63 protein-coding genes (1 of these 63 running past the window's edge) are annotated in these 57,671 nt (G+C 33.7%); 57 read left to right on the top strand and 6 right to left on the bottom strand.

What is annotated here, in order from left to right; genetic code table 11:
- From hflX to ACLTBU_RS14945, 6 genes are all read left to right on the top strand, one after another.
- Window positions 1–1,160 carry the 3' portion of a GTPase HflX gene (hflX, locus tag ACLTBU_RS14970; protein ID WP_249334122.1) on the top strand. 97 nt of this gene lie to the left of the window's left edge, so 1,160 of the gene's 1,257 nt are visible here — the last part of the coding sequence; its start codon lies off the left edge, out of view; its stop codon occupies window positions 1,158–1,160.
- 201 nt (window positions 1,161–1,361) lie between these two features.
- On the top strand, window positions 1,362–1,607 hold the full coding sequence (locus tag ACLTBU_RS14965) for a DUF6514 family protein (protein WP_177670062.1): 246 nt from the start codon (window positions 1,362–1,364) through the stop codon (window positions 1,605–1,607).
- A gap of 87 nt (window positions 1,608–1,694) precedes the next feature.
- Window positions 1,695–2,333, top strand: coding sequence for a YigZ family protein (locus ACLTBU_RS14960; protein WP_177670064.1), 639 nt, complete (start codon window positions 1,695–1,697; stop codon window positions 2,331–2,333).
- A gap of 82 nt (window positions 2,334–2,415) precedes the next feature.
- The gene (locus ACLTBU_RS14955; protein ID WP_320651267.1) at window positions 2,416–3,156 is read left to right on the top strand and encodes a YebC/PmpR family DNA-binding transcriptional regulator; all 741 of its coding nucleotides are present in this window, start codon (window positions 2,416–2,418) and stop codon (window positions 3,154–3,156) included.
- 713 nt (window positions 3,157–3,869) lie between these two features.
- The gene (gene fmt / locus ACLTBU_RS14950) at window positions 3,870–4,811 is read left to right on the top strand and encodes a methionyl-tRNA formyltransferase (protein ID WP_320651268.1); all 942 of its coding nucleotides are present in this window, start codon (window positions 3,870–3,872) and stop codon (window positions 4,809–4,811) included.
- A 65-nt stretch (window positions 4,812–4,876) separates the two neighbouring features.
- A complete protein-coding gene (locus ACLTBU_RS14945) occupies window positions 4,877–5,068 on the top strand; it encodes a hypothetical protein (protein WP_412219736.1) in 192 nt (63 codons plus the stop codon).
- Between the two features lie 142 nt (window positions 5,069–5,210).
- Here the strand turns inward: ACLTBU_RS14945 and ACLTBU_RS14940 are convergent, their stop codons facing one another.
- Both ACLTBU_RS14940 and ACLTBU_RS14935 read right to left on the bottom strand, forming a co-directional pair.
- On the bottom strand, window positions 5,211–5,381 hold the full coding sequence (locus ACLTBU_RS14940; RefSeq protein ID WP_320651270.1) for a hypothetical protein: 171 nt from the start codon (window positions 5,379–5,381) through the stop codon (window positions 5,211–5,213).
- Between the two features lie 2 nt (window positions 5,382–5,383).
- A complete protein-coding gene (locus ACLTBU_RS14935; RefSeq protein ID WP_320651271.1) occupies window positions 5,384–5,527 on the bottom strand; it encodes a hypothetical protein in 144 nt (47 codons plus the stop codon).
- Window positions 5,528–6,181: 654 nt separating this feature from the next.
- On the opposite strand from ACLTBU_RS14935, the gene ACLTBU_RS14930 reads away from it, so the two are divergent.
- From ACLTBU_RS14930 to rlmD, 10 genes are all read left to right on the top strand, one after another.
- A complete protein-coding gene (locus ACLTBU_RS14930) occupies window positions 6,182–6,733 on the top strand; it encodes a class I SAM-dependent methyltransferase (RefSeq protein WP_412219735.1) in 552 nt (183 codons plus the stop codon).
- Window positions 6,734–7,352: 619 nt separating this feature from the next.
- Window positions 7,353–7,547 carry a hypothetical protein gene (locus tag ACLTBU_RS14925; RefSeq protein WP_412219734.1) on the top strand — a complete coding sequence of 65 codons (195 nt, stop codon included), beginning with the start codon at window positions 7,353–7,355 and terminating at the stop codon, window positions 7,545–7,547.
- 766 nt (window positions 7,548–8,313) lie between these two features.
- Window positions 8,314–8,442 (top strand): hypothetical protein, encoded by a 129-nt coding sequence (locus tag ACLTBU_RS14920; RefSeq protein WP_412219732.1) that lies wholly within the window; start codon window positions 8,314–8,316, stop codon window positions 8,440–8,442.
- Between the two features lie 134 nt (window positions 8,443–8,576).
- A complete protein-coding gene (locus tag ACLTBU_RS14915) occupies window positions 8,577–9,023 on the top strand; it encodes a GNAT family N-acetyltransferase (protein WP_249333068.1) in 447 nt (148 codons plus the stop codon).
- A 4-nt stretch (window positions 9,024–9,027) separates the two neighbouring features.
- Window positions 9,028–9,540 (top strand): adenylate kinase, encoded by a 513-nt coding sequence (locus ACLTBU_RS14910; protein ID WP_412219730.1) that lies wholly within the window; start codon window positions 9,028–9,030, stop codon window positions 9,538–9,540.
- 566 nt (window positions 9,541–10,106) lie between these two features.
- Window positions 10,107–10,607 (top strand): DUF434 domain-containing protein, encoded by a 501-nt coding sequence (locus tag ACLTBU_RS14905; RefSeq protein WP_412219729.1) that lies wholly within the window; start codon window positions 10,107–10,109, stop codon window positions 10,605–10,607.
- 11 nt (window positions 10,608–10,618) lie between these two features.
- Window positions 10,619–10,810, top strand: a complete 192-nt coding sequence (locus tag ACLTBU_RS14900; RefSeq protein WP_412219753.1) for a DUF5616 domain-containing protein — start codon at window positions 10,619–10,621, stop codon at window positions 10,808–10,810.
- Between the two features lie 79 nt (window positions 10,811–10,889).
- Window positions 10,890–11,753, top strand: coding sequence for a hypothetical protein (locus ACLTBU_RS14895; protein ID WP_249333065.1), 864 nt, complete (start codon window positions 10,890–10,892; stop codon window positions 11,751–11,753).
- An 18-nt stretch (window positions 11,754–11,771) separates the two neighbouring features.
- Complete coding sequence (locus ACLTBU_RS14890) at window positions 11,772–12,095, top strand: hypothetical protein (protein ID WP_249333064.1); 324 nt, start codon at window positions 11,772–11,774, stop codon at window positions 12,093–12,095.
- 135 nt (window positions 12,096–12,230) lie between these two features.
- Window positions 12,231–13,598 carry a 23S rRNA (uracil(1939)-C(5))-methyltransferase RlmD gene (gene rlmD, locus ACLTBU_RS14885; RefSeq protein WP_412219727.1) on the top strand — a complete coding sequence of 456 codons (1,368 nt, stop codon included), beginning with the start codon at window positions 12,231–12,233 and terminating at the stop codon, window positions 13,596–13,598.
- A 22-nt stretch (window positions 13,599–13,620) separates the two neighbouring features.
- Here rlmD and ACLTBU_RS14880 read toward each other — a convergent pair whose 3' ends face one another.
- The gene (locus tag ACLTBU_RS14880; RefSeq protein ID WP_412219725.1) at window positions 13,621–13,944 is read right to left on the bottom strand and encodes a tyrosine-type recombinase/integrase; all 324 of its coding nucleotides are present in this window, start codon (window positions 13,942–13,944) and stop codon (window positions 13,621–13,623) included.
- Between the two features lie 276 nt (window positions 13,945–14,220).
- Here ACLTBU_RS14880 and ACLTBU_RS14875 point away from each other — a divergent pair, with 276 nt between their 5' ends.
- From ACLTBU_RS14875 to ACLTBU_RS14865, 3 genes are all read left to right on the top strand, one after another.
- Entirely contained in the window at window positions 14,221–15,132 is a 912-nt protein-coding gene (locus tag ACLTBU_RS14875; RefSeq protein WP_412219724.1) for an alpha/beta fold hydrolase, read from the top strand.
- A gap of 1,019 nt (window positions 15,133–16,151) precedes the next feature.
- The gene (locus tag ACLTBU_RS14870) at window positions 16,152–16,871 is read left to right on the top strand and encodes a hydrolase (RefSeq protein ID WP_249332998.1); all 720 of its coding nucleotides are present in this window, start codon (window positions 16,152–16,154) and stop codon (window positions 16,869–16,871) included.
- A 431-nt stretch (window positions 16,872–17,302) separates the two neighbouring features.
- The gene (locus ACLTBU_RS14865) at window positions 17,303–18,547 is read left to right on the top strand and encodes a hypothetical protein (protein WP_412219722.1); all 1,245 of its coding nucleotides are present in this window, start codon (window positions 17,303–17,305) and stop codon (window positions 18,545–18,547) included.
- Window positions 18,548–18,700: 153 nt separating this feature from the next.
- Here the strand turns inward: ACLTBU_RS14865 and ACLTBU_RS14860 are convergent, their stop codons facing one another.
- A complete protein-coding gene (locus ACLTBU_RS14860) occupies window positions 18,701–19,756 on the bottom strand; it encodes a M20/M25/M40 family metallo-hydrolase (RefSeq protein WP_412219720.1) in 1,056 nt (351 codons plus the stop codon).
- Window positions 19,757–19,924: 168 nt separating this feature from the next.
- Between ACLTBU_RS14860 and ACLTBU_RS14855 the strand changes: the two genes are divergently transcribed.
- The 7 genes from ACLTBU_RS14855 (at window position 19,925) to ACLTBU_RS14825 (ending at window position 25,988) form a co-directional block, all read left to right on the top strand.
- A complete protein-coding gene (locus ACLTBU_RS14855) occupies window positions 19,925–20,068 on the top strand; it encodes a hypothetical protein (RefSeq protein ID WP_412219719.1) in 144 nt (47 codons plus the stop codon).
- 22 nt (window positions 20,069–20,090) lie between these two features.
- A complete protein-coding gene (locus tag ACLTBU_RS14850; protein ID WP_249332995.1) occupies window positions 20,091–20,237 on the top strand; it encodes a hypothetical protein in 147 nt (48 codons plus the stop codon).
- A gap of 191 nt (window positions 20,238–20,428) precedes the next feature.
- Window positions 20,429–21,268: a S1 RNA-binding domain-containing protein gene (locus tag ACLTBU_RS14845; RefSeq protein ID WP_412219717.1), complete on the top strand. Its 840-nt coding sequence runs from the start codon at window positions 20,429–20,431 to the stop codon at window positions 21,266–21,268.
- A gap of 126 nt (window positions 21,269–21,394) precedes the next feature.
- Window positions 21,395–22,684: a branched-chain amino acid transport system II carrier protein gene (brnQ, locus tag ACLTBU_RS14840; RefSeq protein ID WP_249332993.1), complete on the top strand. Its 1,290-nt coding sequence runs from the start codon at window positions 21,395–21,397 to the stop codon at window positions 22,682–22,684.
- Window positions 22,685–22,905: 221 nt separating this feature from the next.
- Window positions 22,906–24,297, top strand: a complete 1,392-nt coding sequence (locus ACLTBU_RS14835) for a hypothetical protein (protein WP_412219715.1) — start codon at window positions 22,906–22,908, stop codon at window positions 24,295–24,297.
- A gap of 66 nt (window positions 24,298–24,363) precedes the next feature.
- The gene (locus ACLTBU_RS14830) at window positions 24,364–25,167 is read left to right on the top strand and encodes an SDR family NAD(P)-dependent oxidoreductase (protein ID WP_249332991.1); all 804 of its coding nucleotides are present in this window, start codon (window positions 24,364–24,366) and stop codon (window positions 25,165–25,167) included.
- A gap of 65 nt (window positions 25,168–25,232) precedes the next feature.
- Entirely contained in the window at window positions 25,233–25,988 is a 756-nt protein-coding gene (locus ACLTBU_RS14825; RefSeq protein ID WP_249332990.1) for an N-acetylmuramoyl-L-alanine amidase, read from the top strand.
- A gap of 41 nt (window positions 25,989–26,029) precedes the next feature.
- Here ACLTBU_RS14825 and ACLTBU_RS14820 read toward each other — a convergent pair whose 3' ends face one another.
- Window positions 26,030–27,232 (bottom strand): amidase domain-containing protein, encoded by a 1,203-nt coding sequence (locus ACLTBU_RS14820; RefSeq protein WP_249332989.1) that lies wholly within the window; start codon window positions 27,230–27,232, stop codon window positions 26,030–26,032.
- Window positions 27,233–27,448: 216 nt separating this feature from the next.
- Here ACLTBU_RS14820 and miaB point away from each other — a divergent pair, with 216 nt between their 5' ends.
- The 23 genes from miaB to ACLTBU_RS14705 all read left to right on the top strand — a co-directional run bounded on the left by miaB (window position 27,449) and on the right by ACLTBU_RS14705 (window position 49,806).
- Complete coding sequence (gene miaB / locus ACLTBU_RS14815; protein ID WP_412219710.1) at window positions 27,449–28,858, top strand: tRNA (N6-isopentenyl adenosine(37)-C2)-methylthiotransferase MiaB; 1,410 nt, start codon at window positions 27,449–27,451, stop codon at window positions 28,856–28,858.
- A gap of 12 nt (window positions 28,859–28,870) precedes the next feature.
- The gene (gene mutS / locus ACLTBU_RS14810) at window positions 28,871–31,537 is read left to right on the top strand and encodes a DNA mismatch repair protein MutS (protein WP_412219708.1); all 2,667 of its coding nucleotides are present in this window, start codon (window positions 28,871–28,873) and stop codon (window positions 31,535–31,537) included.
- Window positions 31,538–31,549: 12 nt separating this feature from the next.
- Entirely contained in the window at window positions 31,550–33,553 is a 2,004-nt protein-coding gene (gene mutL, locus ACLTBU_RS14805) for a DNA mismatch repair endonuclease MutL (RefSeq protein WP_412219705.1), read from the top strand.
- A 9-nt stretch (window positions 33,554–33,562) separates the two neighbouring features.
- Entirely contained in the window at window positions 33,563–34,507 is a 945-nt protein-coding gene (gene miaA, locus ACLTBU_RS14800) for a tRNA (adenosine(37)-N6)-dimethylallyltransferase MiaA (protein ID WP_412219703.1), read from the top strand.
- Window positions 34,508–34,664: 157 nt separating this feature from the next.
- A complete protein-coding gene (gene hfq, locus ACLTBU_RS14795; RefSeq protein WP_249332985.1) occupies window positions 34,665–34,901 on the top strand; it encodes an RNA chaperone Hfq in 237 nt (78 codons plus the stop codon).
- Window positions 34,902–35,186: 285 nt separating this feature from the next.
- Window positions 35,187–36,980: a flavocytochrome c gene (locus tag ACLTBU_RS14790; RefSeq protein ID WP_320651623.1), complete on the top strand. Its 1,794-nt coding sequence runs from the start codon at window positions 35,187–35,189 to the stop codon at window positions 36,978–36,980.
- A 289-nt stretch (window positions 36,981–37,269) separates the two neighbouring features.
- Window positions 37,270–38,547, top strand: a complete 1,278-nt coding sequence (locus tag ACLTBU_RS14785) for an aminotransferase class I/II-fold pyridoxal phosphate-dependent enzyme (protein ID WP_412219700.1) — start codon at window positions 37,270–37,272, stop codon at window positions 38,545–38,547.
- A gap of 121 nt (window positions 38,548–38,668) precedes the next feature.
- Window positions 38,669–39,568: a phosphotransferase gene (locus tag ACLTBU_RS14780; RefSeq protein ID WP_249334724.1), complete on the top strand. Its 900-nt coding sequence runs from the start codon at window positions 38,669–38,671 to the stop codon at window positions 39,566–39,568.
- 81 nt (window positions 39,569–39,649) lie between these two features.
- Window positions 39,650–40,159, top strand: coding sequence for a GNAT family N-acetyltransferase (locus ACLTBU_RS14775; protein ID WP_412219699.1), 510 nt, complete (start codon window positions 39,650–39,652; stop codon window positions 40,157–40,159).
- Between the two features lie 972 nt (window positions 40,160–41,131).
- Window positions 41,132–41,335 (top strand): hypothetical protein, encoded by a 204-nt coding sequence (locus ACLTBU_RS14770; protein WP_412219697.1) that lies wholly within the window; start codon window positions 41,132–41,134, stop codon window positions 41,333–41,335.
- Window positions 41,335–41,532, top strand: coding sequence for a hypothetical protein (locus ACLTBU_RS14765; RefSeq protein ID WP_412219695.1), 198 nt, complete (start codon window positions 41,335–41,337; stop codon window positions 41,530–41,532). Before ACLTBU_RS14770 ends, ACLTBU_RS14765 begins: the two co-directional genes overlap by 1 nt.
- 1 nt (window position 41,533) lies before the next feature.
- Entirely contained in the window at window positions 41,534–42,061 is a 528-nt protein-coding gene (locus ACLTBU_RS14760; protein ID WP_412219693.1) for a host-nuclease inhibitor Gam family protein, read from the top strand.
- A gap of 15 nt (window positions 42,062–42,076) precedes the next feature.
- Entirely contained in the window at window positions 42,077–42,715 is a 639-nt protein-coding gene (locus ACLTBU_RS14755; RefSeq protein ID WP_412219690.1) for an AAA family ATPase, read from the top strand.
- Window positions 42,716–43,240: an ERCC4 domain-containing protein gene (locus ACLTBU_RS14750; RefSeq protein WP_412219688.1), complete on the top strand. Its 525-nt coding sequence runs from the start codon at window positions 42,716–42,718 to the stop codon at window positions 43,238–43,240. It abuts the gene before it with no gap.
- A gap of 2 nt (window positions 43,241–43,242) precedes the next feature.
- Window positions 43,243–43,800, top strand: a complete 558-nt coding sequence (locus ACLTBU_RS14745) for a hypothetical protein (protein ID WP_412219687.1) — start codon at window positions 43,243–43,245, stop codon at window positions 43,798–43,800.
- Window positions 43,801–43,812: 12 nt separating this feature from the next.
- Window positions 43,813–44,673: a hypothetical protein gene (locus tag ACLTBU_RS14740; RefSeq protein WP_412219685.1), complete on the top strand. Its 861-nt coding sequence runs from the start codon at window positions 43,813–43,815 to the stop codon at window positions 44,671–44,673.
- On the top strand, window positions 44,673–46,082 hold the full coding sequence (locus ACLTBU_RS14735) for a VapE domain-containing protein (protein WP_412219683.1): 1,410 nt from the start codon (window positions 44,673–44,675) through the stop codon (window positions 46,080–46,082). Before ACLTBU_RS14740 ends, ACLTBU_RS14735 begins: the two co-directional genes overlap by 1 nt.
- Window positions 46,083–46,425: 343 nt before the next feature.
- Window positions 46,426–46,713, top strand: a complete 288-nt coding sequence (locus ACLTBU_RS14730; protein WP_412219681.1) for a hypothetical protein — start codon at window positions 46,426–46,428, stop codon at window positions 46,711–46,713.
- A 120-nt stretch (window positions 46,714–46,833) separates the two neighbouring features.
- Entirely contained in the window at window positions 46,834–47,298 is a 465-nt protein-coding gene (locus ACLTBU_RS14725; RefSeq protein ID WP_412219679.1) for a hypothetical protein, read from the top strand.
- Between the two features lie 380 nt (window positions 47,299–47,678).
- A complete protein-coding gene (locus tag ACLTBU_RS14720) occupies window positions 47,679–48,014 on the top strand; it encodes an HNH endonuclease (protein ID WP_412219676.1) in 336 nt (111 codons plus the stop codon).
- A 54-nt stretch (window positions 48,015–48,068) separates the two neighbouring features.
- Complete coding sequence (locus ACLTBU_RS14715; protein ID WP_249334468.1) at window positions 48,069–48,335, top strand: hypothetical protein; 267 nt, start codon at window positions 48,069–48,071, stop codon at window positions 48,333–48,335.
- A gap of 409 nt (window positions 48,336–48,744) precedes the next feature.
- On the top strand, window positions 48,745–48,900 hold the full coding sequence (locus ACLTBU_RS14710; protein WP_412219675.1) for a hypothetical protein: 156 nt from the start codon (window positions 48,745–48,747) through the stop codon (window positions 48,898–48,900).
- Window positions 48,901–49,302: 402 nt separating this feature from the next.
- Window positions 49,303–49,806, top strand: a complete 504-nt coding sequence (locus ACLTBU_RS14705; protein ID WP_412219673.1) for a hypothetical protein — start codon at window positions 49,303–49,305, stop codon at window positions 49,804–49,806.
- A 356-nt stretch (window positions 49,807–50,162) separates the two neighbouring features.
- Here the strand turns inward: ACLTBU_RS14705 and ACLTBU_RS14700 are convergent, their stop codons facing one another.
- Window positions 50,163–50,927 carry a helix-turn-helix domain-containing protein gene (locus ACLTBU_RS14700; protein ID WP_412219671.1) on the bottom strand — a complete coding sequence of 255 codons (765 nt, stop codon included), beginning with the start codon at window positions 50,925–50,927 and terminating at the stop codon, window positions 50,163–50,165.
- 232 nt (window positions 50,928–51,159) lie between these two features.
- Between ACLTBU_RS14700 and ACLTBU_RS14695 the strand changes: the two genes are divergently transcribed.
- The 8 genes from ACLTBU_RS14695 to ACLTBU_RS14660 all read left to right on the top strand — a co-directional run.
- On the top strand, window positions 51,160–51,630 hold the full coding sequence (locus ACLTBU_RS14695; protein WP_412219668.1) for a phage terminase small subunit P27 family: 471 nt from the start codon (window positions 51,160–51,162) through the stop codon (window positions 51,628–51,630).
- A gap of 131 nt (window positions 51,631–51,761) precedes the next feature.
- Window positions 51,762–53,306, top strand: a complete 1,545-nt coding sequence (locus ACLTBU_RS14690; protein WP_412219666.1) for a terminase large subunit — start codon at window positions 51,762–51,764, stop codon at window positions 53,304–53,306.
- Window positions 53,307–53,323: 17 nt separating this feature from the next.
- A complete protein-coding gene (locus tag ACLTBU_RS14685) occupies window positions 53,324–54,610 on the top strand; it encodes a phage portal protein (protein WP_412216982.1) in 1,287 nt (428 codons plus the stop codon).
- The gene (locus ACLTBU_RS14680) at window positions 54,588–55,184 is read left to right on the top strand and encodes an HK97 family phage prohead protease (protein ID WP_412219663.1); all 597 of its coding nucleotides are present in this window, start codon (window positions 54,588–54,590) and stop codon (window positions 55,182–55,184) included. The genes ACLTBU_RS14685 and ACLTBU_RS14680 overlap by 23 nt, the downstream gene beginning before the upstream one ends.
- 32 nt (window positions 55,185–55,216) lie before the next feature.
- Window positions 55,217–55,522 (top strand): hypothetical protein, encoded by a 306-nt coding sequence (locus tag ACLTBU_RS14675; protein WP_412219662.1) that lies wholly within the window; start codon window positions 55,217–55,219, stop codon window positions 55,520–55,522.
- A gap of 261 nt (window positions 55,523–55,783) precedes the next feature.
- Window positions 55,784–56,722: a helix-turn-helix domain-containing protein gene (locus ACLTBU_RS14670; protein WP_412219659.1), complete on the top strand. Its 939-nt coding sequence runs from the start codon at window positions 55,784–55,786 to the stop codon at window positions 56,720–56,722.
- 265 nt (window positions 56,723–56,987) lie between these two features.
- Window positions 56,988–57,179, top strand: coding sequence for a hypothetical protein (locus ACLTBU_RS14665; protein ID WP_412219657.1), 192 nt, complete (start codon window positions 56,988–56,990; stop codon window positions 57,177–57,179).
- Window positions 57,180–57,286: 107 nt separating this feature from the next.
- A partial coding sequence (locus ACLTBU_RS14660; RefSeq protein WP_412219654.1) for a hypothetical protein occupies window positions 57,287–57,671 on the top strand: 385 nt, incomplete at its 3' end.

Genomic DNA, 57,671 nt, shown 5'->3' with positions numbered 1-57,671 from the left:
TAGAAGAATTGGTAAATACTGCTGGGGCTAGAGCGGCGGTTAAAGTACTTCAGCGTGTGGACAGTATTAATCCAGGTTATTATATCGGAACAGGTAAAGTGGAAGAACTTAAAGAGCTTGTGGCCTTACATGGTGCAACAGGCGTTGTATCAGATGATGAACTTTCTCCTGTTCAAATGCGCAATCTATCCCTTGAATTAGGTGTAAAAGTAATGGATCGTACCCTTGTCATCCTAGACATCTTTGCGCAACGTGCGCGTTCAAGAGAAGGTAAACTGCAAGTTGAAATTGCACAGCTTAAATATCAATACTCACGACTTACTGGATTTGGCGAAATGCTTTCTAAACAAGGTGGCGGTATTGGAACAAGAGGTCCTGGTGAAAAGAAGCTTGAACTTGATAAGCGCCATATTCGTACTAGAATGGAATTACTACAAGCTGAAATTGAAGAGTTTGAGAAACATAGACAGCTTCTTCGTACACGTAGACAAAAGAATAATATACCAGTAGTAGCTATTGTAGGTTATACAAATGCAGGGAAGTCTACTTTATTAAATGCACTTTGTGAAAGTGATGTTTACGCAGAAAATCAACTTTTTGCTACGCTTGATCCCACAACACGTTCGGCAACACTTCCAAGTGGCAGTGAAATTATGCTAACAGACACAGTAGGTTTTATACGTAAACTGCCTCATCATCTTGTTAAAGCCTTCTATTCAACACTTGAAGAAGCTAAATATGCAGATATTATCTTGCATGTAATGGATGCAAGTTCTGAACATTTAGCTACACATAATGAAGTTGTTCATGAAACCCTAAAAAGACTAGATATTACTAATATCCCTATTATTACAGTCTACAATAAAATTGATCAAGTAGAAGGGCATTACCCTAAAGATGAAACCAGTACACATAGTGTGGAAATTTCAGCTAAAAACAAAATCAATCTAGACGGTTTATTAGGTATTATAGAAGAGATGCTTTATGCCTCAATGCAGCCTTTCAAAATTTTATTACCATACTCAGTTCCAGAACTTGTAGCTTTCTGTCATGCACAAGGTGAACGTTTAGAAGAGGAATATGTTAATGAAGGGATTGTATTAAAAGGCTATATACACAAAGATAAATTTTATAAAATTAAAGATTATTGCATTGATTGATTGAAAAAGTTTTCAATCTTTTTCGACAAAAATATGTATATTTTAGTGCTTAAAGCTTTAACGGGCTAAATTTATTAAGTAAATTGGTTTTTGTATGACGATTTATAGCATAAACCCTAATAAATTGCGATATCTTTTTCTTTGAAAATATTTTATTATCCCCTATAATAGGAATATATAAAAATCAAGGGGGATCTTTAGATGGTGTATACGAAATATTATGTCGGTAAGACAAATTTATCGGACCTTGAAGTGAAGTATTTTGTTATTGAAAAAGAGAGAAAATATGGTATTGCCTTAGAACAATACTCAGGGGATTTAATAGAGTGTGATTACGAATATTTCACAGAAGAACATAATGAAGCCACCAAAGTTGCTCGCTTTATGCAAGAAGGTAGGGTAACGCTTACTTCCATGACCGAAATCCTAGATGATTACATCCAATAAAACAGCCGATTTAGGCTGTTTTTTTATACTTTTTCTTAGGCCTAAACTATGCTAAAATAAAGTTAAAGATTAAATTAGGTGGTGCATATGTTAGACAGATACATTACAATTGCAGGATCTGGTGAAGCAGAGATTGTTGAAAAAAAATCACGATTTATTGCCTCTGTTTTTCCTGTACACACACAAGAAGAAGCCGATGAAATTTTAACTAAACTGCGTAAAAAATATTGGGATGCTACACATAACTGCTTTGCTTATCAAATTGGAGAGCGTAATGAGATCCAACGTTTTAGCGATGATGGAGAGCCACAAGGTACAGCTGGAAAACCTATTTTAGATGTATTAAAGGGACAAGATATTAAAGATACTTTAATCGTTGTAACCCGTTACTTTGGTGGGACACTGCTTGGAACAGGTGGGCTTGTAAGGGCCTATGGCAAAGGAGCTAAAGAAGGTATACTAGCAGCAGGGCTTATTGAAAAGATGCGCGTATGCCTTTTCACTTTAGAGATGACTTATCCACTTTCAGGAAAAGTACAGTATCTCTTAAATGATAAGTCTTACATCATACGTGATACAGCCTATACAGAAGTTGTACGTTTTGTGGTAGAAGTAGAGATGGGCAGTGAAGAATCCTTTGTAGAATGGCTTATTAATGAGACGAATGCCGAGATTTCTATTGAAAAAGGTGACTATGTTCTTATTGAAAGACCTGTAAAGAGTTGATACATGCCCCTACAATATGGTACAATATTGAAGAAAAAGTAGAATGTACGTTAGTGTATAATTAAAGGAGGCTTATAAATATATGTCAGGACATTCAAAGTTTGCCAACATTAAACATAAAAAAGGCAAAAATGACGCAGCAAAAGGAAAAATATTTACAAAAATCGGTCGTGAAATCGCAGTAGCCGTAAAAGACGGTGGTGGTTCTGATCCAAATACAAATAGAAAATTACGTGATGTTATTGCAAAAGCAAAATCAAATAACATGCCAAATGATACAATTCAAAGAAGTATTAAAAAAGCAGCTGGTGAAGATAGTTCGGTACATTACGAATACATGACTTATGAAGGTTATGGTCCAAACGGTGTGGCTGTTATTGTAGAGACACTTACAGATAATAAAAACCGTACAGCAGCAAACGTACGTGCAGCATTCTCTAAAGGAAATGGTAACATGGGTACATCAGGCTGTGTATCTTTCTTATTTGACAAAAAAGGTCAAATCGTAATCGAAAGAGAAGCTACAGATATGGATGAAGATGAGCTTATGATGATGGCTATCGAAGCTGGTGCAGATGACTTCGAAGCAGAAGAAGAAGGTTTCACAATCACAACAGATCCAGAAGTATTCTCAGACGTATACGCTGCAATCGAAGCTGCTGGCATCGAAATGGCACAAGCTGAAATCACAATGGTTCCACAAACATCAGCTACTATTACAGCAGAAGCTGATCTTAAAGCATGGAATAAGATGATGGATCTTCTTGAAGATGATGATGATGTTCAAGAGGTTTACCACAACTTTGAAGATTCTGAAAGATAATTTCTAACTATTCATATATATAGGTTTTATTAAATTAATATTTTGTGCGAGAGTATTAAAACTCCTTGCATGATGGTAAACTGCAACTTTCAGTGATGATGTACAAACATACTACGTATATCATCATTGGAGGTTTTTTTATGTCTACAGGATTAAATTTAAGAGATTAATTAATTTCTTTAAATCATAAATCTTGGATTTAGATGACATAAATAAATTCATTGAAAATTATTGAGATATAATCACTAATAAGAATAAACACAGAGTCTCTAAAAGTAGTATGTATAAGCTCTTTTTTCATGTCCTAAAATACTGAAACAAGGTAACACCATGGTAAGATCAACTAAAAGTGCATTAACTATAACTAGATACATAATATATAGGTTTTAGTAACTTAAAGAATAGAGCCTCCTAATTGACAGTGTGGAAATACTGGTCAAAAAGGCTCTTTTTGAGGTGAAAAGGTATGAAAATAGGTAGAAAGGGCTTAGATTTGGGGCGTTTTAATATGAAAACTTATGTGATATAATGTTCTGAATAATACAAGGTGTAAGAGGTCTTGATAGAAATACAAATCAGACATATTAGATAACGCTTAAGGTTAGGAGTAAAACTACCTAAAGTATTTTGGGGATTAGTAGAAAATCATAACCAGAGAAGGCACTTGTGTTTTATTACTCTTTATGTCTTCCATAGAAAGGATGATTATCATAATGAAGAATTTGAAAGTAATATTTATGGGTACACCTGATTTTAGTGTAAATGTACTTAATAGCTTAATTTATCATACTAATGTAATAGGGGTAGTAACTAAACCAGATAAATTAGTTGGTAGAAGACAAGTATTGACAGAACCAGCTGTAAAAAAGGTGGCACTTGAAAACAATATAACAGTCATACAACCAACTAAAATAAGAGAAGAATATCAAAGTATAATCGATTTAAATCCTGATGTCATTATAACTTGTGCATATGGTCAATTTCTCCCAAAAGAGGTATTAGACTACCCTAAATATGGTTGTATCAATGTTCATGCATCACTTCTTCCAAAATTAAGGGGAGGTGCACCGATTCATAGAGCAATTATTGATGGATATACGAGTACGGGTATTACTATCATGCATATGGGTGAAAAAATGGATAATGGTGATATAATAAGTCAAAAAAGTATTGAAATAGAAAAAACTGATAATGTGGGGACGTTACATGATAAATTAAGCCTATTAGGTGCAGAACTATTAATAGAAACATTACCGAGTATTGTTAATGGACAAGCAAATAGAATCGTCCAAAATGAAGAAGAAGTAACATTTGGTTATAATATATCTAGAGAAGATGAACATATTGATTTCAATAAAACAAAAATAGAAATTTTTAACCAAATAAGAGGACTTAATCCATGGCCAGTAGCGCATGCCATTTTAGAGGATAAGGAAATAAAAATATACGAAGCAATTATAGGTGAAGAGAACTATAATGAAAAATCAAATGGTGAAATAGTCAAATTATACAAGGATGGAATAGGCATCAAGGTATCTGATGGAGAAATTATTTTAAAAACAATAAAACCTTCAGGTAGTAAAAAAATGAGTGTAAAAGATTATTTTAACGGATTTAAAGAGAAAGACACTCTAATTGGTAAGGTATTCAGGTGATTTATGAGTAGTTCATTTTCCTATGGATAACCTAACATTTGGTACGAGTTGTGGGGGCTATATGGGTGCAAGTTATAAATGAAAAGGGAGAAGTTATCGTTGAACCACAAATTGTGGATGTTGGGCATGGAAAAGTTTTAATGAGAGAGTGGGATTTATCAAGTAATTCTCACATTGTACAAGTTAGGGCCGTAGAAAAAGGGGCGAAGTATAAATTGGGTATTTTACATACTCTAAGTAAATCTATATTTAGTTAAGCATATAAAAAAGTTAGAAAATACCCTTACTAGAAATTTCTATTAGGGGTATTTTTGTTGGACTTATATAGATCTAAATGAAGAGAGTGTAGCTGAGGGATATAAACTTATCGCAATTAAAAAGGTGCTATCACTAGCCCCCTTACTCTTTCTTATTCTTCAACTTCTTCCTTACCATTCTACCTAACAAGTAGCATACTACCGCTACCAGAACTACCAAACCAATAAGCAACACCATAATACTACTATGACCGCTTTCACGATATACATAAGTTTCTATCACTTCGCCTGTTTCATAATTTATACTATCCATTTCTACACATCCCTATTTTCATTATTCTTTATATAGATTTTAAGTACTTTAATGATAAGGATTAAGGTATAGGCTATAAGTCCTAAAAATCCTAGAATAACAGTTAGGTTAATGAGTGAAAAAAGGATTACTATTACACTGGACATATTAGCTCCTCCTATATTGTGAATTTTTCAGAATAGTATATCATGTTCGAGTAGTAAAATACAATTACAAAGGAGTAATAATTATAAATAATCTACACACAGGACTATTAAATATCATGCAAGAACAAGGAAAGAAATATAATACACCATCTGTATGTATTGGAAAGGTAGTAAAGGTTTAGCCATTACAAATTAAAACAGAAGAGCTATTACTTGAACAAGATGACCTATTCATATTAGACCTTTAACAAGCACCTACAAAAGAAGTGCTCATATCGTATCAAGTGATGAATTAACATCAAGTACACAAACAACTTCATCAGGAAAAAGGAAATTGAAGGAACATCCTTATTGCGAAAGGTGCTGGAGTAAGCGAAAGCTGATTGTTACTGACAACAAGTTTTATATGCTGGAGATGTCCATACTGTGGAAAATCTTTTGGAGTTAGGCATGGAAGAATGGAGGCTATTACACATTGCCCATTTTATGGTGAGAAGCTTAGATAACTTTGTAAAATGGAAAGATAGTAGTATGGATGTCGAAATAAATCGATTTTTTTGTGTTGAGAGATATAATTGAACAAGTATATAATTAAAATAGCAATAACATTTAGTTACCTGATAAGTCTAAATTGATTAAAAAGGAGTAGATACATTGAAAATCATATTAGGTGCAGGGAAAACAGCATTTGAGGGTTGGGTAAGTACACAAGAAGAAGACTTAGATATACTAGACAGACAAGACTTTGAAAAACAATTTCAAGAAAATAGTATAGAGGCAATGCTTGCTGAGCATGTATGGGAGCATATGACAAAAGAAGAAGGAATTGTAGCAGCAAAACATTGCTATGATTTTTTGAAGGCGGGTGGATACATAAGGGTGGCTGTTCCTGATTGTAATTTTAGAAATGAGTGGTATCAAAATATGGTTAAAGTGGGTGGTCCTGGTCCTATAGATCATCCAGCATATACTCATAAAATTGTGTATGATTATAAAAATTTAGTAGATGTGTTCGAAAAAGCGGGATTTGAAGTAGAACTATTAGAGTACTGTGATGAATCAGGAAAATTTCATTATAAATATTGGAATGAACAAGATGGAAAAATTGGTAGGTCATTTCGTTTTGATACACGAAATAGTTTAGATAATTTAGGAATGGTATCTCTTATAATTGATGCTAAGAAACCTCTAATAATTCAAGGCTAAAATTAGTTCTCACGGAAACCATTATGGTAGAGAATCCATAGGTAGATTAATTGCATATGCAAAGGAACAAGGATATACAAAGCTAATTTATCCTGTTGATAAGAAAAACATTGCAAATTGATATTTAGCAATAAATTGGTAATTACTTCTGATAGCAGAACACTTGATGAGGAAGTGTACAAGATTACTCTTTAATAAAGTGAATGAGCAAAACACAAAGTTAATAGCGTAGTACTACTCAATAAAAGAGTTGTTTTATTAACTGACAACAAATAACAAGTCTATATAAATATTACATATAGGCTCTTTTTTCATATCCTAAAATAGAGAAAGAAGTTGACAGTATGTCAAGATCAACTAAAAGTATTACAACAAGAACTGGACATATGAGTAAGACTGATATTGATAAGAGGCTAGAGTATGAAGCAAAGATGTAACAGGGATAAGCCCAATGGAAGGAAAGGAGAGTAATGAAGAAATAGCGAAACAAAGAAGTTTAGTAATTACTAAGGTGTGGTTATTAAAGAATGCATTAGTTTATTAATGGTTATATAATAAAGATTAGATATATACATTAATTAATAAATATTTTACGAATAGGAATATAAGGAGGTAAAAGGTGAAAAGGACAATAGTGTCGGTTGTTGTATTTCTTATCAATTGGAATATGATTTATAGATTATCTCTATGGATATGTGATAAGTTTCCTTATGGTTGGGTTGACTTAGTAGGTTTTGTTTTAATGCTAATAGGATTTGCTATAAGTTTAGTCTTGACAAAGAAAGTAACCGATTATTTATTAGGGGCTGAATGATACGTCTATATGAAACCATACTCATTACAGAAAGAATTAACCAACGATTGCCGTACATCCACAAGGTGTACTTTTTTTATACTCAAAATTAAGCTAGAAAGAATACTTAAATGAAATTATCACTAGAAGAAAAACGAGCCTTCTAAAAAGATGAGCTAGATAAAATTAATGGTTATACAGATGAAGTGAATCAGATTGATACTCAATTCAAACACAAGAAGAAGCTAGAGTATTGATGCCCGTAATGAAAGAGATCCATCAACAAACGATAAGTAAAATCAAACATCCATATTAAATGAACTATGAGTTTTACAAACTGATTCGAATAAAGAAATTGCTACAAGAGAGGTAACAGAAAGTACTTAAAGATACTAGCTACAATGTGTAAAGTAAGTTAATACGCTAGTTAGCTGAATCATATGAATTAACTTTGGATGAGCTAATTGTAAAAGGAAATGAAGCGTATAAGGTGAATGGGCTTAATGATTTTGGCGTGGATGATGGGGTTAAAGAGGCTTTAGATCACCTTTAACACCTTGTGTCATCACTCTAACACAGGGGGAGCATGATAAATATCTTATTGCACCAGTTCGGATGAGCTTAACGCATGACTAGGTTATTTTAAGATTAGTACATTAATTAGTAATAAGCTTAGAAAGTAGGTGATATAATCCGCTTTGATGCAGGGAAACTAAATAAAGGAATAACATTTATAGCCTACACAGAAACGACTAACTCTATAGGACAAACAATTCTACAAGAGCATATGGTAAAGCAAGTATGGGCTAATATTATGCCAATACAAGGATTTGAACAAACCTTAGAAGAACGATTAGGGCATGAAATTGGAACCCAGGATGTTGCTAGTGCTAGAAGGAATATTGGATGCAATTGAGGATATTGTATTGAGTGTAAGTATTTAAATTGAGGTGTAAATAAAAGATTAATTTGTTATAATATACTAAATTGTAGATTGCAAAGTGGATATTTTATAGATCTATAAAGTAGAGTTTGAAAGGAGGTAAGAAAATGATTATCAGAGAGTATGAAGAAACAGATTGCAAATATTTAACAGAATTATTTTATGATACTGTTCATTCAGTTAATGCAAAAGATTATACAGAGGAACAATTGAATGCATGGGCAACAGGCAGTGTGAATTTAAAAGAATGGAACAAGTCCTTATTAGAACATTTTACAGTTGTTGCAGTTGAAGATAATATTATAGTCGGCTTTGGAGATATAGATAAGATGGGATATTTAGATCGACTATATGTTCATAAAGATTACCAGAACAGAGGGATTGCAACTGCAATTTGTAATGAATTGGAGCATGCAGCTAATAAAGTCACAATTACCACATACGCTTCTATCACGGCAAAATCTTTCTTTGAAAAAAGAGGATATAAAGTTATTAAGGAACAGCATGTAGAGAGAAAAGGCGTTTTATTGACAAATTATCTTATGGAGAAATAAAACAATGATTATTTTAATTATGGGTGCTTCTCATACAGGGAAAACTGTATTAGCACAAAAAATATTAGAAAAATACAACATCACATACCTATCTATTGACCACTTAAAAATGGGACTTATTAGAAGTGGTAATACCCAATTAACACCAGAGGATGACGAAGAACTTGTGTCTTATCTATGGCCTATTGTTAAAGAAATTATCAAAACAGCAATCGAAAATCAACAAAACCTTGTGGTCGAAGGCGTGTATATTCCTTTCGACTGGAAAAATGATTTTGATAATGAGTATCTAAAAGAGATTCAGTCTTATTGTCTCATTATGACTAAGGAGTATATTGAAAAGCATTTTTCAGCTATCAAAAAATATGCGAATACTATTGAAAGTCGACTTGATGATTCATACTGTACAATAGAATCAATGATTGAAGAAAATGTGGAAAATTTGCAGATGTGTAAAAAGTATGACTGTAATTATATTTTAATAGAGGATGAATATAAAGTGGATATTGATTTGTAAAAATTCCACTTTATCGAGTAGCCTATCAGTTATAGTCTTAAACTCAACAAATGAATAGTTATTTCATAAATCAAATAATAAACGATGCTCTTAGTAAAAACTTTACTAGGAGTATTTTTTATGCTAAGAAAGGAGATTATACCCATAAATACTCCCTACATAGGAATACTAAATCATACAAGAACAAGGAAAGAAATAGAATACATGAGCTGTATGTATTAGAAAGGCAAAGAACCCCTAAAAGTGTGGATATACAAAATATTACTCTGAAAACCTAATGAAATATAGAAGAAAAATCGAAGAAAGTCCATAAGGCTATAAAGCATCTGCTAAGCAGTATATCCTATTATTTTACGCTAAAACGATTAGATAAAAAAGCTTATAAAGTTTATTCTATGAATGGTCAAGCAATTTACCAGCCTATTCAACACCCCAATTCTTTTAGGGGGATTCGTACATTAGGCATATGATTAGAAGTGAATAGAGATCTATATGGATAATGTATATAAGAGTATGGCAAACTAGTCTCTAATAATAAGAGTAGAGCTAAAGAAGGATTGAGCTAAATGAGTAAAAATGTAAGACGTGGTTTTGTAGTGAAAGATGAAATAGAATTTGGGAATCAATGGGTAGATACATTAGAACAGGCAAGTGAAGAGTTATATTATCTCGTGAATAGAAATTATCCTATTAAATCGGCCTCGACTTTTATAGGAAATCATTATTTATTATCTGAGCGTCAGCGTCTAGCACTTGTTAGAATGACTTCGGCATCTTGGCAGCTACAAAAACGAAAAGAAAAGGAACTTTCATCTAAGCTGCTTCCATCTTGTCTGCATATAGATGGCTTTAATACAATCATTACATTAGAAGTCGCTTTATCTCGGTCCCTCCTCATAAAAGGAATGGATGGTACACTAAGAGATTTAGCAGGCTTACGGGGGACATATGGCATTATTACTCAGACAGAACAAGCTATTAAACTGATATTACAGACTCTCAGAAACCTACACGTAAAAGAAGCAAAGATTTATTTAGACCAGCCTGTATCTAATTCAGGGGATTAAAAGTGCTTATTATGGAGCTTGCCAAGTCTTATCCTACCCAAGTCACAGTATCCGTACTGAGTGAGGTAGATAGGGTATTAGAGCAATTACCTGGTGTTGTTTCAAGTGATGCGATTATACTAGATAAATGTATGAGCTGGTTTAATTTAAATCAACATATTATAGAACAGTATATACCAAAAGCATGGATTTTTACCTTCTAGTCCTATTTTCCTTAAACCTGTGCTATACTTAGAAGAGGTACTAATCTAAAAGTATCCCACAGCAAGGAGCTTTATAAACATGAATTTATATGATCAATTACGAACACTCCAAGTTATGGACAATGCATTTACAGAGTGGACAGACTATAGAAAAGATCTAACAGATTATATTATCACCCATACTTTGTCAAATCAAAGTCTAGCTATTTGGGGTGCAGGAAGATGCAATGACTTAGATCTTGAAAGGTTAAGCAGTCACTTTCAATCTATTACTTTATTAGACCAAGATGAAAACGCTATGCAAGCTGCTATCTATCGCTATAACTTGGGCGATTCTAAAAATATTCATACAAGAGTTATAGATTTTGTGGGCATAACGGATGAAGATTATAGACAATATGCTGCTTATTTAGTAGATGAAGTGAGGGAAAAGGGTATTCACATAAAGTGTAACTGCTTAGTAGAAGTGGTATTAGAAGTACTTGAGCATCTTTATCGAAAGACAATCTATCATGCCATTCCTATAGAAAAGAATAGTTTTGATTACGCCATTGTAATAGGTGTCCATAGCCAACTTATCTCTATGCTAGAATGGATTTGGAGTATCATTTTACAAACCATTCAGCAAGAAGAGTATGAAGTACGTCATGCTATTGCCATGATGAATGATGGCGTAGTAGAAAAGTTTAACCAAACAGTTTTAAATGCTACGAGAAAAAATGTGATTATGGGTTATGAATTAGGTCGATTAGATAGGGCAGGCGTTGTTCAAGGTGCTCACCAGGCTATGGAAGATATTAAAAAAAGGGCCTGCAAAGAAGAAATTGAAATTACAAACACTGTAATACTAGAATGGCCATTCAACTTAAAGGAAGGAATAGCCTATAAAGTAAAACTTCAAAAAATATATCCTTTTTGTTATACTAAAAGTAGAAATCCTTAAGGAGAATGAGAGGATACTATGACGGTTAAAGAATTAGATAAAATTGCGAAAAAAGGTTTAGAGATGCCTAAAGGGCTTGCTTCCTATGAACAGTCCTACTATATTGCCTCTAGAGGATTATATATGCAATATGCAAAAGGTGAGATAACAGTAGCACAGGCTAGGGAAGAGAAAAAAGAAGTGCTCAAGGCCTATGAAGAAGGAAAATGGGAATGGAATTACTTTATGCAGCTCCATAGTGTGTTAGAACAACTTAAGACACTCAAAGAGGAAGGTTTTAATAGTGTGCTTGAGTTTGAGATTTTAGAAACAATAAATGCGCTTCTGCATCAAGAAGCATAGTAAAAAAGCTAGGCATATGTCTAGCTTTTTTATATATTCATTCATGGTCTATCTGAAACTACTTGAAAATCCTAATGCAATGTGTAACAATAAAAAAGTCAATTTATTAAACTAAATATATGCAAAGGAGTCTTTATGGCTAAAAAGAATGAAATTATCGACGGTCTAATTGAAAAAGTAAAATTTCCTAACAAAGGAATTATGTATATAGAAGAAGAGCGTATTCCTGTTCTAGTACCTGATACATTTCCAGGTCAGAAAGTACGCGTAAGATTACAACGTAAAAGAAAAGGGACATGGGAGGGACGTGCTCTAGAGCATCTTGAAAACCCTGCTCATTTTGTAAAACCTTCATGTGAATATTTTGGTCTATGTGGTGGCTGTGCTATGCAGCATTTAAGCTATGAAATTCAGCTTGAACATAAACATGAACAAGTTCAAACACTTCTTCAAAATGCTGGTGTTACAGGATATGAAGATATGGGGATTTTAGGTAGTCCATCTGAATGGGCTTACCGTAACAAAATGGAATTCTCCTTTGGAGATGCCTGCAAAGACGGCCCAATGACACTAGGTATGCACCGCAAAAATAGTACATTTGATATTATTACAGTAGATGGCTGCAAAATTGTAGATGAAGACTTTAATATGATTTTAAGATTTGTATTACGCTATGCACAGTCTTTCAATCTACCATTCTATAAAAAGAAAATCCATGAAGGCTTCTTACGCTACCTTATTGTAAGACGTTCTGAAACAACAGGAGACCTTCTGATTAATATCGTTACAACGACACAAAGAGACTTTGACTTTACAGAGCTTGCTAACTACCTTGTAGACTTAGGAACAAAAGGCAAAATTGCAGGGATCCTTCATACGTATTCTGATACACTTGCAGATGCTGTTAAACCAGACTCTACGAGAGTACTTTATGGTAAAGATGCCTTTACAGAAACAATTTTAGGACTTCAATTCAATATTTCTCCTTACTCATTCTTTCAAACTAATACAAAAGGTGCAGAACTTCTTTATAAGACAGCACTTGATATGCCACAAGATATCACAAGTAAAGTAGTATTTGACCTTTATTCAGGTACAGGTACCATTGCACAAATTATGGCAACCAAAGCAAAAGAAGTATACGGTATTGAAATTGTAGAAGAAGCAGTAGAAAAAGCTAAAGAAAATGCTAAACTTAATGATCTTACAAACTGCCACTTTGTAGCAGGAGATGTTCTTAAGGAAGTAGAAAACTTCCACGTGAAACCAGAACTTATCGTACTTGATCCACCACGTGAAGGAATTCATCCAAAAGCAATAGATAAAATTATTGGTTTTGATGCTAAAGAACTTCTCTACATTTCATGTAAACCAACAAGCCTTGCAAGAGACCTTCCAGTATTCGAACAATCCGGTTATAAAGTAGAGAAAGTATGCTGCGTAGATATGTTCCCTCATACACATCATGTGGAAACAATTGCTTATTTAGTTAAAGAAAACTAGTATTTTCAATGGTTTTATAGACTTAAGATTGGATTAAAAGAATAGGTGGACAAATTCTAATTAAATAATTCCTCAAAGAAGTTGCATCAATACTTGTTGCAACTTCTTTTGTTAATATACCATTTTCGAAGTCAATATCATCAATAGTCAAAGCTCTCATCTCACTCTTTCTAAGTCCACAACCAATAGCTAAATAAAAAGCAGCTTTATGCAATAAATTAATTTCAGTTGAATAATGTTGTAATAGAGTTTTAATTTCCTTGAGATATAATAATTCCGCATGATTAGTTTTAGACTCTTTTGGAAGTTCTATATGGATATATTTTAAGAAATCTATACAGAGCATCCAAAAGGATAGCAAATAGGAAAAGGCTATACAAGTTCTTGTAGAAACTAATATTATAAGTCCAGTAGCGTAGCAGTTAGATAAGAGGAATATGAATAATGTACCATCTGTAATTAAGAAGATGGATAAGTATGTAGAGGATAGGTTTTAATAGGCTTATGCTTATTTTTTTATGCTAAAATACTGACTTAATTAGAAATATATGATAAATTTAGAGTAAGAAAAAAATAGATGTGTTTGAGTGAAATTATTGTTAGTATGCGAGGGGGAAGACAAATGCCATTCGTTAAAATAGATGAAAAAAATATTTATTATGAAGAATATGGCAAACATAATAAGAATACAATAGTTTATTTTCATGGTGGACCTGGTGAGAGCTGTCTTAGTTATACACACCAAGCTAAAGTTCTAGGGGAGAACTATCATGTTATTAGTTTTGACCAATATGGGGTTTTAAGGTCAGATGCTATCCCAGAAAATCAAGTGTTTGGAGTTAAAGACCATGCTCAATTGATTGAAAAAATGAGAAAAAAATTAGGAATTAATTCATGGACAGTGCTAGGACATTCATATGGAGGAATGCTTGCCTCTCACTATGTTCATACATATTCTAAGCATGTGGATTCTGTAATTTATGACTGTCCTACATGGAATATAGCTCTTACATCTAAAACAGTTGCATCTTTTCTATTACCGTATTTTGAAAAGGTTGGGTGCGAAAAGGGCGTGAATATTTGTAATGACATCCTAAATGAAGAAATTACCAGTAAAGATGCATTTGATAAAGCAATAATGTTATCGAGAATGATGCAAGAAGATGAGGGGATAAGAATATATAGTCATGTAATTGATCCGCATGACTACCAACAATATAACATGAAATATATACCTCAAATCAATACTGATGCCACTAATTGGGGGAAGTTTGTAGTACATACACAAAAACTTATGGAACAGGGAGATTTCTATAACAACTATCTTCCAAATTTAAAAGATATAAAGGTACCATCATTATTGTTAGTTGGAAAATATGACTTAACTTGTGGTAAAGACCAACAGGATTACTTTTGTAAGTATTCACACAACGGATATATTGTCGAATTTCAAAATAGTGCACATTTATCATGGATTCAAGAACCCCAAGCCTATACGAAAGCAATTATCGATTTTTTAGATACAAAGATATAATGATTTCTATGTAACTCTATCTCAAATTAAGTATGGTACAAAATGAGCAAACATAATGCGAAATAAGCACCTTAGGATTTATTAGACTCATTGTAAATACAGTCTTGTATGGAACAAATAGTTATTTAACAAGTCAATAAAAATATCTTTTGGACTAGGACTTCGGTTCTAGCCTTCTTTTTTCATGAAAAAAGAAGTAGACTAGGGAATCTACTTCTTAAGCCAAAGAAGCCTATAAATTTAGGGGAGTTATAGGGCTCCTTCATAAATATTACCGCAACGGACAAGTAATATTTATGAATATATAATAAATATAAAAAACAAAAAAGTCAATATTTATACAATTATAATAAAAAATCATAGTTAATTTGAGACATTATATAGATATAAGTCTAATAAAGTGATATAATGTTTAATGTTGAGGATTAATCTAGTACCTTTTTTATTTTTGAATAGAATATATTTCATAAAGATTAGCTTTTACTCAGATAATAATTTTTATAGGTAAATATTATAAGATTTAGAAGAGATATTTTCACCAGCGAAGATTATCATATTAACCTTAAGAGGGATATTGATGAAGGATAATATTTCAGTTTATTAAAGGTTTGTTGCAACATAACCACAAGTTAAACAAATAGTTATTTCGAGGTAGGTTTTATGAACCTATCTCTTATTTTTTATCCAAATACTGATTTTGTAAAAAAAATATGATAAAGTTAGAGTGAAAAATATTTTATAGAATAATAGCTTATGGCGGTGAGATAGTAAAAAAGATTATAAAAGAAATAATAAGATTATGTTTAAGAGGTATTTTAGGATGGAATACGTATTCTTTACATAGCCTTAAAGAACGAAGTAAAAAGCAAGAGCCTATAGGTCTGAAAGAAGAAAGATAATGAAAAACGAGAAGTATCATTTTTTAGGTAAGATTGTAGCTTAATATTACTTTTTGTTTAAAGACCGATTAGAAATTTAACGTACTAAAATAGGTTCATATTTGAAAAAGGAGGTACGAGATGGAAAATAGAAAAATAGCAAATAAGTATGTACCAGAAGTAACAAGTAATCTTAGAAAAAACTTTGTAAGAATGCCGGAAGAAATAGCAGAGTGTAGTGGTATTCGTATATTTGGTAAGCGCATAAAGTCATTTATCTTTACAACAGATGTTGCTATCATAAAAAATACAAATGCAGATGCGGTTATTGCAGTTTATCCTTTTACACCACATCCAGCTATTACTCAAGCTATTTTGTCTGTTTCAGATATACCTGTTATATGTGGAGTAGGTGGCGGGCTTACACATGGTATTCGCTCAGCTAATATTGCACTACATGCCGAATTTCAAGGAGCTATAGGTGTGGTATTGAATGCCCCAACTCCTAATGAAACAATTACATACGTAAAGGAACATGTAGATATTCCAGTTATCATAACAGTCGTGAGTGAATTAACAGATATAGGAGAGAAGCTTAAAGCAGGTGCAGATATTATTAATGTAAGCGGAGGAGCAAACACTGTTCGTATAGTAGAAAAAATACGAAGGGAATATCCTGATATTCCTATCATTGCTACAGGTGGTCCGAATAAGGAAAGTATCTTACAAACTATTAGAGCTGGAGCAAATTGTATTACATATACGCCACCTACAAACTGCGAATTATTTAAAGAAAAAATGAAATTATACAGAGAAATTGAAAATAGTAAGTATTATAGGGGGTGTGAAAACAAGAATTAGATAATACCAAGCCTTAGAGCAAGTATGCTTTAGGGCTTTTTGTTATAGGTATCAGGAAATATATTTGATATATTCCCTAAAGAGAGGAAGAAACACAGCTAAAAAATAATTATAGATATTGCAGACTTTATAGTTCATACAGTTCAATAGAATAGTTATTAAAAAAGTAAATACAAATATTATTTTAGAGTAGGTAGAATATCTACTCTTTTTTAGTGACTAAAAGTGCTGTATTTTTCATTTGTTTTTGTAATTTAATCACAATGTTGTCCTACATACATAGTATATAAGTGTAGTATCGTTTTTAAAAAAGGAGGTATCTATTAGGGAACGTAATAGTTGCAGAAGATAAATATAAATTTTTAGTACTTATAAAAAGTAGTAAATAGACTATTAAATAGAATTGATTGTAGAAAGGTGGAGAGAATTGTATGAGTATGAATCCCTTTTTAGAGAAGCCCATGAATCTAAACTGTTCATTTAAGGATTGGAAGAGTATTTATCCTAAACCTTATAATAAATATGAGATAGATCCTTATACCAAGACACGTATTATACTTATGAATGGAACAGAATTTGAAGCAAATTGGTTTTCTCATCAATTTTCTAGGCATTGCCCCAATAATGATTTAAGACGTGAAATTGCCCTAACAAGAAGAATAGAGCAGCAACAGCAAAAGGTAATTAGTGTTTTAAAGCCAGCAAATGAAAGTATTCTTGAACATACAATTAGTTATGAGCAGCTAGCTGTTGATTTAACAGCAATATTAGCACAAAGAGAGCCAGATTGTTATGTAAAAGCAGCTCTTGATTTTGCATTATTAGAAGACTTTGATCACCTCTATCGTTACTCTGATTTATTAGAGATGGAATATGGGACAAAATCTGAGTATTTAGTTGGGCATTATACAGAGATTATGCCAGGTAGACCAACCATATCTGAACATCGTTATCCTATAGATAATATTAGAAGATTCGTAAATTTCGATACAGCAGATCCTATTACTAAACTTAATATATCTATTATTACAGCAGCTGAACAACAAACTATGAATTATTATATGAATATAGCAGGTTTCTATTGTTCTGATCTTGGAAGACAGCTTTATCAAGAAATTGGCTTAATTGAAGAACAGCATGTAAGCCAGTACGAGAGCTTAAAAGATACACGATTAACTTGGCTTGAGGACTTATTATTACATGAGTATACAGAGTGTTATTTATATTACTCTTGTTATGAAGATGAAACAGACTGCTACATTAAAAAGATTTGGGAAGAACATTTAGAACAAGAAATTGCTCATCTCCATAAAGCAGTACAACTTCTTGAACGATTTGAAGGAAAGTGTTGGCAAGAAGTTATTCCAAATGGATATTTCCCTGAACTTCTAAGATTAGGACCTAATAAGGAATATATAAGGGATGTCATTAGAAACACCGTGTATCTAACATCGGTAAAAGAGGACTATGCAGAGCCTTGTGAACTTTCTAGTGATGCATCATTCTTTAAATTCCAAGAAGCTTTAAATCATGATGTATGCAGTGTACCTAGCCATAAAACAATTGAAAAGATAATTGATGAGAATGGAGAAGATTATCGTTTTGAAATAGCACCTCATCCAATTAAAGAACTAAGCAATAGAACATGTGATAATGTATGTGTTGGAGTAGTATAAAGAAGTATGTGAATGAATAACAGTTTGCGTTCCAGCCAAATAGCATTCACGCGAATGTTCTGAAGCGCAGCCTTACTTTTTAATTGCCAATAAAGGCTAGGAATATCTTTACAGTTTAATAAAGATATTTCTAGCCTTTAGGTTTATAATATTTTATTGGAGTGGATTTAAATTTTCATTGGCACTCATACTTAAAATCATTTGTACAAGGAGTTCAATTTCATTTTCGATATCTTGAAGGTTGACAGCTTCACAAGGTGCGTGCATATAACGAAGTGGTAAGGAAACAAGTGCTACTGGAACACCTTTACCTGTTAATCTAATTCTGTCGGCATCTGTACCTGTGGATCTTGGAGTGAGTTCATACTGAAGTGGAATATTATGTACTTGAGCAGCTTTCTCTAATAGCTCATTGATTTTCTTACTAATAGGTGCACCTTTAGATAGGATAGGTCCTTTACCAAGAGATACACAGCCACATTCCTTTGGATTCATTTCTGGATGATCTGTTGCGAAAGAAACATCACAAGCAATACCCATAGTTGGATTAATATGACTTGCTGCAAAGTAAGCACCACCCATATTAGTCTCTTCATTTACTGTACTTACAGCATAAACTGCCACATTAGGATTCTGATCCGCAACTCTTCTAAGTACTTCGGCTACAATAAAAGCACCTGTGCGGTTATCTAAACCACGTCCTACCATAACATCATTAAGTAAATACTCATAGTTTGTATCGTAGATTACATAGTCACCCATAGAAACATACTCTTCAATTTCTTCTTTATTACGTGCCCCACAATCGATAAAGAGGTCCTGTACCTCCACCTTATCTTTAGGGTCCCCTTGATGTTCAGGTTTAACACCTACTATACCTTTTATAACGCCTTTTTTACCTAAAATTTTTACAGTCATACCTAGCGCTAGTTTAGGATTGATCCCACCTGCTTTGGTTACATACACATAACCATTTGAATCAATATAGCTTACCATATAAGCAATCTCATCGCAGTGTCCTGCAAGCATTACTTTAAAAGGTTTATCAGGATTAACAGATGCTATGACATTGCCCACTACATCTGTTTCAATTTTGTGAGCAAATGGTTCTACATATTGAATCCAGAGTTTTTGAAGTTCTACCTCATCGCCAGATGGTGAAGGTGTTTCAATTAATTGTTGTAAAAAATGTTTAGATTCTGGTCTCATTTTATCCTCCTAAATATAATAATATCTTTATCATATCATATTTACTTTCTTTGCATAGAGTCTATTAAGAAAAATGAGTATGACAGAAAATACCTTAGACTTCTATAAATAATAAATTTTAAAAGGCTAGATACTAAATATGGAGTATTTTTAAAGGAGGTTTATAAAATGGCGAAAGAAACTGGATTTGCAAGCTTTACAACAGATGCAACAAAAAATCATATACAAGAGCAGCAAAGACAAGCTGGAGATCCTTTTGCAGGTGTGCAAAGACACAAAGATAAACAAAAAGCTATGAATAAAAATAATTAATCGAGAAGCGAGTGATTGTTTTATGAATAATAATAAAAATAGAATGAAAGATAGAGATAAAAGCAATGCAACAATGCGAAAGATAGACCCTAGTCGTTATGCAGATAAAGGGATTATCAATGGTGAAAAAATTGGTGTACATGATGGTAAACATGAAAAAAGCAATTAAATATTAGTTTTTAAAATGAAGAGGAATAGGATTAAAAGTACCTAGTCCTCTTTATTTCTATACATCAAATACTCATTAAATAATGACCATTTACTTTACTTAGAACAACTTTTAGCAAATAACGCGTATGCAATACCTTTAATTTATGTTATGCTATGCTATAGACAAAAATAGCATTAAGGAGATAGATAATGATTGAATTAGGTAAAATTCAAGTGCTAGAAGTGGTGCGTGAGAGCGACTTCGGTGTATATTTAAACTCAAAAGAAGAAAAAAGTGAAAATGATATTTTACTTCCTAATAAACAATTTCCAGAAGGTACAAAAGTAGGGGATGAACTAGAAGTATTTATCTATAGAGATACAGCAGATAGACTTATTGCCACAACTATTATGCCAAAACTTACACTTGGCAAAGTAGCAGAGCTAGAAGTTGTAGAACTGACACATATTGGGGCGTTCTTAGACTGGGGGCTTCAAAAAGACTTATTCTTACCTTTTAAACAACAAGTTGGTAAGCTTCAAAAAGGTGATAAAGTTATTGTAGGTCTTTATATTGATAAAAGTGACCGTTTATGTGCAACAATGAAAGTATATGATGTACTAAGCTGTAAATCACCTTATAAACAAAACCAAAGTGCTAAAGGGCTTATCTATAGTATAAAAAAAGAACTTGGCCTATTAGTTGCTGTAGACTATACTTACCATGGTTTAATTCCTTCAAAAGAAGTATTTGGGCGTTACCAAGTAGGTGATGTAGTAGAGGTACGTATTAAAAAGATTAGACCAGATGGTAAATTAGAGCTTAGTATGCGTAAACAAGCTTATCAGCAAATAGAAGATGATGCACAAAAACTTATGCGAATACTAGAAGAAAGAGATGGTATACTTGCTCTTAATGATAAAAGTACTCCAGAACGTATTAAAGCAGAACTCAATATGAGCAAAGCTTCTTTTAAAAGAGCAGTAGGGCGTCTCCTTAAAGAAGGTGCTATTATGTTTGTAGATAATGGTATTAAAAGAAATTGGTAAAATAAATAAAAAGAGTTTCCTATTATATGAATTATGGAAACTCTTTTTGTTTGAAATTTGCATTTTACTGTGGTATAAAAATAATAGATATTATTTCAAGAAAAATTGACATCTATAGGAGTTTATATGAAAAAACATAACACAATGAAAGACATTATTATTATTGGTTTTGCTTTATTTGCCATGTTCTTTGGTTCAGGTAACCTAATTTTTCCACCGTATTTGGGAAGATTAGTAGGAGAGCAATACGTTACAGCTATGATTGGCTTTATGATTATGGGGGTAGGTTTACCACTTTTAGGCGTTATGGCAACGGCTAAAGCCGGAGGAAGTTTTGATGAGATCGGGAATAAAGTAGGAAAGACCTTCTCTATTATTTTAATGACAGCACTTATTTTAGCTATTGGACCTTTTTTAGCTATTCCAAGAACAGCAGCTACAACTTTTGAAATTAGTATTAGACCTTTCTTACCAAGTGTAAGTCCTTTTATCATTATTGCTATCTATTTTGGGATTAACTTATTCTTTGTACTAAGTCCTAACTCTATTGTTGATATTATAGGTAAATTTTTAACACCTGCTTTACTGATTACGCTTTTAATTCTCATTGTAAAGGGAGTACTCGTACCAGTTAGTACACTTACTGACAATACTTTACCTAATACATTTACAGCTTCTCTTATTGAAGGTTATCAAACAATGGATGCACTTGCGGCAGTATGCTTTGGTGGAATTATTGTTACAACTATTAAATCTAAGGGCTATACAAGTACAAATGAAGTGATTAAAATGACACTTAAGTCCTCTTTAATTGCTATTGGAGGGCTTGGTATTATCTATGGTGGTCTTATGTATCTTGGTGCACATACGACAAACCTTGTAGGTGAAATTGAAAAGACAGCACTTGTTATTATGCTTGCTAAACAAATATTAGGAAGTGCAGGAACTGTCTTTCTCGCTGTAGCTGTTGCACTTGCGTGCCTTACAACTTCTATTGGGCTTACAACAACAGGTGCTACGTATTTTTCAAATTTATCTCGTGGTAAACTATCTTATAAAGTAGCTGCTATCCTTATTTCTGTTTTAAGTATGGCGATTGCGCTTCTTGGGGTAGATCATATTGTAGGCCTTACAACACCTATTTTAAAAATTCTCTATCCAATTATTATTGTACTTGTCCTTTTAACACTTATAGGCAAATATGTATCTTCATCATGTGTTTATAAAGTAACCGTCTATGTAACACTTGTAGTAGTACTTATTGATGTACTTGGAAAACTCTTTAATATAACTATTTTACAACGTTTAATGAGTTATTTACCTTTAAGTAGCGTAGATTTTGCATGGCTTACACCGGCACTTCTAGCCTTTGCAGTTTCTAAACTTTTTCTTTGTAAAACAGAAAAAACTGCTTAAAGGTATATTATAAAAACCTAGAAATTATAAATATTTCTAGGTTTTTAGTTTTGAAGGATAAAGTTAGGTATCTTTTGAGAAAATACACTTTATAAACTCATAAATTAGTCTAATTGACCATAAGTATTAAAAGTAATATTCTGGCATTTATGTATTGACATAAGCCAAGTTGTAGATTAGTCTAATAAAGGCTAAATAGAAAAAACTAGAGGGATGATACGATGAACGAACAAGAAATTTTACTTAAACAAACCTTTCATGAAGAATTGTTAGGTTTATATAAACGTATTGTAAAAGAATTAAAATATAAATCACCACGTCTATTAGAAATGATGAACAAATACGGTGGTTATGAAGCTGTTATTAAAATTCTTCCAACAGATGCTCATACATTTGACTTTACTTTACTTTGGGAACAAGAACGTCTAGATTTATCCATTGAAGCTTTAGTCACTAAGGAACGTTATAAAACACTTTTTCCACCAGACGTTATACAGTTTTGTCAAAAACGTCTTGATGAATATAATTATGCACCTAAAAAACTAAAAGAAGAAGATCCTCAGCTAGATGACTTTATTAATGATCTTTTTAATTTTGATACTTTAGTGCAAGCAGAAGAACCTGCACCGAAGGCACCATCTATTCCTAAATCTGATACAGATATTCTAGAAAGAAAAGTGTCACAAGAAGAATGGGAAGAACTTTTTGTAACACCTTCTATCTTTACATCAAAAAATCAAGATATGATCATTAAAATGTATGGATTAGGTGGCAAACATGTTACGCCAGGAGAAATAGGGGCTCAAGAAGGCTATACTACTAAATATCCATTTTATGAAGTTATTATGACACTTGCAAAACGTATTAAATCAGCCCTTAAATTAGAGGTGCCTGTTAATGAGATGGGTAAACCGGTTTGGTGGCAAATTCTATTTATAGGCATGTATCATAACAATCAAGATTTTAGTTGGTCTTTAAGAGATGAGCTTATTCAAGCTCTTCATCATCTTATGGAAATTGGAACAATTGAAAAAGTAGAACGTCCTATTAAAGAAGATGAAACTATTCAAGAAGTGGAAAAAGTTATTCCAGTAGCTGAAGCTCAAGTAGAAAATCTACCTAGTACGGTAAGTAAGCCTGAAATCAAAGAAGCACCTATTGCCGAAGACGTTTCTATGGAAGTTTCTAAACCTAAAGTAGAAGAAACTTCTCTAGCTAGTCCTGAACCGGTATTAGAAGAAGTGGCTATAGCTGCAACTGAAACAGCTATACCTGCACCGTTGGAGATAGTAGATCAAGTATTAGATGAAACAGCTATTAAAGAAAATACTACCTGGGCAGCCCTTAAGACAGAATGTTTAGATTACTATGGTCCAGTTTGTGATTTATGTGGTTTTGATTTTGGTTACACTTATGGGGAAGCTTTTGAAAACTTTATTAAAGTTCATGTTATCAAACCTTATTCGGATGAAACCCTTCAGACTTTAGACCCTCATAAAGATCTAGTACCTATTTGCTGTAACTGTGATGCCGTTATTCATAGCAAAATACCAGCTTATAGTATTGATGAAGTAAAAGAAATGCTTGCAAAAGCTCAAAAAGACGTAGATTAATCCTCTACGTCTTTTTGTTTTATAGTTTGATAATCCATGTTATACTTTTTAAAAGGAGAGGATTTTATGAAGAAAACAGCACTTATTACAGGGGCTACAAGTGGGATAGGAAAAGCCTATGCTGTAGCTTATGCTGCACAAGGTTATCAGCTTATTTTAACAGGTAGGAGGCGAGAGCTTTTAGAAAGCTTTGCTCATGATCTTTCTACATATTTTAAAATAAAAGTAACAGTATGCCTTGTAGACTTTACGAATACAAAAGCTTTTAACTCTTTTATAAGTTATATTGAAACTGCCTTGCCTATTCATGTTTTAGTAAACAATGCAGGCTATGGCCTTGAAAAGAGTTTTACAGAAGATACATTTAATATACAATGGGATATGGTCAATGTACATGTTAAAGCAAGTATCCAGCTTGCACACCTCATTTCAGCTAACCTTAAAGCACTAGGACTTACAGGGACAATCATTAATGTTTGCTCATTAGCAAGTATGATTCCTTTACCTACATCTGCTATGTATTGTAGCACTAAGTCCTTTTTAGTTAAATTCTCAGAGTCTCTAGCTTTAGAACTTAAACCTTACGGGATTAAAGTACAAGCCTTATGTCCAGGATTTGTACACACAGATTTCCATGATAAATTAGGTATTGCTAAAGAAAAGTGTCATACAAAAGGTATTGTGACATGGATGGGACCAGAAGAAGTGGTTAAGGATTCGCTTAAAGCACTTAAACACAACTGGCAAGTCATCTGTATTCCAGGAATATGGAATAAAGCTGCTTATCAAGTACTTAAGATAGTTCCACGTAATCTTTATTATAAAGCGATTACAGAGTATGATTCTTGCTTTTCTACAAAGATAAAATAAGTATAATTTCCCTCTTTTAAGCACACTTTATATAAAGATAAGATTGCTTAAAAGGAGAATAAACCATGAAAAAATTACGTTTATTTGTGCTACTTTTAATACTTGTTACCCTAAGTAGCCTTATACCAACTTATGGCCTTGAACCTATTGACCTTCCAGAACCTCCTGCACCTAGTGAACCTGAAAAACCATCCTTTATCGTCTGTATCGATCCTGGGCACCAAGCCAAAGGAGATGGTAAAAGTGAAGCCGTAGCGCCTGGTAGTGGTCAAAGAAAAGCTCGAGTTTCTTCTGGTACAGCAGGCGTGGCTACAAAAAAAGCTGAATATGTAGTAAATCTTGAAGCTTCTATGATTCTTAAACAGCTTCTTGAAGAAAAAGGTTATACCGTTTATATGACACGTGAAAGTCATGATGTTAATATTAGTAATGCTGAACGTGCTGAATTCGCCAATCAAAAAGGTGCTCAAATGACTATACGTATTCATTGTGATAGCATTGGAAACAGCGGTAAAACAGGCGCAACCTTACTTGTTCCTTCCAAGACAAGTAAATATACGAGCGGTATTTACGAAAAGAGTAATGCCTATGCAGAGTGCCTAAAAACTGCGCTCAAAGAAAAGGGTGTTAAAGTAAATGGTATTTTTGAACGAGGAGATATGACTGGTTTTAACTGGTCACGCGTTCCAGTAGTGATCTTTGAAATGGGCTTTATGAGTAATTATAATGAAGACCGTATGCTTTCCGACCCAAGCTACCAACACAAGCTAATGGAAGCTGTTGTAGAAGCATTAGATATGTACCGAGACAATGAGCAATAAAAAGAAGTGCTTGCAAATTATTTTTGCAAGCACTTCTTTTTTTAATAATGTACATCTATCAAATGGAAGGTAATAGATTTATTACTCCATCCTAAATCATAAGGAACAAGAAGCCTATCTGTATTATGGCATGTTACAAGTGGATAACCTTTTGAATCTAATCCTGTTACAGTAGAAACATGCGTGATACGGCCTTTTTTCTCATAAGCTACAATATCGCCAGGACGAAGCTGGTAGGCTGATTGATAAACTTCTTTATAACTTCCCTTAGCGATGTAGGAAGCACGTCCACTACCTACCCAATAATTTTTAAAAGCCTGTGCATTCAGCCATGCCTTAGTTCCATCATTTGTATAATTCCAGGTACCATTCTTTTTAAATCCACCTCCCTCATAAAGAATCTGTGAAGCAAAGTTGGCACAGTCCCCACCTCTTGGGTTACAATTTAAATACTTTTTATTGTATCTAAATAAGTTCTCTCCTTCACCAATACCACACCACATATGAGCATAATCCACAGCCTTCTGTGTACGTTCATCTATTTTATAATCTGGAGCTTTATGATTCAGGATGAACTGCTTCATTTCTTCGGATTTCTCGTTAGTAATATCTAAAGAGTCTGCAAAGGGGTCTGTATACCATTCTTTTACGATTTTATAAGTACCATCTTTCTCTTGAAGATGAATATAGTGAGAAGTACCTAATTTGAAAGAAGTGATTGCTTCAGGGCTATCCGTATAACTATACGTAAATTCTGTAGCCACATTACAAGTCATTCCAAAAAGTCCATTTCCTCTATCACGTACTTTACGCATATGAATCTGGGAATGAATATCGTGGAAAGTAATCCCTTGTTTATCTGCCCAGTTTTTTAAATATTTAGCTTTAATCTCTTCATGTTCAAAGGCATATAACCCTGTTTTAATATGTGTATCATAAAGATCTTTTAAATGTTCTATATCTGTTTTAAGAAGGTCTTGATTACGACTTTCAAGAATCCCTTTTAAAATTTCTAAAAACTTAGCTTGTAATTCTTCCTCTGATAAAGGATGAGGATTATCAGAAGGTGTATTTTGATCCAATACCGTATCTTCTGTCGGTGGCTCTGGCAAAACAGGAAGTTCAATTTCAATAGGTAAATCATCTAGGTAAGTCGTTTCAGTAGCATAAATGCTACTAGATAAGCCTATACTAACAAGTATTGTGGCTATTATAAACTTTTTGCAATAGCTACATTTTTTCAAGGGGATGCTCCTTTCATATCAAAAATCCTTACTTTATAGGTTTTGTAAATTTTTAAAATTTATAGATGGAAAATATGGTAGAAACCTAATAGGAAAATAGAGCTAGAATGACAGTTCTAGCTCTATTTTTACAAATTGCTCTTGTTTAATAACTATCCTTATTTTTTTTTAGATATTATGTTATAATAAAGTACTGAAAAAATTAAGGAGGTCCTTATGGGAGAAAGAAAAGAAATTAAAATTACTACAGTAGAAGCAAAAAGACAGATGGATATTATTGCCCAGCTGTCACAACATATAAAAGACAAAAATCTTAAATTCTGCATCTCTACATTTGGTTGCCAAATGAATGCCCACGATTCTGAAAAAATCCAAGGGATGTTGAAACAAATAGGGTATATTGAAACAGATAAAGAAGCTGAAGCAGATTTAATTCTTTACAATACATGCTGCGTTAGAGAGAATGCTGAAAAGAAAATATTCGGTAAATTAGGCTACTTAAAACTTTTAAAACGTAAAAAACCAGATTTACTAATTGCTCTTTGTGGTTGTATGATGCAACAAGACGTAGTACTTGAAAACTTAAAGAAAAACTATAGACATGTGGATATAATTTTTGGAACTTATAACTTATATAAATTACCAGAGCTCCTTCAAACACGTTTTGAAACAGGTAAAGCTGTTATTGATATTTGGGATTCTCATCAAGATATTGTAGAAGACCTTCCAAGTGAACGTAAATATCCATTTAAATCTTGCGTTAACATTATGTTTGGCTGTAATAACTTCTGCACTTACTGCATCGTGCCTTACGTAAGAGGCCGTGAACGCAGTCGTAAAAAAGAAGATATCTTAAATGAAATTCGCACACTTGTTGCAGATGGTGTTAAAGAAATTATGCTCCTTGGCCAAAATGTTAACTCTTATGGTAAGACCTTAGAAGAGCCTATGACTTTTGCTCAGCTTCTACGTGAAGTAAATGCAATTGAAGGTTTAGAACGTATTCGTTTTATGACTTCACATCCTAAAGATTTAAGTGATGAGCTCATTACAGCTATGGCAGAATGTGAAAAAGTATGTAACAGTTTACATTTACCATTCCAAGCTGGTAGCAGCGAAGTATTAAGACGTATGAATCGTCATTATACAAAAGAAAGCTATTTAGAGCTTGTACGCAAAGTAAAAGAAGCTATGCCAAATATTGCCCTTACAACAGATATTATTGTTGGGTTCCCTGGTGAAACAGATGAAGACTTTGAAGAAACAATGGATGTTGTAAGACAAGTAGGTTTCTCAAGTGCCTTTACTTTCATTTATTCTAAACGTACAGGTACACCAGCTGCTACTATGGAAGACCAAGTGCCAGAAGATGTAACTAAAGAACGCTTCAATAGATTACTTGATCTTGTAAACAGTATGCAAGCTGATTATATGCATACTTTCTTAGAACAAGAAGTAAGTGTTTTATTTGAAGAGGTTAACAAACAAAACCCAGAACTTTTAAGTGGTCGTACAAGTGAAGGCCTCTTAGTTCATGCTAAAGCAGATCATAATTTAATCGGACAAATTAGAACAGTTAAAATAACAGAGAACAAAACCCACTATTTAGTAGGTACTTGTTTATAGAAGGTGATTAATATGAACGTAACACCTATGATGAGACAGTATTTAGACATCAAGGAAGCCAATCCAGACTGTATTTTATTCTTTAGACTGGGTGACTTTTATGAAATGTTTTTTGAAGATGCTAAAACAGCTTCTCGAGAGCTCGAAATTACTTTGACAGGACGTGATTGTGGCCTGCCTGAACGTGCCCCTATGTGTGGGGTACCGTTCCATGCAGCAGACAACTATGTAGCCCGTCTTGTAGAAAAAGGTTATAAAGTAGCTATATGTGAACAAGTTGAAGACCCTTCAGCTTCTAAAGGGATTGTAAAACGTGATGTAGTACGCATTGTCACACCAGGGACTATTTTAGAAGGTAATACGATTCAAGAAGGTAAAAATAATTATATTGTTTCTATTACAAGCGTAAATGAACAATATGGGTTAAGCCTTTGCGATGTTACAACAGGTGAATGGCTTGTAACCGAGCTTGCTAATACAGAAGGCGAGCATAAGTTACTTGATGAGCTTGCTAAATTCGCACCTGTTGAATGTATGCTAGATGAAGTTACCTTCACAGAAACAAAACTTAAAGATACACTTAAAGACCGTTTTAATGCAGTAGTTGAAGTGATTCCAGCTCATGTTCTTGATAGAGATCTAAGTGAAAAATTACTTCTAAGTCATTTCAACATATTAAGTCTTGACGGTATTGGACTTAGTCAACATCCTGCATGTATGCTGGCTGCATCTAGTTTATTAAATTACTTAAAAGAAACGCAGAAGAATGAACTTTCTCACTTAAGTCATATAAGCTATTACAATGTGAATGAGTTTATGCTCTTAGATAGTTCGACAAGACGTAACCTGGAACTTACAGAAACGCTCCGTGAGAAAAAACGTAAGGGATCCCTTTTGCATGTACTTGATCATACCCATACAGCTATGGGAGCACGTTATCTTAGAAAGTGTGTAGAGCAGCCCCTTATTCATAAAGATGCTATTAATGACCGTCTTGAAGCAACTTCAGAACTAAAAGACAATGTATTCTTAAGAGAAGAGTTAAAAGATTATTTAAATGCCATCTACGATATTGAAAGACTAGTAGGTAAAATCTCCTATGGTACGTGCAATGCTAAAGACCTCATTGCACTTAAGCAATCTTTAGGTGTATTACCAGATATTTATACAAGTCTTGAAAATGCTTCAAGCCCACTTCTTAAAGGGCTATATGAAAAGTTCGATTTACTTTCAGACTTATTTGAACGTATTGATGTAGCCATTATAGAAGAACCACCTATCTCTTTACGTGAGGGAGGACTTATCAAAACAGGCTATAACAGCGACATTGATGAGCTACGTCAAATTAAAACGCATGGTACGAACTGGCTTTGCGAAGTAGAGGCGAAGGAAAAAGAAAAGACAGGTATTAAAAACCTAAAAATTAAATATAACAAAGTCTTTGGCTATTTCCTTGAGGTAACCAACTCTTATAGTAATCTTGTACCAGACTATTTTATTCGCAAGCAAACTCTATCGAACTGTGAGCGTTATATTACAGAGGACTTAAAAACCATAGAAGAGAAAATTCTAGGGGCAGATGAAAAATTACAAGCACTCGAATATACGCTTTTTACTGAGTTACGTGACTTTATTGCATCCCATATGGATAGACTGCTTAGAATGTCAGGTGTTATTGCCTCTTTAGATATGCTATGCTCACTAGCTACAGCGGCTGAGGTTAATAATTATGTTAAACCACTTATCGACGACTCTGATTGTATTGATATTCAAGATGGACGCCATCCAGTAGTGGAAAATATTATTGGTCATCATCAATTTATTGCCAATGATGTTTACCTTGATCAAGCTGATCATCAAATTAACCTTATTACAGGTCCAAATATGGCGGGTAAATCTACCTTTATGCGTCAAACAGCTCTTATTGTACTTATGGCACAGATTGGTTCCTTTGTACCTGCTACATCAGCTCATATTGGTGTAGTAGACCGTATCTTTACAAGAGTAGGGGCATCAGATGACTTAGCTTCTGGGCAAAGTACCTTTATGGTAGAAATGATGGAGGTTTCAAATATCTTACATCATGCTACCCAAAAGAGTCTTTTAATTTTAGATGAAATTGGTCGTGGAACAAGCACTATTGATGGACTTAGTATTGCTTGGGCTATTATTGAGCATATTGCTAATCCGAATAAACTAGGTGCTAAAACCCTTTTTGCTACCCACTATCATGAACTTACTGAATTAGCAGATACCATTCCTTCACTTAAAAACTACTGTATTCAGGTTAAAGAAATGGGGGAAACTATTATTTTCCTCCATAAGATTATTCCTGGTAGCGTAGACCATAGTTATGGTATACAAGTAGCTAACCTTGCTGGTCTTCCAAAAGAGGTTTTAGACCGTGCCCATGAAATTATGGATTCTATCGAACAGGCTTCTTCACGAGACTTACGTGATGTGGTTCAAACTTCTTCTAAAACGGTGCCTCTAATAGAAACAGCTAAGCAAATTGCTGTAGAACCAGTAGTATCTGCTGTGCCTGAGCAACTAGATTTATTTGTTTCTCATACAGAAAGTGAAATTGTTAAAACTTTAGAAAATCTAGATATTATGGACATTACGCCTTTGCAAGCTATGCAGATTCTGTATGATTTAAAAAAGAAAATAAAGGCTTAAGGAAGTGATTGATTGGCACTTATTAAATTATTAGATACTCATACTATTAATAAGATTGCTGCTGGTGAAGTAGTAGAAAGACCAGCAGCTGTTGTAAAAGAACTTGTAGAAAATAGTATCGATGCCAAAGCTTCTTCTATTACTGTAGAAATTAAAAATGGAGGCATTGACCTCATTCGTATTACAGACAATGGCAAAGGTATTCCAAAAGATGAAGTAGAGATCGCCTTCTTAAGACATGCTACAAGTAAGATTCAGACAGCTGAAGATTTATCTCATGTCTTATCCTTAGGCTTTCGTGGTGAGGCCCTTGCAAGTATAGGGGCTGTCTCAAAAGTAGAACTTCTTACAAAGACACCTCATGACTTAACAGGTAAAAGGGTAGAAGTAGAAGCCGGTAAAATCATCAGCAGTGAAGAGATTGCCTGCCCAGCTGGAACCACCTTTATTATGAGACAGCTTTTTTACAATGTACCTGCTAGAAGGGCCTTTTTAAAGACTGTTTCAACAGAAGCTAGTAAAATTGCTGATGTAGTATATAAACTTGCCTTAGCACATCCTGAAATTGCTATTAAATATATTCAAAATAATAAGCTTATCTTTCAAACTAATGGAGGATATGATCTTCAAAGATGTGTCTTTAGCCTCTATGGCAAAGAAACAGCTAAGGATACAATTCCTTTTCATTATGAAAAAGATGGCATAGAACTTTCTGGCTTATGTGGATTAGCGACGCTTGCACGCGCTAATCGTAATTATGAGTTTTTCTTCATTAATGGCCGTTATATTAAAAGTCCATTGCTTCAAAAAGCCGTAGAAGAAGCTTACAAAACACTTATTACTATTGGCAAGTTTCCTTTTATTATACTGCACCTTAATCTAGCACCTGAGGAAGTAGATGTAAACGTGCACCCAACGAAATTAGAAGTACGTTTTAAAGAGAGTGACCGTATTTATAATGCTGTGTATGAAGGCGTACATCATCATTTATCAGCTGAGAATCTTATTCCTAAACTCACTAGTCTTACACCATTAAAAGTGCCTAGACAAGAACCTACACCTGTACCAACACAGGTACGTGTAGAAAGTTTCTTTGATAAGCCTCAGTTTAATAAATCTTATGATATTGGTAAACTGACTAGCTCACCTTTAAAACGTCAGGAAGACTTCAAAGTGACTCAAACAGTTTATAAACCATTATTCGAAAATACATCTAAGACCTCTTCCTCATTAAGTGAAGAGGCATCAGCTTTGCCAAGTGTACCTGCAGAAATACCTAGTACTCATGCGAAAGAAAGTCAAGCTTTATATGTAGAAGCGCCATCTTCTCATATAAAGATAATAGATACAGTAGCTGAAACATCTATGGTATCCCCTCTGATACATGATATGAATCAAGAAACGGCACAAGTCAATGCGCCTTATAAGCCTGTGGAAGGTTTAGATTACAAGATTATTGGCCAACTTTTTAATACCTACTGGATCCTTGAATATAACGATCAAGTGATGATTATGGATCAACATTCAGCCCATGAGCGTGTCATGTATGAGCAGTATATGAAAGACTTTACTACAAGTCATGTATCTACTCAAATACTCCTTGTACCAGAAACTATGAATCTTCCTAAGGGAGAGCTACTCTTTATAGAACAAAACCTAGAATTACTTAATAAGCTAGGTTTTGGTATTGAGCTTTTTGGGGAAGAATCTATTATGATTCGTGAAGTGCCATATCTTTTCAATCAACCTATGAGTCTAGCAGCTTTTAAAGATATGCTAGATAGTATTGATCTTAAAAAGGTAACCAATCTCTACGAAATGAAAGAGGCTCATATTATTCAGCTTGCTTGTAAGAGTGCCATTAAAGCTTATGACCAGTTAACCTTTTCTGAATGCAAGGCATTAATTGAGTCTCTTTTGACCCTTGATAGCCCTTATACATGTCCTCATGGCAGGCCTACCCTTGTTAAGCTCAGCAAGACAGATATTGAAAAAATCTTTAAACGTATACAGTAAGGTGAAATAATGAAAAAAAAACTTATTTTAATTGCAGGACCTACTGCATCAGGCAAAACGAAGTCTAGTGTACTACTCGCCCAACAAATAGGCGGTGAAATTATTTCCTGTGACTCTATGCAGGTTTACAGACGTATGGATATTGGTACAGCTAAAGTGCGTCCTGAAGAAATGGAAGGCATTCCACATTATATGATTGATGTATTAGAACCTACTGAGGGTTGTAATATTTCATGGTTTAAAGAGCAAGTTACACGTCATATTGAAGAGATTTCAAACCGTGGTAAAGTACCTATTCTGGTAGGAGGTACAGGTTTTTACTTAAATGCTATCTTATTTGATACACAGTTTGAGGAAACGGATACAGACCTTTCTTATCGTCAGTCTCTTGAAAAAGAAGTGCGTACAAATGGAGCTGATTCACTTCATAAACGTCTTCAAGAAGTAGATCCTGTATCAGCTGAAGCTATTCATGCCAATAATGTAAAACGTGTTATTCGCGCTTTAGAATATTTTCATCAAACAGGTGTCCCTATTTCAAAGCATAATGAGAAAGAACGCAAAAAAAGAGAAGCTCTAACTTCTCCTTATGACTACACCTTCTTTGCACTAGATATGGACCGTGAAGTTCTTTATGATCGTATTAATAGGCGTATTGATAGGATGATGGATGAAGGGCTACTAGAAGAAGTGAAAGTACTTTATGATGAAGGATTTTCAGAAGATTTAACAAGTATTAAAGCTATTGGTTATAAGGAGTTCTATCCTTACTTTAGAAGAGAACTTACCCTTGATGCCTGTATTGATAAACTTAAACAAAATACACGCCATTATGCTAAAAGACAGCTTACATGGCTTAGACATCAAGCGAAACCTATCTTTATCCCTGTAGATCAATATGATTTTGATGCACAAAAAATAGTAGATGTTATGAAGTCTAAAATACAAAGCTAAGTCAAAAAACTATATAAAATTTGGAAATAGATGTATAATAAAGAAGTATTCAGTTTATACTATCCGTAATGGAACTAGAAAATTTAGGCAATATATAGACAAGTTTAGTATTATCCTATACAATTAATCTATTAAATCCTTAGGAGGGGTATATTATATGAGTAAAGCAATTAATCTTCAAGATTTACTTTTAAATCAGTTAAGAAGAGACCGTGTGTCTGTTACAGTATTCTTAACAAACGGTTTCCAAATTAAAGGTACAGTTAGAGGGTTTGATAATTTCGTTGTACTTTTAGAAAGTGAAGGCAAACAACATATGATCTATAAACACGCTATTTCAACTGTTTGTCCATCAAAAACTATTAACCTGAATATTGCATCAGCAACAGAGTAATAGTCAAATATTGATATGCAAGGGATTTAACGAAATATAAAACCCTCGTCATATGTATAGCACTAAAATAATGACAACACATGTTTTTCTCTAAATTTATGAGAATCATGTGTTGTTTTTCTTTACCTTGATTTCTATTATGCTCCAATTTACGTATTAAAAAAATAAATTTAATAACATTAATTAACAAAAATTAAAATTTATACAAAAAAGGGTTGCATAAAAGCTTAACATAAGTTATACTTCACTTGGATAAAAAAATAACAATATAATATGAGGTGAAACATGAAACTGACTAGAAAATTAGCTAGCTTAGTAATGACAACAATTTTAGGTGCCACTGTTATGGTGGGGTGTAGTAATACAAACAGTGAACAAGCACCTGTACAAACTTCTAGTGTAAGTGGAACATTTGAAGGAGAAGCAGATGGGAAACATGGTGCAATTAAAGTAAGTGTCCTATTAGAAAATGGACAAATTGCAGACATTGAAATCCTTGAAACTAAGGAAAATGTTGTACTTTCTGAACCAGTTTATACAAAAGTAAAACAAACAATGATTAATAACAATAATGTTAATGTAGATGCCATAAGTGGTGCAACAGAGACAAGTAATGGATACATAGCAGCTGTACAAAATGCTTTAGCTAAAGCAGGCGTAGAGATGAATGGCGATAAAATTCCAGTAGAAGCAATGACTGAAGCTGAAACAGAGCAAACTTATGACGTAGTTGTAGTAGGTGCTGGTGGTGCTGGTTTTAGTGCTGCACTTGAAGCCAAAAATGCTGGTGCAGAAGTTGTCATTTTAGAAAAAATGCCAACGATTGGTGGAAATACACTTATTTCAGGTGCTGAAATGAATGCTGCAAATACTTGGGTTCAAGAAAAAGTTGGCCTTGAAGATAGTGTAGAATTATTCTTTGAAGATACAATGAAAGGTGGCGACTATAAAGCTAACCCTGAACTAGTTAAATATTTAACTGAAAATGCAACTGAAAGTGCAGAGTGGTTACACGATTATGTAGGTGTAAACTTTATTGAAGATAAATTATTCCAATTTGGTGGACATACAGTAAAAAGAGCTTTAATACCTAATGATCACACAGGTGAAGATATGATCACTAAGTACAAAATGAAAGCTGATGAACTTGGTATCCCTGTAAAAACAGAAACAGAAGCAACAGAGTTAATCGTTGAAGATGGTAAAGTAGTAGGTGTAAAAGCTAAAAATACTGCAGGTCAAGATTTAACTTTTAAAGCGAATAAAGGTGTTATTCTTGCAACAGGTGGATTCGGTGCAAACATTGAAATGCGTGAAAAATATAATGCTGAATATGGTGCAGAATACCTAACAACAGATGCAGCTGGTACTACAGGTGATGGTATCGTTATGGCAGAAGCTATTGGTGCTCAATTAGTAGATATGGAATATATCCAAACTTACCCAGTATGTAACCCTGAAACAGGTGTTATTTCACTTCTTGCAGATTCACGTTTTGATGGAGCTATCTTAGTTAATCAAGAAGGTAATCGTTTCGTAGAAGAGTTAGAACGTCGTGATGTAATCTCAAGAGCAATTTTAGCTCAACCAGGCGGCTATGCTTACCAAGTATGGACACAACACATTGGTGAAATTGGTGGAACTTTAGAAGCACATCAAGAAGAATTTGAAATGCTTGAAAAACAAGGTTTAATTCATAAAGCAGAAACAATTGAAGAAGCAGCAGAATTCTTTAATGTACCAGTTGATGCTTTAAAAGCAACAATTGAAAGAGTAAATACTTTTGCAGCAAATGGAAAAGACGAAGACTTTAATCATAGAGCAGGCTTAGTAGCAATGACAGAAGGTCCTTTCTATATTCAAAAAGCTGTACCATCTATTCACCATACAATGGGTGGAATCGTTATTGATGTAGATACACATGTTATTGATGTAAATGGTAATGTAATTCCAGGACTTTATGCAGCAGGTGAAGTCACAGGTGGTATACATGGTTCAAACCGTTTAGGCGGAAATGCGATTGCAGATATTACTGTATTTGGTAGAACTGCAGGTGTAAATGCAGCTACAGCTCAATAATAAATTAATTTAGTAAAAATTAAAAAACAATAAAAGCTAGTGTGTAGCTATTACTCTTAGGGTAGTGGTTATACGCTAGCTTTTTTATAATAAAATATCCTATATTCTCTAGGATAAGCAAGAAGAAAACTATTGTCCCGTGGGTATTTGGTGTCTTGGATCAAAAGAAAATATTAGTAGCTAGGAATTTATTATTAAGCCTTTAGTTTTTGTAGCCTTGCATATATTTTTAATAGAGGTATAATGAATAGTGTTGAATTTACTTACAAGTCGTAACAAAGGAGTAATCATGAATACACTATCTGAATTATTTAATATCGATCATGAGACACAACAGTTTTGTGAACAGACAAAACTTGAACTTGCATCTGTTTTAGAACGTATTGAATCCAATATGCATATAAATGGTGCTAAAGTACTTGCTGCTATGCAAAAAAATAAATTAAGTGATGTACACTTTGCTGCTACAACAGGCTATGGCTACAATGATTTAGGCCGTGAAGTCGTAGAGCAAATTTATGCAGATATCTTTAAGACAGAGTCTGGTCTTGTGAGACCTCAGCTTATGTCAGGCACACATGCCTTAACAGTAGCCTTATTTGGTAACTTACGTCCTGGGGATGAACTTTTATCTCCTGTAGGGAAACCTTATGATACATTAGAAGGTGTAATTGGAATTAGACCTACAGTAGGAAGCCTTGCAGAATATGGTATTACATATAAACAAGTAGACTTAAAAGAAGATTTTTCTTTTGACTACGATGCAATTCGTAAGGCTATTACACCAAAGACAAAGATGGTAACCATTCAACGTTCTAAAGGCTATAGCTACCGTCCTACTTTTACAGTAGAGCAAATTGGCGAGCTTATTCGTTTTATCAAAGGTATTCGTAGCGATATCATCTGTATGGTAGATAACTGCTATGGTGAATTTGTCGACGTAAAAGAACCTACAGAAGTAGGTGCTGACCTTTGTGTTGGTTCTCTTATTAAAAATCCAGGAGGCGGTTTAGCACCTATTGGTGGCTATATCGTTGGGAAAGAAGAATATGTAGAAAATGCTGCAATGCGTCTTACAGCACCAGGCCTTGGAAAAGAAGTAGGCGCGACACTCGGTCTTAACCAACCTGTCCTACAGGGTCTCTTTATGGCACCACAAGTTGTAGCAAGTGCCCTAAAAGGTGCTATTTTTGCTTCAGCTTTATTTGAAAAGCTTGGCTTTGAAGTAATGCCTAAATCAAATGAATTTAGAAGTGACATTATTCAAGCTATTAATATGCGTACACCAGAAAATGTTATTGCATTCTGCCAAGGCATTCAAAAAGGTGCTCCAGTTGATAGTTATGTTGTACCAGAACCATGGGATATGCCTGGCTATGATGCCCCTGTCATTATGGCAGCTGGTGCTTTCGTTCAAGGAGCTTCTATTGAACTTAGCGCTGATGCACCGATTAAACCGCCTTATACAGTATTCTTCCAAGGTGGTCTTACAGACTATCATGCTTATCTTGGCATTATGATGGCTGTTCAAACTATGAAAGATAAAGGACTTATTACTTTAGCGTAATCCTTCTATAAAAAAGCCCTATTATTCTAATAAGAGTAGTAGGGCTTTTTTATTGGTTAAAAATTCTAAATATGCTATGATTATAAAATAAAGATTATAAAAAGGAATAGGTGGTGACTATATGAACTTTAAAGATCTTCCTAATTATCATACTTTTACTCAGATTGAACAGATTCATAAAGGGTGGTCAGATGACCAGAAATATTATATTGAGAATACTTACGGTGAAAAACTATTATTACGTATTTCAGATATTACTGAGTTTGAACGTAAAAAGTCTGAGTATAACAGCCTCTGCGAACTCGTCAAAAAAAATATTCCAATGTCAGTTCCTAAGGAGTTTGGTATTTGTAATGATGGAAAAAATGTCTATATGCTTCTAACTTGGATAGAAGGAGAGGATGCTGAAAAAATTATACCTACGTTACCTGTCCAAAAACAATATGAGCTAGGATTAAAAGCGGGGCAAATTCTAAAACAAATTCATTCTATATCTTCCCCTCCTACTCAAGAAGATTGGGCCCTCTATTTCAATAAAAAAATAAATCGTAAAATAGAGGGGTATAAAAATTGTGGTATTCACTTAGAAGGAGAAGATAGATTTTTTACATATATTGATGAACATCGCCATCTTTTAGTTAACCGTATTCAAAGCTTGCACCATGGTGATTACCATATAGGTAATATGATTATAACGCCAGAAGGTGAATTGTCCATTATTGACTTTAACCGACTAGATAATGGGGACCCTTGGGAAGAGTTTAATCGTATTGTATGGTGTGCTTCATGCAGTAAATATTTTGCCTCTGGACGTATTGACGGATATTTTAATCATGATGTACCCTATCTTTTCTGGCAACTATTAGCACTTTATATCAGTAGTAACACACTATCCTCTATTTATTGGGCTATCCCATTTGGAAAAAGTGAGCTAGAAACTATGATTAATCAATTTCAAGATGTGTTAGATTGGTATGACCAGATGTCAAATCCTATTCCAAAGTGGTATGAGTCTGTTTAAATTTAATCAGATATACAAGTTAGGGGTAGTTTTAACTAAGTATACATACTCTAAGTAATTATGCTTAAAGGAGAAATATAAATGAATCTTTACATAGAAAAAGCTAAAACGGAAGATATCAATGAACTAGATAATATTCAAAAAGCAGCATTTAAAAGATTATATGCTATTTATAAAGATGAAAAGAGCCCCTATCTCAAAGGCGTAGATGAAATGATAAAATGGCTCAATCTAGATAAAATTCTATATTGGAAAATATACTATAACGGACATTTATGCGGAGGTATAGCTTATTATAAAAAGTCAGAAGGTGAATATTATCTTGCCAGACTCTATATTCATCCACAGTATCAGAGTAAGGGCATCGCAAAACAAGTCATTTTATTATGTGAAAGAAAAATTTTAGATGCCAAAAGATATACGCTTGATTTTCCAATAGATCAAATTGCAAATAGAAAATGCTATGAAAGTGCTGGCTATATAGATACAGGGATGCGAGAAGTCATTAATTCAAAGCTTACCCTTGCCATCTATGAAAAGGTAGTAGGATATACTAACTATCTATATGTACGACAAATGCCAAAGAAATAATGAATTGTGTTGCATTTGGTTATTTCACATTATAAATTATACAGGCATTAATACTCTTAGTAGAAAACCTACTAGGAGTATTTTTTATATGTCAAAAGGAGTGATAATCATAAATAACTCATATACAAGATTATTAAACATCATGCAAGAACAAGGAAAGAAATTTTAAAAGAAGTGATAATTGCTATTTAGAGAAGATTGGGAACTTATTGAGAATGTAGGAATACTTCAAGCGAAAAGGATTATTAGTAGTTCTGAAGTTTAGATTAAAGGAGAATATAGTAATATGGTTAGATTATAAAACAATTCAAAATAAGTATATACAAAGGTTTAGAGTGGACTAGGCATGAAAGTGATATAAGCTTTCATAACCTTTTTACGCTTATTTTTCATAAAAAAATACACCATCCTCATCTAAAAAAATTAGAATCACACAGTGTAAATTTCACTTCAAACCATTGCAAATACTACATCTCTCTAAATAAACCAATAACTTTGCCAATGACTTTAACATCTAAACAAAAGATAGGATCCATGGTATCATTTTCAGGCTGAAAGAGAGATATAAATGAGGTCAAAAAACCTTTATTTATCAAGGCTTAAAGTAATTTTCAATGCAAAAATATAATATCTTGTATCGTTTACACTGTATAATTCTACCAATAAATATAACAATTTTTAAGTCCGTTTTCAATTGTAGATTTCTAGTAAACATTACAAACTTAATATTTAGGTCTGAGCACTGTGCTTAGGCCTATTTTTTTTACCCATTTTCCTAGCACATTCACAATTTATTTAAATTTAATTCATAAAAGCCTCATAATTGCCTCAAAAACGCTTCATAAAGGCCTCATAAAAGCCTTAAAAAGGCCTCATTCCAAGGACAAAAATACACTTTATGATTGTTCTTGTAGCGAAAACGCGTTGCAAAACACAGCAACAAAGTTTCGTAAATAAAGTGAGAGGTGATGAATGATGTACAAAAACTTAAAAGCAGAGATGGCAAGAAATTCAGTTCTAGGGAAAGACATTGCAAAAGCTTTAGGAACAAGACAGGCAACCATTTCTTCAAGACTGACAGGTAAAACCGAGTTTTCTTATAAGGAAGCTAAGAGAATCAAGGATACATTCTTTCCTAATGTAGAACTGGAATATCTCTTTGAGGAGGGGATGTAATGGAGTTTAATTTAAAGCTATTAGAAGAACATGCCGAGCTAACTTTACAAAATGCCTTATTGGGATGGAAGATAGAGCACTACGAAGCATTAATAACTGAACTTATGAGCTATCTATGTGAAGAGGATGTATTAGGTAAGCAGTATGTCCTGCAATATAAAAAGCTTAAAAATATGAAGATGGGAAGTGTAGATTAGTATGGCTAGAGGTACAGAGCTTGAATTAGATGAACAGATCATTCAATTTAAAGTAGAAATGGATAATGTAGTAGAAAACATTAAAGGGATAGATTATGAGCTTTTAGAGTTAGAAGCTTTATTGAAGGCTCAAATAGAGCAATTAAAGGAACGGTTTGAAGAGAAACAATATCTTTTAAAAGAGAAGAGAGAAAAGCTTCAGATACAGCTTCGAGTGCTTTTTGAACAGGTACCCCAAAATGAGACAAAGACACAAAGGAAAGTAAAGCTTCTTAATGGTGATGTGGTTGTTAAGAAAGCTAGGTTGGACTTTGAAAAGGATGGAGACAAGCTTCTTGAATGGGCAAGGGAGAACAATAGAGATGAACTCATTAATCGTAAAGAAGTATTAACTTTCAAATGGGCTGATTTTAAGAAGAGATTAGTCCCTACAGATTGTGGCATTGTGGATGTAGAAACAGGAGAAACACTTGAAATAGATGGACTTCATGCAATAACGAAGGCTGAAGAATTAGAAATTAAATATTAAAAGGAGATAAGGGATATGGCAAAAGCAATTTGTATTATAGGTGAATCAGGTGCTGGTAAAACCACATCATTAAGGAATTTAGACCCAAAGGAAACTTATTATATTGATGCAGATAAAAAGGGAAGTGCATGGAGAGGCTTTAGGCAACAATACAACTCGCAGAATAAAAACTATATTGCTACAGACGACCCCAATAAGGTATTAGCTCTTATGAAAGGCATTAGTGAAAAGAGTGATCTAAAGTATATAGTGGTGGACACCTTAAATGGCATTATGATTGGTGAAGAAATGAGACGGTCTAAGGAGAAGAACTTTGATAAGTGGATAGACTTAGCAAGTTATATTTATAGCATCTTGGATGTGGTATGTGACCTTAGAGATGACCTAACAATTATCTACACAGCTCATAGTGAAACAGAACGCACAGAAGATGGCTATATGTGGACAAGGATGAAGACCACAGGAAAGAAACTCAATAAGTTAGTACCTGAATCTAAGTTTAATGTGGTATTACTAGCAAAATGTAAAGATGGTAGGTACATCTTTGAAACCCACAGTAACAATTCAACAGCTAAGACACCTTTTGGGGCATTTGAAGAAGATGAGATAGACAATGATATTGTGCCAGTATTACGTGTATTAGAGGAGTTTTAGATGTTTAGGTACTCGGATAAGGAAATCAAGGAAATCTTAAAAGAGGCTACTGTGGTAGTGGATACAAGGGAACAGAAGTGTGGACATATCATTGAGTATTTTACTGCAAAAAAGATTCCGTATGTTTGTAAAAAGCTGGACTTTGGGGATTACACCCTCAAGGTTCATCTCCCACACGTAGAAAGACCAGTCTATCTCCAAGATAAATGTGTCATAGAACGCAAGGCGAACTTAAATGAGCTAAGTGGAAATTTTACACAGAGCAGAGAACGCATAGAGAGTGAATTTCTAAAAGGCAGGGGTAAGATGTATCTCTTGATTGAAAATGCAAAGTATGAGGATATTCTACTGCATAACTACAACACAAAATATCTACCACAGTCTTTTATGGGAACACTGAAGGCCTTTGAAGCAAGATATGACCTAAAGATTATGTATTTAGAGAATATCAATTATAGTGGTGACTTTATTTATAGAACGTTACAACATCATTTAAGAGAACGATTAAGAAGAGGAGAAATATAAAAATGAAAAAATGGAATGGATATGAAACAACACAAGTTATAGGAGAAAAAAGAAAGCTTCCTGTAGGAGGCTATGTTTGTAAGATTATAGATGCAAATGAAGAGGTTTATGGCTGGGGGAATGTGGTAGTGATTCATTTTGATATTGCAGAAGGCCCATATAAGAACTTCTATTTAGAGCAATATGAGAAGCAAAAAGGGGATAAGAAATGGAAGGGAACCTATAGACTAACTTGTCCTAAAGATGATGGAAGTGAAAAGGATGAGCGAATTAAAAAGAACTTCAAGACTTTTATTCACCACATTGAAAAGAGCAATACAGGCTATAAGTGGGACTGGAATGAGCACAACCTGAGGGCCAAACTCTTTGGTGGCATTTTTGGTGAGAAAGAATATGAGATTGAAGGTAATACTGGGTTCTTTACCACACTACGTTATACAACAGATATAGAAAGTGTCAAGACTGCTATTATTCCAAAACCAATCTTATTAAAAAGAGATACAGTAGCAACTGCAAAGGCACCTGAATTCAATGGGGGTGATGATGCATTACCATTTTAGGAGGGATAGAAAGTGGATTATAGCAATATACCAATAGAACTTAAGAAGTTGAATAGGTGGGTATTATATAGACTTTACTTAGATGAAAAGACAGGTAAATACACTAAAAAGCCCTTTAATGCTAGAACGGGTGGCATGGCTCAAAGTAATAACCCTCGTACATGGTGTGATTATGATACAGCTAGGCGTGTCGTAGCGCATTATGATGGCTTAGGTTTTATGTTAGGGGATGGCATCTTTGGTGTGGATATAGATGGAGTAGACCTGAAAGATTCTATAGTCAATGAAGTTATAACTACGCTAGGCAGCTATGCCGAAGTCTCACCAAGTGGCAAGGGTATCCATGTCATTTGTAAAGGCACTAAGCCACAGGGAGCTTGCAGAAAAGGCAACTTTGAGTGTTACGAGAAGGGAAGGTTTTTTACAGTAACAGGGAATGTTATTAAGCCTTATACCATACTTAGGGATTGTAGTGAAACCATTAAGCCACTCTATGAGAAGTACTTGAAACCTCAAGAACCTAAAAGAATTTCTACCACACAACTAGCTTTTAGTGGAGGCGAGTCCCTCTCTGATAGTGAAGTCATCGATAAGGCAAGTAAGCAAGCTAAATTTAATGACCTTTATTATTATGGCTGGGGAAGTGGTGATGCTTCAAGAGATGATATGACCTTGATTAATCTTCTTATCTTTTGGACTAAAGGCAATCTTAGTCAGATTGATAGGCTCTTTAGGAGTAGTGCTTTAATGAGAGATAAGTGGAACAGGAAACAAAGTGGGTCAACCTATGGAAACTTAACGATTCATAAATGTATGAGGAATTATAGTGGGAGCTATTATAACCCACATCATTATAAAGAGGAGGCGAAATAGTGGAACAAGAGGAGATAAAGATTGATTTATCAAAGATAGATTTTAATGAAGATAGAAGCTATGGATTTTTGAAAGTAGAGGATAAAGAGAAAAAAAATAAGAAGTATAAGTTATTACTAAAAGAAGCTATAAGTAGGGGGGAAGAAAAATTATTTAAAAAGAAAGTGCAGGAGCTGAAAGGGGAGGATGAGCCTCACAATATGTATGAATTAAGCCCTAAAGGGACACCTCTTAAGATTTGGGAGAACCTAAAAATCCTCTATGATAATAAGGGAATTGAACTTAAATATAATGAATTGAAGCGAAGTATTGAAAGTAATAGAGAATGGTATATCTATGAAGATTTTCTTACTCAAATAAATAGTGACTGTAGAAGAACAGGCCTGCTACTTTCAAAAGACGATTTATGGGGCTTTACTTCATGTATTGCCAATATGAATGCTTATAATCCTATTAGGCAGTACCTTGAATATGCACATCATAAATATAAAAATAGCACACAGCAATCTAGCGAATTAGGAAAGCTTCTTAAAACGATTACCTATGCAAAGCATTGTACAAAGAAGGATATAGCCTTTAATGAAGCTATGATTCTAATGTGGTTATTAACTGGTGCTAAAATAGGCCTGAATAAAGGTGATTTCAATAGTGAATTTGCATTGGTACTAAAAGGGCCACAGGGATTAGGTAAGACACGCTGGGTTAGGTCATTAATGCCAAAGAAATATTTAACCACATTCTTTAAGGATGGTGTGCAGCTAGACCTTAGTAAAAAGGATGATATTATTCAATCCACATCGTATTGGCTATGCGAGCTTGGAGAGCTTGGTGGCACAATGAAGAAGTCGGATAGGGATGCCCTAAAAGCATGGCTTACATCCACACATGATGAATTTAGAACACCTTATAGTAGAAAGGCTGAAAAGTACCCTAGAAGGACTTTTTTTGCCTGTACGGTTAATGATGACCAGTTTTTGCGTGATGATACAGGGAGCAGGCGCTTTGTTGTATTGGAGGTAGAGAAGCTAGATCATAACCACACTATTGATATTGATTTGATGTGGGGTGAGATAATGGAATTGTTACAGCATAAGGCTAGAACTTATATGAGTAGTGAGGAGATTAAATTTAATAATATGCGCAACAAAACCTATATGGTTAAATCAGATGAGCAACTACTCATTGAAGAATATCTTCCTCTAAATCAGCCTGAAGCGCAGTGGGGTTATATTACAAGTACAGCTATTTGTGATTATATATTCGAACAACATCAGAAGTCCATAAAGCCACGTGCTGTGGGAAGAGCTTTAACAGCATTAGGGTATGAACAGGAAAATACAACTAAAGATGGAGTGAAAGGTAGATACTATAAGTTTCCGTTTTTGGAGGGGTATAGCATCCCTTTTTAGGAACGTTATTGGAACGAAAAACTACATCATAATGTTCCGTCTGAACCCTTTGATTACTGGGGGCTGACGAGGTGTTGGAACGAAGAACATTAAAAATAAGAAAGAATAGAAAAAATATATATAATAAGGGACTAGGCCTGATTAAGAGAACCTTTAGGTTTTTTGTAACTTTCAACGTTCTTTGTTCTGCCTTAGAGCCTCAAAGGATTGGGGGATTATACTAATGTTCCACTAAACGTTCCGAGAAATAAAAGTGAAAGAATGACTCAATAGAAGTGTAGTAGTGTGGTAGAAAAATAAAAACTAATCTAAGAGAAGATTTAAACTAAAATGGAGGACTAAAATGTTAAACGAAGTAAAGTTTGAAGGACATATAGAAGAGGTAAGATTGAAAAATGAGAAGGTATTAAAGTTTACTGTGGTTAATCAGCAAAGAGGAAAGCTCCGAAAAATTACAGCGACTGTATTTAATGGGATGACCACAGGTAGCATCTACAATAGTGTGGAAGAATTAATAGGTAGACTAGTTGTAGTAGAAGGAGAATTGTTCGAATCCAATTACCTTGATAAGAGAACGAACCAATGGGTGAATACGTATTGTGTTCAGGTTAGTGAATTAGTTGCTAGGTAAATTGGAGCACGAGTTACCCTAAGAATGGGCAAGTCCATACCCTTTACGCAATCCAGCGCGATGTAAATGGGCGAGGGGCAAAGTGCCCTATAACTTATTTGACAGCATAGGAGGGACAGTGTGAAAGAAAGTGATTATAAAAAGGTAGAAAGCATCTTATATGAAGTACCTAAACTAAAGGCTGAAATAGCTAACCTACAAATAGATTTAGAGGAAATACAAGAGATAATAGGCATCAGAGGAGCCAGTCCTAATGAGAAAGCTGGAAGTGCTACGTATGCCTTTAGTAGTTCTGTGGAAGATGAAGTGATTAATAGAGAGGAAAGACTAGAGGAGAAGGTTCATGGTCTTAAAGACGCTATAAGACGTAGAGAGAGGCAAGTGAGAAAGGTAGAGAATGCCTTAGAGGTATTAAATGAAAAGGAATTATTGCTAGTAGAAATGCGTTACTTCAAGCATTACTCCATTAATAGGGTGTGTGAAATACTCGATATTACAACACCTACGTTTAATAGGAGAAAGAATGGAGCCTTAAAAGATAAGCTCATTCCACTATTGGTGCTAGGTGATAGGAAAATGATATAAAAATGATATAAAAATGATTGGAAAATTGACTTATAAGTGATACATCAGAAGTGTTAAGATAATAGTGTCTTAAATTTCATATTTAACTCAACCCTTAAATATTTTTTGTTTTACATTCCTTAAGTTAACCCTCAGTAGAAATACTGGGGGTGTTGTTTTATTGAGAGTACTGTAGTAATGTAATGATGTAAAGATACTTAAATGCGATTTAGGGGGAGTTTGTAATGCTTTGGTTTATGCTGATATTAATACTAATAGGTATATGTCGTATTATAATACTACTACAGGATATTAAAGAATTACTAGAAAAACAGAATGAGAAGATGGATGAAAAGTAAGGATGCATAATGATATGTGTCCTTTTATTTTGGAGAAATATCATGAAAAAAGTTTGCAGTAGATGTGGAAACATCATTTTACATAAACAAAGGTGTGAATGTGCACCCAAATATAATAGGAAAGTATCAGATGAGAAGAGACGCTTTTATTCATCTTATGCGTGGCAGAAACTCAGGAACAGGAAAGTGAAAGAACATCCTTATTGTGAAAGGTGTTGGAGTAAGTGGAAATTGATTGTAACGGATAACTTACAAGGACATCACATAAAGTCATTTAAGGATTATCCTGAATTGAGATTAGATGAAGGTAATGTGGTAGTGCTTTGTAGGACTTGTAACTTACAGGTTGGAGATAGTAGTAAGGTAGATTGGAAATAGATGAAATAATTTGAATATTGATATATAATGTTCTTATACAGGGAGCATGATTATATGAATATATTTAGATGGAGAAAAATAGCATTATTTCTATTGTACTTTGGACTAGGTTTTATAGCCTCTGCTTTTATATTTATCTATGAGTCTAAAGAAAGTGTAGTAATGTCTCAATTCTTTATAGGAATAGGTTTAATGGTAGTATCAGCAGCAATAAGTTTTATATGTTGGAGATGTCCGTACTGTGGAAAATCTTTTGGAGTTAGGCATGGAAGAATGGAGTCTATTACACATTGCCCATTTTGTGGTGAGAAGCTTAGATAACTTTGTAAAATGAAAAGATAGTAGTGTGGTGGATTGGTAGTAGGTATTAAAATATCGTCAGTATAAGCTTGATGGGGGAAGTATATGAAGATCTAATAGGGAAATCTATAAGCCCCCCCTATAGCCAATATATTAGCATATAGGGGTATCTCTACCACGAGGGCCCAACCATTTAAACACAATGCCTAAAATGAAAAATTTTGAGGGTATGATGTGTGGAAAATAGAATAAAACTAGATATGCCAAAGGATAGAGCCTAATTAGCAGTGTGAAAAACACTATTGAAAAGGGCTCTTTTTTGATGTAAAAAGCCATAAAATGAGGCAGAAAAGGCTAGATTCTTAGTATTTTAATAGATGATATTTTATGTTATACTATTCTGAATATAACAGGGTATAGGGGGGATAGTGTGGATGTAGCCGAAATCGGTATTATAGGTGGTACAGATGGCCCAACCAGCATATTTATTGCAACATCAGTAAATTGGCCTTTGATTATTGTGATGGGAATTATTGTAGTTTTAGCTGTTGGAAGTTTTATTATGTGGAAGAAAAAACATAAGTAGCAAATTAGATATTTTATAAGGGGGAATTTCAAATAAAAAGACACATCTATTGGTTAATAAGTATCCTACTAATCATAATTACTGTGAGTGCATTTTTTCTAACTGCCCTAAAAATAATGTCAGCTATATTACTTTTAGAAATCTTTTTTTGGATGCTCATTCTGTTCACTGCGAATATGTCTTCGGGTATTACATATGGAGTGATACATAAAAATAAAGTTGGTTGTTTAGTAGGATTTGCAATATTAAATACCGCTTGTATTGCTTTGTTAATATATTATGGGATAATACTTACATTCATTATTTTTTATACTGGGCAAGGGTAAGTTGAAAGTAACAAATAGTTAATTTACTGAAAGTCATAATAAGAATACTAAGGAGTCTGTACAGAGGAGGAATATGATGAAAAGTAAAAAATATAATTTTCTAAGTATTGTGGGGGGCCTAGTTTTTATAGTAATTCTAATCAGTGTAGGCATAGGAATAAAAAATGGATCTTCATCTAATACTAAATTAGTTTTTGGCGAGGGTGAAATACCAGTAAATAGTGACATACTAACATCAACTTCTGAAGATCATAATATTAGCTTGTTTTTAGATTCGACGATTCCTTATAATACGGTAACTGAATTAAAACCTTATGATAATGGCATTTATCATATTAACTCACAAGAGTCTGTAAAGATTAATATTTCTTTTACAAATAGTAGTGAGTATAAGCACCATATTGAAATAGGGTTCATAAATACCAATGATAATAAAATAGATGTAATATATGATGATGCTTGTTCAGAGTTAAGTTTAAATTATACATTTGAAAAAGATGTAAAGGGAGAATTTTATATATGGAATAAAGCTATAGATGATATAATGATAGAAGAATTAAGAATTTCTATAGGAGAATAGTTATTGATGTTTAATAAGAAGTTAATTTATTTCTTCTATATAGAATAGGTTTTAATATTGAGTTTATATGAGTATTACATATAGGCTCTTTTTTGATGTCCTAAAATACTGAAACAAGGTAACACCATGGTAAGATCAACTAAAAGTGCATTAACAATAACTAGATACATAATATATAGATTTTAGTAACTTAAAGGATAGAGCCTAATTGACAGTGTGGAAATACTGGTCAAAAGGGCTCTTTTTGATTTTAAAAGTTTAAATAGCAAGAGAAAAAGAGAGATTTTAGATATAATTAATAAATTAATGCTTATCATTTAATAGATTAGAATATGATATGGAACAGTATTAGTATACTAAAATGTAAAGTTTAATGCTTCTTTAATTTGATTAATGCGTTTAAGCATATCAGATTTATCTCTATATACTTTAGTTCCCATACACGTTTCATCAGATAGAATTTCCATAGTTTCATAAAGTGCTCTAGAAAAAACATCAATATTATTTATAACATGTTGTAGAAGTTCATTTTCTTCTAGTAAGTTAGCCCTCCCAAGGTTGTATTCTTTACAAGTATCAAAACTTGGAAGATTCCTTGCATAGTTTAGAGCTTCTTTTAGGCTTTCTCTGTCACCTTTTGTGTAATAACTATAGATAAGGTCTCGCTCTACTCTGATACGAAGAAGCGTATCTTTACTATTTTCGAGAATTCTTTTATAGATAGTAATTGCTTCATCTAAATAGGTATAATTTACACGTATATTTCCTCGTAAGGCCCATGCAAGGTTATACTGTAAATTATCATTACCTGGGTACTCAGCAGTGGCTTTACGCATTAATTTCAAAGCTTCTTCATATTGGTGTAGACTAAATAAGCTATCAACTTTTGTACAGTAATTTTTGATAATTTCCTTGGAATTCTTAATATCTATACCTAAAAGTTCATCTATAGTTACCTGAAAATAGTTTGCAAGTACAATAATTGTTGAGATATCAGGCAGAGTCTTATTACTTTCCCATTGTGAAACCCCAGAAATAGATATATTTAGTACCTCCGCTAATTTTTCTTGAGTAATATCACGTTTATTTCTAAATTTTTTGATGTTACTACCAATGTTCATTGTTTCTCTCCTTGAAATAATGTATTCAAAAGCGCTTTTGTAATTTTCATTATACCTTAAATTCCATCAAACACCATAAAGTAGTTCTTAAATAAATTTTAGCAGAACTTAAATTATTTAGTATTACTTTATTTGATTAAGAGAGTAGGTTGGTATGGTGAAGATATATTAAATTGTATAAGTTCTAAATCTAAGGTTTTTATACCCCAAAATACAGAAAGAAGGTGACATCATGGCACGACCAACAAAAAGTATTACAACAAGAACTGGACATATGAGTAAGACTGATATTGATAGAAGGCTTGAGTATGAAGCTAAATTGCGTGGTGATAGTGATAAAATAAGGGCACCAGCTTACCTAACACTACAACAGAAAAAGCATTTTAGAACTATTGTGGACTACCTCAAAGAATCAGGGATATTAGGTAACATTGACGTTTACTTATTGGCTCAAACAGCCATAACTATAGACCGTATCCAAGCCTGTGAGGTAGCTATTAATCAAGATGGTGTGGTAGACCTAGAAGGAAATCCAAACCCGCATATAAAAATTAGAACTGCCTATATGAAGGACTTCTTCAGGATGTGTAATGAGTTAAGCCTAAGCCCACAGGCAAGGGCCAAGATAGCAAATATTAACTGTAGTGCTGAAGCTGAGAAAACAGATCCACTTCTGACAATACTGGGAGGTGGTAAGAAATAACGAAAGAGGAATTTAAAGAATCAAAGGCCTATAGGTATGCTGTGGATGTACTGGATGGAAAATTTCCAACTAATAGGTACATAAAGGCAATAAGTAAAAAGTTTATTTATGAGATAGACCATCAGGAAGAGATGGATTACTTTTTTGATTATGAAACAGCCGATAAGATAATGAACATCATGAAACTAATTAATTTTGCTACTGGAGCTGTAGCAGGCCAATCGTTATATGAGGCTTGTGTGGGCTACCAGTATTTTTTTGTACTTAATATCTTTTGCTGGAAAGGGAAGGATAGACCTGATAAGCGTAGATATGAAATCTGTTTACTATGGATAGCAAGGAAGAACTCAAAAAGTGTAAACAGTGCATTGATAATGGTAATTTTAATGCTTTTAGAGCCTAGATATTCTGAGTTCTACCTTTGTGCCAATACAAGGGAACAAGCAAAGATTGTCTACAATGAAACGAAGAAACTCATTGAATCAAGCCCTTTCATCTTAGATAAGTTTGACATTAAGAGAGACACAATAACATGTAAATTAAATAAGAACACTCTTAAAGCGTTATCCAGTGACTATAATACGACAGATGGATTAAGAGTTTCAGCAGCATGTATAGATGAGGTTGGAGCTGCTAAAGATGGTGGACTTATCGAATCTATGACTTCGGGTATGCTTTCAGTTCAAAATAGGCTTTTAATATTAATTTCTACTAGCTATCCAAACACTCAAAATCCCTTCTTAGAATGGACTGACTACAGCAAGAAGGTTATTGATGGTGTGGTAGAAGATGAAAAGCTCTTTGCTATGCTCTACAGCTTAGATGAAAAAGATGAAATGACAGTAGAGAACTTCATGAAGGCTAATCCTTTGCAAAGCACCCTAGAGGATGGCAAGGAATACCTAGAAAGTGAATATAAAAAGGCACTTGAGATGGGAGGGGCTAAGTTAACCTCCTTTAAGTGTAAACATCTTAATATATGGCTTGATGGGATGATAGGAGAAATCTATATTCCTACAGAAGAAGTAAGAAAGTGTAGATTGCATGAGCCATTTAGTTGGTGTGGTAGACAGGTTTATATAGGCATTGACTTAGCCATGACAACGGATAACTGTTCCGTAGCGATGATTACTGAGGAAGGTGGCAAGGTTTATGCGAATGTGTGGGCTTTCATACCAGCTGATAGGATAGAAGAAAAGACTCGGGTTGAAAAGGTAGATTATCAGGCTATGATTAGAAATGGTAATTGCTTTGCGTGTGGTGAAAATGTAGTTGACTATGGCTTTATTGAAAGCTTTATACTTGGGTTAGAAAAAAGATACGGCGTGGTTATCATGGGAATAGGGTTTGATCGCTACAATTGCCTTAGTACAGCCCAAAAGCTAGAAACTAATGGCTATGAAACGACAGAAATCAAGCAGCACTCAAGTGTATTACATAGTCCGACTAAATTATTAGAGGAACTTGTCCTTACACAACACTTTGGTTATGAGCGTAACCGATTATTAGAAATTAACTTTGCGAATGCAAGGTGTCTATATGATACGAACCTGAACAGATACGTTAACAAGAAGAAATCGACAGGGAAAATAGATATGGTGGCTTCATTAATTAATGCTATGTATCTCCTTGAAAAAGATATGCTTCAAGAGGACTTTGTTGTTCAGGTATTCTAAATGGAAGGAGATGAGAAATGGCTTTAAGAGACTTCTTTCAAAAGGAAAGGGTTGAAGTTACAAATGAAGAATTAGACTTACACCTAGAAGGTACAGAAACACCCAATATAAAAAAGAATACTATTACACGTGACCAAGCCATAGGCCTTCCTTCTGTATATGCCAATGTGGAGCTTATAAGTAATGTCATATCTAACTTAGAAGTAAAGCTATATAAGGAATTAGAGGGTAGTGTGGAAGAAGTAAAAGGAGATAAAAGAATTGACTTACTTAATGATGCACCTAATGACCTAATGAGTGGTGATGAACTTAAGAAAGCTATGGTGAGAGATTACCTATTGGATGGAGCCTGCTATGTCTATATGTGTGGGTTAGGCTACTCAAAGGACAAGTGGTCACTTCATTATATTCCTACAACTGATATCTCTCTTTTGTACTCACCTGACATCATCTTTAAGACAGTGACAATAAATATCCAGGGGCAGAACTTTAATCCTGATAACTTTATTATTTGCACTAAGAATACAGTTGATGGAGTAAAGGGAAAAGGGATTGTAGCTGAGTGTAATAGCATTTTAAAACAAGCCTTAGACAATATGAACTATACCACTCAAACCATGGGAAATGGAGGCGTAAAGCGTGGCGTTCTACAAAGTACAAGGCGATTGACTGCAGAAGCTATTGGAGAATTAAAGAAAGCTTGGAAAAGACTCTATGAACAAAATAATGATTGTATTGTCCTAAATGAAGGTATTACCTATCATGAATTGCAACAAACAGGTGCAGAAATGCAGATGATTGAATCTAAAAATGCTATTGATGCAGATATCTGTAAGCTCTTTAATGTACCAGTCAATATGTTTGATTCTTCTATTCCTCAAGATGTATGGGATGCTTTTGTAAAGCTGGCTATTATGCCAATTATAAATAAGCTAGAGAAGGCAATTAATAGGGCTCTTCTTACTACAGAAGAACAAGGAGAATATTATTTTGCATTTGATACAAAGCAGCTTAACAAAGGTGATATTGAAAAACGCTTTAAGGCCTATGAGATTGCCCTAAAGAATGGGTTTATGACACCATCAGAGGTACGTTTTGAAGAAGACTTGAACGAGATTGAATCATTAAACTTCGTAAAGATGAGCTTAGGTGATGTATTGATGCATATTGAATCAGGAGAAATCTATACACCAAATACAAACACCACAGTTACACAAACTGGAACCAATGTAGTGCAAAATAGTGCAAGTGGAACCAGTACGGTGAAAGGAGGTGAAAAAGATGCAGATAGAGGTGAGAAGTGATGGAAAGCTTGAAATTAGTGGTTATGTTAATGCTATTGATAGGTATTCGAAGGAACTTTACGGTTCGAAAGGTAAATTTATTGAAAAGGTCGCACCTAGAGTATTTCAAAGAGCTTTAGAACAGGCTCGTAATGTGGATATGTTACTCAATCATGATGTAAGGCGAAAGCTTGCTAGTATAGAGGAGGGAACTTTAGCACTTAAAGAAGATAATATTGGGCTTCATGCGAAAGCAGTCATTAGTGACCAAGAGGTTATAGAAGAGGCTAGGTGTGGAAATTTAAAAGGTTGGTCTTTTGGTTTTAGGGCTTTGAATGATAGTTGGCAAGAAGATGGTAGTGTGGCTAAAAGAACTTTAGAGGAGATTGACCTAATGGAAGTATCCCTTTTAACAATTGAGCCAGCTTATATTGCAACATCTGTTCAGGTAAGAAGTGAAGATATGGAGCAAAGATGCATCAGGGATAAGCCTGATAAGAAGGAGAGTGAGATGGAAGTAGAAAATCAAAGAAGTTTAGTAGCTACAAAGGTGTGGTTATTAAAGAATGCAGAAATTAAACCATTAATGTTATAATACAGATTAGAAGATTTGTAGGGAGGGACATTATGAAAACAGTAACAATATGTGGAAGTATGAAATTTGTAAATGAAATGAAGAAAATCTCATGGGAATTAGAATGTAATCATAATTTTAATGTAATTCAGTGTGTGTACAATGATGAAGATGAAGAGATAACGCAAAAAATAATAGAAAAACTTGCGTCTGCACATTACAAAAAAATAGATTTGAGCGATGCAATTTATGTAGTAGATATTAACGGATATATTGGTGAATCTGTAAGAAATGAAATTAATTATGCAGAACAACAAGGAAAACAAATTATATATCACAGTAATTTTAAATGTTCATAGGCTGTGTCTGAACTAGGAATTATTCAGTAATATGTAGCAAAATTGAATACTCGTATATAGTACATCCAAGTGGTGTGCTTTTTTATTACTCTAATATGCAACTAATCAGAAAGTATGCAACTCACAGTTGAATAGAATGCATCTATGCGTTTATTGAATATTAATGGTTTTCTTATATAATCAAATTATCAACGTTGAAGGAAAGTTTATAAGATGCAAAATTTATTAAAACCATAAAAATGAATAAGTGAGGGAAAGACGATGAAAATTGGAAAGAACATTAAAAAGCTAAGAGAAGCGAAACAGATTACACAAGAGCAGCTGGGAAAGCTATTGAATGTATCTCATCAGGCAGTAAGTAAGTGGGAAAATGATGCGGCATTACCTGATATATCACTTTTGCCAGAAATGGGAAGAGTATTAGGAGTATTAGTCGATGACTTGTTAACAGAGAAGATTGACCCTTATGAATCCTATGCGGATCGATTGTTTGGGATATATTGTGAATCAAGAACAATGGAAAACTTTCTAAGAGCAGAAGAAGAATATAGAAAGCTTATTGAAAGTGGAAAATGCACCAATAAAGAACTTTGTGAGTATGGCTACTTATATCACTATCATATGAATGATTGTAAGAAAAAAGCTTTTGAAATGTATGATAGGGTTATTGAAGCAGAAAAGGAAAGTAAAAGTGAAGTGTATTATAATACATTAACCTGCTATGTTTCATTAAAGACACAACTAGGTCAATATGATGAAGCAATGACATTGTGTAAACAAATATTTGAAGAAGATACAGAAAATGTGCAAGTATATGATTTAATGTTACAAGTGTATAGCTCAACGGGTAAATACCAAGAAGGGCTAAAGTTCGCAAAAGAGGCAGTTAATAAATTTCCTAATGAATCTGATATGGTGGGCTATATGGGAGAATTCTATGAGCATCTAGAATGTTATGAAGAAGCTTTTGAATGCTGGGATAGGGCTATTGAATTAGCTGATAAGTATATCCATTGGATGTTTAGTAAAGTATTTTGTTATCAAAGATTAGGAAGAAAGCAGGAGGAGTTAAATCAGTGGAAGGCAATTGTATCCTGGTTAGAGGTTAAGGGATTTGAAGGCGGGGCAGAAAAACATAGGCAGAATATAATAAGATTGGAAGAAGAGTTAGCTAGTGGTAAAGTGAGCGAAGAAAAGTAAGGCAGAGGGGCATCTAGAAATAGATGCTCTTTTTTATGCCTAAATTTAAGTTTGAAAGGAAACCTGAATGAAACAATTACTAGAAAAAAGAAGTAAGAAACTCAAAGAAGTTTAGTAGCTACCAAGATGTGGTTATTAAAGAAAAAAGTAGCACTTATAGGAACTGATAAAAAAGAGATTTCAGTATAAAAGAGTAATAAAATATTTTGAGTAGAATATATGTAAAATAGAGTAGACAACTTTTAAGATAAGAAAGGGAGAAGTTATGAAAAAGACAAACGTAAATCTTCAAACGATTTTTCTTGGAATAATAGCAGTAATGTTAACAACTTTGATAATTATGATAGGGTCAGGGTATATATTAGCTAGAAATATGTTCTCATTGCCTCCGGAAGTAAAATTTACGCCCCAAGTAACAAATGAAGTAGAGGATCATGTAATCATTATAGAAGAATAACGATAAAAATACATAAATTTAGATATATAAGTGAATAAATCAAGATACAGTACATCCAAGAGGTGTGCTTTTTTTATTCCCAAGATTAAACTAGAAAGGATAACTAGATGAAACAATTGTTAGAAAAAAGAAGTAAACTAATCGAACAAATTGAAGCGATTATGAATGTAGCCGAAACAGAAAAGAGAGCCTTCTCAAAGGAAGAACTAGATAAAATTAATGGTTATACAGATGAAGTAAATCAGATTGATGCCACAATCCAAACCCAAAAAGAAGCTAGAGCATTAATGACTACAATTAAAGAACCAGCAACAAATGATAAGCAAGATCAACCTTCCCTTTTAGATGAAATCAGAGCGTTACAAGCTGATGCCAATAAGGAGATTGAGATTGGAACAAGAGAGGTAAGAGATGGAACACATACCTTTTCAGATACTGCAGTAGGCTCAGGTAATGCACCAACTGAGATTATTTCTAAGACCACTTTTGCAG

It is taken from the genome of Zhenhengia sp., from assembly GCF_046966505.1.
GTDB lineage: Bacteria > Bacillota > Clostridia > Lachnospirales > Cellulosilyticaceae > Zhenhengia > Zhenhengia yiwuensis.
The sequence above is the reverse complement of the archived record's forward strand: the minus strand, read 5'-3'. Positions and strand labels throughout refer to the sequence as shown.

What these genes read in the sequence shown, in the direction of transcription:
- ACLTBU_RS14965 (WP_177670062.1), top strand. Translation starts at nt 1,362, where the DNA reads ATGGTGTATACGAAATATTATGTCGGTAAGACAAATTTATCGGACCTT.
- ACLTBU_RS14960 (WP_177670064.1), top strand. Translation starts at nt 1,695, where the DNA reads ATGTTAGACAGATACATTACAATTGCAGGATCTGGTGAAGCAGAGATT.
- ACLTBU_RS14955 (WP_320651267.1), top strand. Translation starts at nt 2,416, where the DNA reads ATGTCAGGACATTCAAAGTTTGCCAACATTAAACATAAAAAAGGCAAA.
- fmt (WP_320651268.1), top strand. Translation starts at nt 3,870, where the DNA reads ATGAAGAATTTGAAAGTAATATTTATGGGTACACCTGATTTTAGTGTA.
- ACLTBU_RS14940 (WP_320651270.1), bottom strand. Translation starts at nt 5,381, where the DNA reads ATGGATAGTATAAATTATGAAACAGGCGAAGTGATAGAAACTTATGTA.
- ACLTBU_RS14935 (WP_320651271.1), bottom strand. Translation starts at nt 5,527, where the DNA reads ATGTCCAGTGTAATAGTAATCCTTTTTTCACTCATTAACCTAACTGTT.
- ACLTBU_RS14920 (WP_412219732.1), top strand. Translation starts at nt 8,314, where the DNA reads ATGGTAAAGCAAGTATGGGCTAATATTATGCCAATACAAGGATTTGAA.
- ACLTBU_RS14915 (WP_249333068.1), top strand. Translation starts at nt 8,577, where the DNA reads ATGATTATCAGAGAGTATGAAGAAACAGATTGCAAATATTTAACAGAA.
- ACLTBU_RS14910 (WP_412219730.1), top strand. Translation starts at nt 9,028, where the DNA reads ATGATTATTTTAATTATGGGTGCTTCTCATACAGGGAAAACTGTATTA.
- ACLTBU_RS14905 (WP_412219729.1), top strand. Translation starts at nt 10,107, where the DNA reads ATGAGTAAAAATGTAAGACGTGGTTTTGTAGTGAAAGATGAAATAGAA.
- ACLTBU_RS14900 (WP_412219753.1), top strand. Translation starts at nt 10,619, where the DNA reads ATGGAGCTTGCCAAGTCTTATCCTACCCAAGTCACAGTATCCGTACTG.
- ACLTBU_RS14895 (WP_249333065.1), top strand. Translation starts at nt 10,890, where the DNA reads ATGAATTTATATGATCAATTACGAACACTCCAAGTTATGGACAATGCA.
- ACLTBU_RS14890 (WP_249333064.1), top strand. Translation starts at nt 11,772, where the DNA reads ATGACGGTTAAAGAATTAGATAAAATTGCGAAAAAAGGTTTAGAGATG.
- rlmD (WP_412219727.1), top strand. Translation starts at nt 12,231, where the DNA reads ATGGCTAAAAAGAATGAAATTATCGACGGTCTAATTGAAAAAGTAAAA.
- ACLTBU_RS14880 (WP_412219725.1), bottom strand. Translation starts at nt 13,944, where the DNA reads ATGCTCTGTATAGATTTCTTAAAATATATCCATATAGAACTTCCAAAA.
- ACLTBU_RS14875 (WP_412219724.1), top strand. Translation starts at nt 14,221, where the DNA reads ATGCCATTCGTTAAAATAGATGAAAAAAATATTTATTATGAAGAATAT.
- ACLTBU_RS14870 (WP_249332998.1), top strand. Translation starts at nt 16,152, where the DNA reads ATGGAAAATAGAAAAATAGCAAATAAGTATGTACCAGAAGTAACAAGT.
- ACLTBU_RS14865 (WP_412219722.1), top strand. Translation starts at nt 17,303, where the DNA reads ATGAGTATGAATCCCTTTTTAGAGAAGCCCATGAATCTAAACTGTTCA.
- ACLTBU_RS14860 (WP_412219720.1), bottom strand. Translation starts at nt 19,756, where the DNA reads ATGAGACCAGAATCTAAACATTTTTTACAACAATTAATTGAAACACCT.
- ACLTBU_RS14855 (WP_412219719.1), top strand. Translation starts at nt 19,925, where the DNA reads ATGGCGAAAGAAACTGGATTTGCAAGCTTTACAACAGATGCAACAAAA.
- ACLTBU_RS14850 (WP_249332995.1), top strand. Translation starts at nt 20,091, where the DNA reads ATGAATAATAATAAAAATAGAATGAAAGATAGAGATAAAAGCAATGCA.
- ACLTBU_RS14845 (WP_412219717.1), top strand. Translation starts at nt 20,429, where the DNA reads ATGATTGAATTAGGTAAAATTCAAGTGCTAGAAGTGGTGCGTGAGAGC.
- brnQ (WP_249332993.1), top strand. Translation starts at nt 21,395, where the DNA reads ATGAAAAAACATAACACAATGAAAGACATTATTATTATTGGTTTTGCT.
- ACLTBU_RS14835 (WP_412219715.1), top strand. Translation starts at nt 22,906, where the DNA reads ATGAACGAACAAGAAATTTTACTTAAACAAACCTTTCATGAAGAATTG.
- ACLTBU_RS14830 (WP_249332991.1), top strand. Translation starts at nt 24,364, where the DNA reads ATGAAGAAAACAGCACTTATTACAGGGGCTACAAGTGGGATAGGAAAA.
- ACLTBU_RS14825 (WP_249332990.1), top strand. Translation starts at nt 25,233, where the DNA reads ATGAAAAAATTACGTTTATTTGTGCTACTTTTAATACTTGTTACCCTA.
- miaB (WP_412219710.1), top strand. Translation starts at nt 27,449, where the DNA reads ATGGGAGAAAGAAAAGAAATTAAAATTACTACAGTAGAAGCAAAAAGA.
- mutS (WP_412219708.1), top strand. Translation starts at nt 28,871, where the DNA reads ATGAACGTAACACCTATGATGAGACAGTATTTAGACATCAAGGAAGCC.
- miaA (WP_412219703.1), top strand. Translation starts at nt 33,563, where the DNA reads ATGAAAAAAAAACTTATTTTAATTGCAGGACCTACTGCATCAGGCAAA.
- hfq (WP_249332985.1), top strand. Translation starts at nt 34,665, where the DNA reads ATGAGTAAAGCAATTAATCTTCAAGATTTACTTTTAAATCAGTTAAGA.
- ACLTBU_RS14790 (WP_320651623.1), top strand. Translation starts at nt 35,187, where the DNA reads ATGAAACTGACTAGAAAATTAGCTAGCTTAGTAATGACAACAATTTTA.
- ACLTBU_RS14785 (WP_412219700.1), top strand. Translation starts at nt 37,270, where the DNA reads ATGAATACACTATCTGAATTATTTAATATCGATCATGAGACACAACAG.
- ACLTBU_RS14780 (WP_249334724.1), top strand. Translation starts at nt 38,669, where the DNA reads ATGAACTTTAAAGATCTTCCTAATTATCATACTTTTACTCAGATTGAA.
- ACLTBU_RS14775 (WP_412219699.1), top strand. Translation starts at nt 39,650, where the DNA reads ATGAATCTTTACATAGAAAAAGCTAAAACGGAAGATATCAATGAACTA.
- ACLTBU_RS14770 (WP_412219697.1), top strand. Translation starts at nt 41,132, where the DNA reads ATGATGTACAAAAACTTAAAAGCAGAGATGGCAAGAAATTCAGTTCTA.
- ACLTBU_RS14765 (WP_412219695.1), top strand. Translation starts at nt 41,335, where the DNA reads ATGGAGTTTAATTTAAAGCTATTAGAAGAACATGCCGAGCTAACTTTA.
- ACLTBU_RS14760 (WP_412219693.1), top strand. Translation starts at nt 41,534, where the DNA reads ATGGCTAGAGGTACAGAGCTTGAATTAGATGAACAGATCATTCAATTT.
- ACLTBU_RS14755 (WP_412219690.1), top strand. Translation starts at nt 42,077, where the DNA reads ATGGCAAAAGCAATTTGTATTATAGGTGAATCAGGTGCTGGTAAAACC.
- ACLTBU_RS14750 (WP_412219688.1), top strand. Translation starts at nt 42,716, where the DNA reads ATGTTTAGGTACTCGGATAAGGAAATCAAGGAAATCTTAAAAGAGGCT.
- ACLTBU_RS14745 (WP_412219687.1), top strand. Translation starts at nt 43,243, where the DNA reads ATGAAAAAATGGAATGGATATGAAACAACACAAGTTATAGGAGAAAAA.
- ACLTBU_RS14730 (WP_412219681.1), top strand. Translation starts at nt 46,426, where the DNA reads ATGTTAAACGAAGTAAAGTTTGAAGGACATATAGAAGAGGTAAGATTG.
- ACLTBU_RS14720 (WP_412219676.1), top strand. Translation starts at nt 47,679, where the DNA reads ATGAAAAAAGTTTGCAGTAGATGTGGAAACATCATTTTACATAAACAA.
- ACLTBU_RS14715 (WP_249334468.1), top strand. Translation starts at nt 48,069, where the DNA reads ATGAATATATTTAGATGGAGAAAAATAGCATTATTTCTATTGTACTTT.
- ACLTBU_RS14705 (WP_412219673.1), top strand. Translation starts at nt 49,303, where the DNA reads ATGAAAAGTAAAAAATATAATTTTCTAAGTATTGTGGGGGGCCTAGTT.
- ACLTBU_RS14700 (WP_412219671.1), bottom strand. Translation starts at nt 50,927, where the DNA reads ATGAACATTGGTAGTAACATCAAAAAATTTAGAAATAAACGTGATATT.
- ACLTBU_RS14695 (WP_412219668.1), top strand. Translation starts at nt 51,160, where the DNA reads ATGGCACGACCAACAAAAAGTATTACAACAAGAACTGGACATATGAGT.
- ACLTBU_RS14690 (WP_412219666.1), top strand. Translation starts at nt 51,762, where the DNA reads ATGGATTACTTTTTTGATTATGAAACAGCCGATAAGATAATGAACATC.
- ACLTBU_RS14685 (WP_412216982.1), top strand. Translation starts at nt 53,324, where the DNA reads ATGGCTTTAAGAGACTTCTTTCAAAAGGAAAGGGTTGAAGTTACAAAT.
- ACLTBU_RS14680 (WP_412219663.1), top strand. Translation starts at nt 54,588, where the DNA reads ATGCAGATAGAGGTGAGAAGTGATGGAAAGCTTGAAATTAGTGGTTAT.
- ACLTBU_RS14675 (WP_412219662.1), top strand. Translation starts at nt 55,217, where the DNA reads ATGAAAACAGTAACAATATGTGGAAGTATGAAATTTGTAAATGAAATG.
- ACLTBU_RS14670 (WP_412219659.1), top strand. Translation starts at nt 55,784, where the DNA reads ATGAAAATTGGAAAGAACATTAAAAAGCTAAGAGAAGCGAAACAGATT.
- ACLTBU_RS14665 (WP_412219657.1), top strand. Translation starts at nt 56,988, where the DNA reads ATGAAAAAGACAAACGTAAATCTTCAAACGATTTTTCTTGGAATAATA.